General features: G+C 73.1%; 45 protein-coding genes and 1 riboswitch (2 of these 46 only partly in view). Of the genes, 18 read left to right on the forward strand and 27 right to left on the reverse strand.

The window, feature by feature from the left end; genetic code table 11:
• The 6 genes from sucD to ACIQGQ_RS02155 form a co-directional block, all read right to left on the reverse strand.
• Positions 1-108: the 5' portion of a succinate--CoA ligase subunit alpha gene (sucD, locus tag ACIQGQ_RS02130; RefSeq protein WP_402389559.1), read on the reverse strand. It extends 777 nt beyond the left edge of the window; the window shows 108 of its 885 coding nt (coding positions 1-108); its start codon is at positions 106-108; the stop codon falls past the left edge of the window.
• Between the two features lie 21 nt (positions 109-129).
• Positions 130-1,311 carry an ADP-forming succinate--CoA ligase subunit beta gene (sucC, locus tag ACIQGQ_RS02135; protein ID WP_402389562.1) on the reverse strand — a complete coding sequence of 394 codons (1,182 nt, stop codon included), beginning with the start codon at positions 1,309-1,311 and terminating at the stop codon, positions 130-132.
• A gap of 322 nt (positions 1,312-1,633) precedes the next feature.
• The gene (locus ACIQGQ_RS02140) at positions 1,634-2,851 is read right to left on the reverse strand and encodes a VWA domain-containing protein (RefSeq protein ID WP_402389565.1); all 1,218 of its coding nucleotides are present in this window, start codon (positions 2,849-2,851) and stop codon (positions 1,634-1,636) included.
• Positions 2,848-5,331 (reverse strand): DUF5682 family protein, encoded by a 2,484-nt coding sequence (locus ACIQGQ_RS02145; RefSeq protein ID WP_402389567.1) that lies wholly within the window; start codon positions 5,329-5,331, stop codon positions 2,848-2,850. Before ACIQGQ_RS02145 ends, ACIQGQ_RS02140 begins: the two co-directional genes overlap by 4 nt.
• Positions 5,328-6,434 (reverse strand): AAA family ATPase, encoded by a 1,107-nt coding sequence (locus ACIQGQ_RS02150; protein ID WP_402389570.1) that lies wholly within the window; start codon positions 6,432-6,434, stop codon positions 5,328-5,330. Before ACIQGQ_RS02150 ends, ACIQGQ_RS02145 begins: the two co-directional genes overlap by 4 nt.
• A gap of 117 nt (positions 6,435-6,551) precedes the next feature.
• Positions 6,552-7,031 carry an MmpS family transport accessory protein gene (locus ACIQGQ_RS02155; protein WP_402389573.1) on the reverse strand — a complete coding sequence of 160 codons (480 nt, stop codon included), beginning with the start codon at positions 7,029-7,031 and terminating at the stop codon, positions 6,552-6,554.
• Between the two features lie 134 nt (positions 7,032-7,165).
• Here ACIQGQ_RS02155 and ACIQGQ_RS02160 point away from each other — a divergent pair, with 134 nt between their 5' ends.
• A complete protein-coding gene (locus ACIQGQ_RS02160) occupies positions 7,166-8,566 on the forward strand; it encodes an SWIM zinc finger family protein (protein ID WP_402389575.1) in 1,401 nt (466 codons plus the stop codon).
• 58 nt (positions 8,567-8,624) lie between these two features.
• On the forward strand, positions 8,625-10,217 hold the full coding sequence (locus tag ACIQGQ_RS02165) for a DUF5691 domain-containing protein (protein WP_402389578.1): 1,593 nt from the start codon (positions 8,625-8,627) through the stop codon (positions 10,215-10,217).
• 343 nt (positions 10,218-10,560) lie between these two features.
• On the opposite strand, the gene ACIQGQ_RS02170 is transcribed toward ACIQGQ_RS02165, so the two are convergent.
• Complete coding sequence (locus tag ACIQGQ_RS02170; RefSeq protein ID WP_352273566.1) at positions 10,561-10,974, reverse strand: cobalamin B12-binding domain-containing protein; 414 nt, start codon at positions 10,972-10,974, stop codon at positions 10,561-10,563.
• Between the two features lie 330 nt (positions 10,975-11,304).
• On the opposite strand from ACIQGQ_RS02170, the gene ACIQGQ_RS02175 reads away from it, so the two are divergent.
• Positions 11,305-12,234: an esterase/lipase family protein gene (locus tag ACIQGQ_RS02175; RefSeq protein ID WP_402389580.1), complete on the forward strand. Its 930-nt coding sequence runs from the start codon at positions 11,305-11,307 to the stop codon at positions 12,232-12,234.
• A 305-nt stretch (positions 12,235-12,539) separates the two neighbouring features.
• On the forward strand, positions 12,540-14,150 hold the full coding sequence (locus ACIQGQ_RS02180) for a M23 family metallopeptidase (protein WP_402389583.1): 1,611 nt from the start codon (positions 12,540-12,542) through the stop codon (positions 14,148-14,150).
• A gap of 59 nt (positions 14,151-14,209) precedes the next feature.
• Here the strand turns inward: ACIQGQ_RS02180 and pcrA are convergent, their stop codons facing one another.
• The gene (gene pcrA, locus ACIQGQ_RS02185) at positions 14,210-16,651 is read right to left on the reverse strand and encodes a DNA helicase PcrA (RefSeq protein WP_402389585.1); all 2,442 of its coding nucleotides are present in this window, start codon (positions 16,649-16,651) and stop codon (positions 14,210-14,212) included.
• Between the two features lie 222 nt (positions 16,652-16,873).
• A riboswitch (cyclic di-AMP (ydaO/yuaA leader) is annotated at positions 16,874-17,037 on the forward strand.
• 7 nt (positions 17,038-17,044) lie between these two features.
• On the opposite strand from pcrA, the gene ACIQGQ_RS02190 reads away from it, so the two are divergent.
• Positions 17,045-18,178, forward strand: coding sequence for an NlpC/P60 family protein (locus ACIQGQ_RS02190; protein WP_402389588.1), 1,134 nt, complete (start codon positions 17,045-17,047; stop codon positions 18,176-18,178).
• Positions 18,179-18,278: 100 nt separating this feature from the next.
• Here the strand turns inward: ACIQGQ_RS02190 and ACIQGQ_RS02195 are convergent, their stop codons facing one another.
• Positions 18,279-18,632, reverse strand: a complete 354-nt coding sequence (locus ACIQGQ_RS02195; RefSeq protein ID WP_402389591.1) for a hypothetical protein — start codon at positions 18,630-18,632, stop codon at positions 18,279-18,281.
• 316 nt (positions 18,633-18,948) lie between these two features.
• Here ACIQGQ_RS02195 and ACIQGQ_RS02200 point away from each other — a divergent pair, with 316 nt between their 5' ends.
• Together ACIQGQ_RS02200 and ACIQGQ_RS02205 are read left to right on the forward strand one after the other, a co-directional pair.
• A complete protein-coding gene (locus ACIQGQ_RS02200) occupies positions 18,949-19,995 on the forward strand; it encodes an NlpC/P60 family protein (protein ID WP_402389593.1) in 1,047 nt (348 codons plus the stop codon).
• Positions 19,996-20,074: 79 nt separating this feature from the next.
• Complete coding sequence (locus ACIQGQ_RS02205; RefSeq protein WP_402389596.1) at positions 20,075-20,836, forward strand: GNAT family N-acetyltransferase; 762 nt, start codon at positions 20,075-20,077, stop codon at positions 20,834-20,836.
• Positions 20,837-20,858: 22 nt separating this feature from the next.
• Here the strand turns inward: ACIQGQ_RS02205 and ACIQGQ_RS02210 are convergent, their stop codons facing one another.
• Positions 20,859-21,557 (reverse strand): response regulator transcription factor, encoded by a 699-nt coding sequence (locus ACIQGQ_RS02210; RefSeq protein WP_352273574.1) that lies wholly within the window; start codon positions 21,555-21,557, stop codon positions 20,859-20,861.
• Positions 21,541-22,836 carry a PspC domain-containing protein gene (locus ACIQGQ_RS02215; RefSeq protein WP_402389599.1) on the reverse strand — a complete coding sequence of 432 codons (1,296 nt, stop codon included), beginning with the start codon at positions 22,834-22,836 and terminating at the stop codon, positions 21,541-21,543. Before ACIQGQ_RS02215 ends, ACIQGQ_RS02210 begins: the two co-directional genes overlap by 17 nt.
• 155 nt (positions 22,837-22,991) lie before the next feature.
• Between ACIQGQ_RS02215 and ACIQGQ_RS02220 the strand changes: the two genes are divergently transcribed.
• Positions 22,992-24,329: a PspC domain-containing protein gene (locus ACIQGQ_RS02220; RefSeq protein ID WP_402389602.1), complete on the forward strand. Its 1,338-nt coding sequence runs from the start codon at positions 22,992-22,994 to the stop codon at positions 24,327-24,329.
• Positions 24,316-24,579: a hypothetical protein gene (locus ACIQGQ_RS02225; RefSeq protein WP_402389604.1), complete on the forward strand. Its 264-nt coding sequence runs from the start codon at positions 24,316-24,318 to the stop codon at positions 24,577-24,579. The genes ACIQGQ_RS02220 and ACIQGQ_RS02225 overlap by 14 nt, the downstream gene beginning before the upstream one ends.
• On the opposite strand, the gene ACIQGQ_RS02230 is transcribed toward ACIQGQ_RS02225, so the two are convergent.
• The 4 genes from ACIQGQ_RS02230 to guaA form a co-directional block, all read right to left on the reverse strand.
• A complete protein-coding gene (locus ACIQGQ_RS02230) occupies positions 24,486-24,995 on the reverse strand; it encodes a DoxX family protein (RefSeq protein WP_402389607.1) in 510 nt (169 codons plus the stop codon). The two genes, ACIQGQ_RS02225 and ACIQGQ_RS02230, sit on opposite strands and share 94 nt — an antisense overlap.
• Positions 24,996-25,087: 92 nt before the next feature.
• Positions 25,088-26,356: a hypothetical protein gene (locus tag ACIQGQ_RS02235; RefSeq protein WP_402389610.1), complete on the reverse strand. Its 1,269-nt coding sequence runs from the start codon at positions 26,354-26,356 to the stop codon at positions 25,088-25,090.
• Positions 26,357-26,468: 112 nt separating this feature from the next.
• Positions 26,469-27,251: a class II aldolase/adducin family protein gene (locus tag ACIQGQ_RS02240; RefSeq protein WP_402389612.1), complete on the reverse strand. Its 783-nt coding sequence runs from the start codon at positions 27,249-27,251 to the stop codon at positions 26,469-26,471.
• A gap of 232 nt (positions 27,252-27,483) precedes the next feature.
• Complete coding sequence (gene guaA / locus ACIQGQ_RS02245; RefSeq protein ID WP_402389615.1) at positions 27,484-29,070, reverse strand: glutamine-hydrolyzing GMP synthase; 1,587 nt, start codon at positions 29,068-29,070, stop codon at positions 27,484-27,486.
• 344 nt (positions 29,071-29,414) lie between these two features.
• On the opposite strand from guaA, the gene ACIQGQ_RS02250 reads away from it, so the two are divergent.
• Positions 29,415-29,729: a chorismate mutase gene (locus tag ACIQGQ_RS02250; protein ID WP_402389618.1), complete on the forward strand. Its 315-nt coding sequence runs from the start codon at positions 29,415-29,417 to the stop codon at positions 29,727-29,729.
• A gap of 307 nt (positions 29,730-30,036) precedes the next feature.
• On the opposite strand, the gene ACIQGQ_RS02255 is transcribed toward ACIQGQ_RS02250, so the two are convergent.
• The 5 genes from ACIQGQ_RS02255 to ACIQGQ_RS02275 all read right to left on the reverse strand — a co-directional run bounded on the left by ACIQGQ_RS02255 (position 30,037) and on the right by ACIQGQ_RS02275 (position 40,261).
• Entirely contained in the window at positions 30,037-31,866 is a 1,830-nt protein-coding gene (locus tag ACIQGQ_RS02255; RefSeq protein ID WP_402389621.1) for a GMC oxidoreductase, read from the reverse strand.
• Between the two features lie 52 nt (positions 31,867-31,918).
• Complete coding sequence (locus ACIQGQ_RS02260; protein ID WP_402389623.1) at positions 31,919-33,547, reverse strand: succinic semialdehyde dehydrogenase; 1,629 nt, start codon at positions 33,545-33,547, stop codon at positions 31,919-31,921.
• A 114-nt stretch (positions 33,548-33,661) separates the two neighbouring features.
• Complete coding sequence (locus ACIQGQ_RS02265) at positions 33,662-35,353, reverse strand: serine/threonine-protein kinase (protein WP_402389625.1); 1,692 nt, start codon at positions 35,351-35,353, stop codon at positions 33,662-33,664.
• A 148-nt stretch (positions 35,354-35,501) separates the two neighbouring features.
• Positions 35,502-38,072: a protein kinase gene (locus ACIQGQ_RS02270; protein WP_402389628.1), complete on the reverse strand. Its 2,571-nt coding sequence runs from the start codon at positions 38,070-38,072 to the stop codon at positions 35,502-35,504.
• 224 nt (positions 38,073-38,296) lie between these two features.
• Positions 38,297-40,261 (reverse strand): serine/threonine-protein kinase, encoded by a 1,965-nt coding sequence (locus tag ACIQGQ_RS02275; protein ID WP_402389630.1) that lies wholly within the window; start codon positions 40,259-40,261, stop codon positions 38,297-38,299.
• Positions 40,262-40,381: 120 nt separating this feature from the next.
• On the opposite strand from ACIQGQ_RS02275, the gene ACIQGQ_RS02280 reads away from it, so the two are divergent.
• Positions 40,382-41,497, forward strand: coding sequence for a serine hydrolase domain-containing protein (locus ACIQGQ_RS02280; protein WP_402389633.1), 1,116 nt, complete (start codon positions 40,382-40,384; stop codon positions 41,495-41,497).
• On the opposite strand, the gene ACIQGQ_RS02285 is transcribed toward ACIQGQ_RS02280, so the two are convergent.
• Positions 41,494-43,200 (reverse strand): glycerol-3-phosphate dehydrogenase/oxidase, encoded by a 1,707-nt coding sequence (locus ACIQGQ_RS02285; RefSeq protein ID WP_402389635.1) that lies wholly within the window; start codon positions 43,198-43,200, stop codon positions 41,494-41,496. The two genes, ACIQGQ_RS02280 and ACIQGQ_RS02285, sit on opposite strands and share 4 nt — an antisense overlap.
• A 257-nt stretch (positions 43,201-43,457) precedes the next feature.
• Between ACIQGQ_RS02285 and ACIQGQ_RS02290 the strand changes: the two genes are divergently transcribed.
• On the forward strand, positions 43,458-44,720 hold the full coding sequence (locus tag ACIQGQ_RS02290) for a nucleotide sugar dehydrogenase (protein WP_402389637.1): 1,263 nt from the start codon (positions 43,458-43,460) through the stop codon (positions 44,718-44,720).
• 107 nt (positions 44,721-44,827) lie between these two features.
• Positions 44,828-45,415 carry a hypothetical protein gene (locus tag ACIQGQ_RS02295; protein WP_402389640.1) on the forward strand — a complete coding sequence of 196 codons (588 nt, stop codon included), beginning with the start codon at positions 44,828-44,830 and terminating at the stop codon, positions 45,413-45,415.
• 73 nt (positions 45,416-45,488) lie between these two features.
• Here ACIQGQ_RS02295 and ACIQGQ_RS02300 read toward each other — a convergent pair whose 3' ends face one another.
• The 4 genes from ACIQGQ_RS02300 to ACIQGQ_RS02315 all read right to left on the reverse strand — a co-directional run bounded on the left by ACIQGQ_RS02300 (position 45,489) and on the right by ACIQGQ_RS02315 (position 49,876).
• Positions 45,489-46,613, reverse strand: a complete 1,125-nt coding sequence (locus tag ACIQGQ_RS02300; protein ID WP_352273592.1) for a GuaB3 family IMP dehydrogenase-related protein — start codon at positions 46,611-46,613, stop codon at positions 45,489-45,491.
• Positions 46,614-46,717: 104 nt separating this feature from the next.
• Entirely contained in the window at positions 46,718-48,220 is a 1,503-nt protein-coding gene (gene guaB, locus ACIQGQ_RS02305) for an IMP dehydrogenase (RefSeq protein WP_352273593.1), read from the reverse strand.
• 171 nt (positions 48,221-48,391) lie between these two features.
• Positions 48,392-48,967, reverse strand: coding sequence for a sigma-70 family RNA polymerase sigma factor (locus ACIQGQ_RS02310; protein ID WP_072486721.1), 576 nt, complete (start codon positions 48,965-48,967; stop codon positions 48,392-48,394).
• A gap of 297 nt (positions 48,968-49,264) precedes the next feature.
• Positions 49,265-49,876 carry a response regulator transcription factor gene (locus ACIQGQ_RS02315; protein WP_003948568.1) on the reverse strand — a complete coding sequence of 204 codons (612 nt, stop codon included), beginning with the start codon at positions 49,874-49,876 and terminating at the stop codon, positions 49,265-49,267.
• 411 nt (positions 49,877-50,287) lie between these two features.
• On the opposite strand from ACIQGQ_RS02315, the gene ACIQGQ_RS02320 reads away from it, so the two are divergent.
• Entirely contained in the window at positions 50,288-50,623 is a 336-nt protein-coding gene (locus ACIQGQ_RS02320) for a WhiB family transcriptional regulator (protein WP_352273594.1), read from the forward strand.
• 92 nt (positions 50,624-50,715) lie between these two features.
• On the opposite strand, the gene ACIQGQ_RS02325 is transcribed toward ACIQGQ_RS02320, so the two are convergent.
• Entirely contained in the window at positions 50,716-51,606 is an 891-nt protein-coding gene (locus tag ACIQGQ_RS02325; RefSeq protein WP_402389644.1) for a LysR family transcriptional regulator, read from the reverse strand.
• Positions 51,607-51,688: 82 nt separating this feature from the next.
• Here ACIQGQ_RS02325 and ACIQGQ_RS02330 point away from each other — a divergent pair, with 82 nt between their 5' ends.
• Both ACIQGQ_RS02330 and ACIQGQ_RS02335 read left to right on the forward strand, forming a co-directional pair.
• Entirely contained in the window at positions 51,689-52,387 is a 699-nt protein-coding gene (locus tag ACIQGQ_RS02330) for an MOSC domain-containing protein (protein ID WP_402389646.1), read from the forward strand.
• A gap of 68 nt (positions 52,388-52,455) precedes the next feature.
• Positions 52,456-53,229, forward strand: a complete 774-nt coding sequence (locus tag ACIQGQ_RS02335) for an SDR family NAD(P)-dependent oxidoreductase (protein WP_402389649.1) — start codon at positions 52,456-52,458, stop codon at positions 53,227-53,229.
• 98 nt (positions 53,230-53,327) lie between these two features.
• Here ACIQGQ_RS02335 and ACIQGQ_RS02340 read toward each other — a convergent pair whose 3' ends face one another.
• Entirely contained in the window at positions 53,328-54,857 is a 1,530-nt protein-coding gene (locus tag ACIQGQ_RS02340) for a right-handed parallel beta-helix repeat-containing protein (RefSeq protein ID WP_402389651.1), read from the reverse strand.
• Between the two features lie 250 nt (positions 54,858-55,107).
• Here ACIQGQ_RS02340 and ACIQGQ_RS02345 point away from each other — a divergent pair, with 250 nt between their 5' ends.
• Complete coding sequence (locus ACIQGQ_RS02345) at positions 55,108-56,211, forward strand: substrate-binding domain-containing protein (RefSeq protein ID WP_402389654.1); 1,104 nt, start codon at positions 55,108-55,110, stop codon at positions 56,209-56,211.
• 187 nt (positions 56,212-56,398) lie between these two features.
• Positions 56,399-57,671 carry the 5' portion of an ABC transporter substrate-binding protein gene (locus ACIQGQ_RS02350; RefSeq protein WP_402389656.1) on the forward strand. It continues 56 nt past the right edge of the window, so only the first 1,273 of its 1,329 coding nucleotides appear in the window; the start codon lies at positions 56,399-56,401; the stop codon falls past the right edge of the window.

Here is a 57,671-nt window from a genome sequence, read left to right on the forward strand (position 1 = left end):
GACGATGTTGGTGCCGTCACCGAGCATGAGCTTGGTGTGCTTCATGCCGGTGGCGCCGGTCATCCCCTGGACGATGACCTTGCTGTCCTTGGTGAGGAAGATTGCCATGGTGTTGGAGTCCCTCGTCCCTTACTTCGCAGCCGCGGCGAGCTCGGCGGCCTTGTCGGCCGCGCCGTCCATGGTGTCCACGCGCTGGACCAGCGGGTGGTTGGCGTCGGAAAGGATCTTGCGACCCAGCTCCGCGTTGTTGCCGTCGAGGCGCACGACCAGCGGCTTGGTGACTTCCTCGCCCTTGGACTTGAGCAGCTCGAGCGCCTGGACGATGCCGTTGGCGACCTCGTCACACGCGGTGATGCCACCGAAGACGTTGACGAAGACGGACTTGACGTCCGGGTCGCCGAGGATGATCTCCAGGCCGTTCGCCATGACCTCGGCGGAGGCGCCGCCACCGATGTCGAGGAAGTTGGCGGGCTTCACGCTGCCGTGGTTCTCACCGGCGTACGCGACGACGTCCAGGGTCGACATGACCAGGCCGGCGCCGTTGCCGATGATGCCGACCTCGCCGTCGAGCTTGACGTAGTTGAGGTTCTTGGCCTTGGCGGCGGCCTCCAGCGGGTTGGCCGCGGCCTTGTCCTCAAGGGCCTCGTGCTCGGGCTGGCGGAAGTCGGCGTTCTCGTCGAGCGAGACCTTGCCGTCCAGGGCCAGGATGCGGCCGTCCTTGGTCTTCACCAGCGGGTTGACCTCGACGAGGAGGGCGTCCTCGGCGACGAAGGTGTCCCACAGGGTCACCAGGGCCTCGGCCACACCCTCGGCCACGTCGGCCGGGAACTTCGCCTGGGCCACGATCTCGCGGGCCTTGACGATGTCGACGCCGTCGACGGCGTTGACCGGGACCTTCGCGAGGGCCTCGGGGGTCTTCTCCGCGACCTCCTCGATGTCCATGCCGCCCTGCACCGAGGCCATGGCCAGGAAGGTGCGGTTGGTCCGGTCGAGGAGGTACGAGACGTAGTACTCCGCCTCGATCTCCGGAGACAGCTCGGCGATCATCACCTTGTGGACCGTGTGGCCCTTGATGTCCATGCCGAGGATGTCGGTCGCGCGGGCGACCGCCTCGTCGGGGGTGGCGGCCAGCTTGACGCCACCGGCCTTGCCACGGCCGCCGACCTTCACCTGCGCCTTGACGACCGACTTGCCGCCCAGCCGCTCGGTCGCCTCGCGGGCTGCCTCAGGCGTGTCGATGACTTCACCGGCCAGCACCGGTACACCGTGCTTGGCGAAGAGGTCCCTCGCCTGGTACTCGAACAGGTCCACGCGCGTCCGTCCCTTAATCAATGGTCTCGCGGTTGGTTTTCTGCGTGGGCGTGCCGCGAGGGGCAAAACGTGACTGCACGGTCACCAGGAGGGCGCACACGGTGAGCCCGGCACGCGGCATGTCCATCTCGCAGGTTATCCCCGAGGCCCGCAGGACCCTAAATCACAGATAGCGCCCGAGCGGTGATTACGGTCACAGACCCTGCCGGTGTCCGGGAAGCGGCGGGGCCGGACGGCTCCGCGCCGGGCGGTCCGCCGGGCAGTGCCATTGGGGTGACGGTGACGGCCGGCGCGGACCCGCGGACGCGGGTACGGGTGCCCCTCAGTGACCGGCCTCCCCGTCCGCCGCGAGGGCCGGTACGGGCAGCGGCCGCTTCTCGACGGCCGCCGCCATCACCTCGGGGAAGAGGTCCGGGGTGCAGGCGAAGGCGGGCGCGCCCAGGGCGGCGAGCGCCGCCGCGTGGTCGCGGTCGTAGGCGGGCGCGCCCTCGTCGGAGAGCGCGAGCAGGGCCACGAACTGCACCCCGGACGCCTTCATCGCGGCGACCCGCTTGAGCATCTCGTCGCGTATCCCGCCCTCGTAGAGATCGCTGATCAGCACGACCACGGTGTCGGGGGGGCGGGTGATCCTCGACTGGCAGTAGGCCAGCGCGCGGTTGATGTCGGTACCGCCGCCGAGCCGGGTGCCGAAGAGCACGTCGACGGGGTCGTCGAGCTGGTCGGTGAGGTCGACGACCGCCGTGTCGAAGACGACGAGCCTGGTCCGCAGGGTGCGCATGGAGGCGAGGACGGCGCCGAAGACGGCGGCGTGCACCACGGAGGCAGCCATCGAACCCGACTGGTCGACGCAGAGGACGACGTCCTTCCTCACCGACCGGGCGGCCCGCCCGTAGCCGATGAGCCGTTCGGGTACGACGGTGCCGTACTCGGGGAGGTAGTTCTTCAGGTTGGCCCGGACGGTGCGGTTCCAGTCGATGTCGTGGTGCCGGGGCCGGTCGGTCCTGGCCGAGCGGTCGAGCGCGCCGGTGAGCGTGGCCCGGGTGCGGGAGGCGAGCCGCTTCTCCAGGTCCTCGACGACCTTGCGGACCACCGCTCTCGCGGTCTCCTTCGTCGTCTCGGGCATGGCCTTGCCGAGCGAGAGGAGCGTGCCCACGAGGTGGACGTCGGCCTCGACGGCCTCCAGCATCTCCGGCTCCAGCAGCAGCGCCGCGAGGTCGAGCCGGTCGAACGCGTCGCGCTGCATGACCTGGACGACGGTGCTGGGGAAGTACGTACGGATGTCGCCGAGCCAGCGGGCCACGGAGGGAGCGGACGCCCCGAGCCCGGCAGAGCGGCCGGTCCTGTTCCGGGCGCCGGTGGCGCCCCCGTCTCCGTAGAGCGCGCCCAGCGCGGCGTCCATCGCGGCGTCGCGGCCGGTGAGGGCGCGGCCGGTGCCCTCGGCGCCGTCCCCGCCCAGGACCAGCCGCCAGCGGCGCAGCCGTTCGTCGTTCCCGGTGTCCGGGGTATTCGTGGTGTCAGGGGTGTTCGTGGTCGTCGTCATGCCGTCGCCCCCCGCTGTTCCTCGGTGTCGGTGTCGGTGCCGGCGCGGGGAGCGGTCCCGGCGCCGGAGGGTGTGGCCGTGCCGGGACCGGCGCCGAGCAGCAGGAGGACCACGTCCTCGGCCGCGGCGGCCCTGGCCGCGTCCGTCTCCGGCCCGAATCCGGGCAGCGTCGCCGCGGCCCCGGTGCCCGGTGCTCCCCCGGCTCTCCCGGCGCGGGGGCCGCGGCCCACCAGCTCGCCCAGGGTGCGGCGGACGCCCGGTTCGTACGCGGAGAAGGTGCGGCGCAGCAGGGGCAGCACGTCGGCGAAGCGGTCGGCGGGCACGCCGGTGAGCCAGGCGTCGACCAGGCCGAGCAGCCGTTCGTCGTGGACGAGCAGCATGCCGCCGCCCGCCGCCCCGCCGACGAAGCCCTCGATCCACGCCGCGGCGTCGGCCGGAGGTGTGCCGGGCGAGAGGGCGAGCCCCATGAGCCGGGCCGCTTCGTCCTCCGCGAGCCGTCCCTCGTCGAGGAGCAGTCGGGCGGCGCGGCCCCGGACGGTTCCGGCGACCGTGTCCCGGGCGGCGAGCCGGTGCAGCACGGCCGTCCAGCGCTCGCGCAGCCCGTCCTCCCCGGCGGCCTCCCCCGCGCCCGGCTTCGCGTCCGTGCGGGTGGCGGGCACGCCGGTGAGCAGGCCGATCGCGGCGTGGACGCCGTCGAGCCGGTCCCGCATGGTGGCGGCGCCCTCGGCGTCCAGGCCGGTGCAGGCCGGGGGCAGGCCGACACAGATCCGCTCGGCGAGCCCGGCCGCGACCCCGGCGAGCGCCGCGGTGTCGGTGGACCGTACGTCGCCGTAGCGCAGGGTACGGGCGAGCGCGGGCAGGGCCTCGGCGAGGCGGCCCACGTCGGCGTCGAGCGCGGCGCGGTCGGCGAGGGCCCGCATCACGCCGGGCAGCGCGTCGGGGACCCCGGCGAGCAGGCACTGCTCGGCGAGCGCGGTGATCTCGGCGAGCGCGGTCGCCCCGGCGGCCCCGGCCCCGGCCCTCGCGGTGGCGGCCGTGAGCACGGTGGTGCCCCAGATGCCCGCCTCCGCGACCCGTACGTACAGCTCGGGCTCCCAGCGCAGCCGCCAGCTCTCCCGGAAGGTACCGGTGGCGCCCCGGCCGGCGGCGGGCTCGCCCCAGTCGACGCCGAGGAGGCGGAGCCGGTGCAGCAGTCGGCTCCGGGCCGCGTCGTTGTCCTTGCGGAGGTCGAGCTCCAGCTCCCGCTCCGGCGGCTCCGGTCTGAGCCGGAGGGTGCGCTGTTGGCGGGTGAGGTCGCGCTGGAGGGGGACGACGGGGGCGTCGTCCGGTACCTCGCCGAGGGTCTCGCCGACGACCAGCCGGTCGTGGACGAGCGCGAGCGGTACGTCGGAGCCGTCGCACATCACGGACCGGACCGCGTCGGTCGTCTCGGGCAGCCCGGCGAGCGGGCGGCCGCGGAGCGCGGCCAGGGCGGCGGCGAGCCGGACGGCCTCGATGACATGGGCGGACGACACGAACCGGTCCTCCTCGCGCAGGAGTCCGGCGACCTTCGTCATCCACCGCTCGACCGGGCGGTCCCCGGCCTCGAAAAGGTGCCCGTACCAGCCGGGCGAGTCGATGCCCGCCCCGTAGCCGCTCCTGCGGGCGAGCCTGCGGTGCGACCAGGGCACCCAGGTCAGTTCGGCCCTGACCTTGGGCAGGCCCTTGAGCAGGGCGCGGTCGGCGGTGAGCGTGGTCCGCGCGGCGAGCGCGGGGACGTGCCAGGCACCGCAGACGACCGCGGTGTCCTCGCCGAACTCCTTGACGGCCTTGCGCAGTTGGATGCGCATGTGCGCCTCGCGCACGGCGTCGCGGGGGTGGCCGCCGTCGCCGTACGCCTCGCGCAGGGCGGTCATCGCCTCGGCCAGCACCGTGAACGGGGCCCAGGGGTCCGCCGTTCCGCCGCCCCCGGTGCGGTGCTCGACGACGTCCTCCCACCAGCGCTCGGGGTCGTCGTAGCCCGCCGTCTCGGCGAGCACCCCGAGGGGGTCGACGGGGACGCGCCCGGCCCCGTCGGCCTCCCCGGCGCCGCCGGGGCCGTCCGCCGCCTCCGCCTCGGCCCGGGTCATGGCCAGGGAGTGTGCCGCCGGAAGGTCGATGAACCGGACCTCGGCACCGTGACCGAGGGCCCAGCGCAGGGCGACCCACTCGGGCGAGAACGCCGCCATCGGCCAGAACGCCGCCTGCCCCGGGTCGCCGACGACATGGGCGAGCAGGGCGACCGGCGGCCGCATCCGCTCGTCGGCGGCGAACGGCAGCAGCGCGTCGGCCTCCGGGGGGCCTTCGATCAGCACGGCCCTCGGGCGGGCTGCGTCCAGCGCCGCCCGGACGGCCCGCGCGGATCCGGGCCCATGGTGCCGGACGCCCAACAGCAGCGGCCCCGGCGGGCGTTCCGCCGCAGGCCGCACGGCCCCCGTCGCGGGGTGTCCGGTCGCGGTCATGCGGAGACCTCTCGGCAGGCGCGGTAGAAGTCCTTCCACCCGTCCCGCTCCCGGACCACCGTCTCCAGGTACTCCTGCCAGACCATCCGGTCGGCCGCCGGGTCGCGGACGACCGCGCCGAGGATGCCCGCCGCGACGTCCCCGGGGCGCAGCACCCCGTCCCCGAAGTGGGCGGCGAGGGCGAGGCCGTTGGTGACGACGGAGATCGCCTCGGCCGTGGACAGCGTTCCCGAGGGGGACTTGAGCTTGGTACGTCCGTCCGTGGTGACTCCGTCGCGCAGCTCGCGGAAGACCGTGACGACGCGGCGGATCTCGGCCGCGCCGTCGGGGGCGGACGGGAGGTCCAGCGAGCGGCCTATCTGGTCGACCCGGCGGGACACGATGTCGACCTCGGCGTCGGGCGTGGCGGGCAGCGGGAGCACGACGGTGTTGAACCGGCGGCGCAGGGCGCTGGACAGCTCGTTGACCCCGCGGTCGCGGTCGTTGGCGGTGGCGATGACGTTGAATCCGCGGACCGCCTGGACCTCCTGGCCCAGCTCGGGCACGGGGAGTGTCTTCTCGGACAGGATCGTGATGAGCGAGTCCTGCACGTCGGCGGGGATGCGGGTCAGCTCCTCGACGCGCGCCGTCAGCCCCTCGGACATGGCGCGCATCAGCGGGCTGGGCACCAGGGCTTCGCGGCTCGGTCCGTGCGCGAGGAGCCGGGCGTAGTTCCATCCGTAGCGGACGGCTTCCTCGGGGGTGCCCGCGGTGCCCTGGACGAGCAGGGTCGAGTCGCCGCTGACGGCGGCGGCCAGATGCTCCGACACCCAGGTCTTGGCCGTGCCGGGAACGCCGAGGAGCAGCAGGGCCCGGTCGGTGGCGAGGGTGGTGACGGCGACCTCGACGAGGCGGCGCGGGCCCACGTACTTCGGGGTGATCACCGTACCGTCGGGCAGGGCGCCGCCGAGGAGGTAGGTGGCGACGGCCCACGGGGAGAGCCGCCAACGGGCGGGGCGCGGGCGGTCGTCGGCTGCGGCGAGGGCCTTCAGCTCATCGGCGAAGGCGTCCTCGGCATGCGGTCGGAGAGCCTGTGCGCCGGCGGTGGCAGTGGATTCGGACACGGTCGTGGATCCCCCCTCCGGGTCGGTCGACCCGATGCGTTCTCCACCGTGCACCACGGCACTGACAATCGCCCCCGACCGGCCGCCGGAGCCGGTCGGGGCGTTGCTGACACGAGGTCAGCCGACCACCGGCGACACGGCCACACAGCCGCCGGCGGCGAGCATGTCCTTCCCCTTCCCCTCCTCGATCACCTTGCCCTTGTACGTGATCGAGCAGGTGACCCCGGCCCCGTCCGCGTCGAGGGCGATCGGGGTGACACCGGGCGGCGTGATCCCGCGCAGGGTGACGGTCTTGCGCCAGGGCAGCGTGGGCGACGCGACCTTCTCGATCTTCGGGTCCATGGCCTTGCCGCCGTCGACGTGGAACTGGATCTCGTCGACGCCCGATCCGGTGACCTCGTAGGTGACTTCGTACTTCTCGTCGACCACCTCGTCCACGGCGTCGTCCACAGCCTTGTCGACGGTCCTGTCGACCTTCTCGGCCGTGCCCGAGCAGGCGGTGAGGCCGATTCCGAGGCCGAGGACGACAGCCGCGCAGGCGGCGGCGCGGAGCATGGTGCGGGCCGTGGTGCGGATGGGGCGAATGGTGTGGCTCATGTGCTGGATCCCCCCGGATCGATGGGTCTGATGTCCGCAGAAAATCGCAAAGGGAAGGTCAAGTCAAGTGGGTTGCGTGACGGTGAATCAGCAGGTCAGGGCGATTGTCAGTGGGGCGCTCTACCGTCGTCGGCATGCTGCTATCTCACGGGGGAGAAACCACGCGCACCGCCGGGCCGGTGGCGCGCTGGACGGTGGAGCAGGTACTGGCCCTCGCTCCTGACGACGCGTCGCGCCGGGCGGGGACGAAGCTCGGTCCGGGCGGTCCGTGGTCGGGGCACGGATGCGACGGGTCGGGGGCGGTGTGGGGGCTGTGCGAGGGAAGCGGGAGCACGCCGTACCGGACGGTGGTGGACACCACCGGCCCCGCGTACGGATGCAGTTGCCCGAGCCGGAAGTTCCCGTGCAAGCACGCGCTGGGCCTGCTGCTGGTCTGGGCGTCGGACGGATCGGTGCCGCCCGGGGGCGAGGTGCCGGACTGGGCGGCCGCGTGGCTGGCGGAGCGCCGGGAGCGGTCGGCCGGGCGGCCGGAGCGGAGCGCGGCGGGCACCGCCCCGACCGCGGGCCCGGCCGACCCGGAGGCCGCCGGACGGCGGGCCGAGCGCCGGGCCGAGCGCATCACCGCCGGCGCCCAGGAGTTGGAGGAGCGGCTGGCCGATCTGCTGCGGACCGGACTGGCGGCGGCCGGGCAGCCGGGCTACGCGTTCTGGGAGGAGACGGCGGCCCGGATGGTCGACGCCCAGGCCCCGGGGCTGGCGTCCCGGGTGCGGGAGTTGGGGGCCGTCCCGGCCTCCGGCCCGGACTGGCCGGTGCGCCTGCTGGAGGAGTGCGGGCTGCTGCATCTGCTGGACAGAGCCTGGCTGGGTGTCGACCGGCTGCCCGGACCGCTGGCCGCCACGGTCCGTACGCGCGTGGGTCTGACGGCCCCCGCCGAGGGCCCGCCGGTCCGGGACGAGTGGCTGGTCCTCGCCCAGTACGACGCCTCCGACGGCAGGCTCGTCACGCGTCGCGTCTGGCTGCACGGCAGGGGAACGGGCCGCACGGCACTGCTGCTCTCCTTCGGGGCGGCCGGCCGCTCCCCCGCTCTGTCCCTGCCGGTGGGCGCCACGGTCGACGCCGGGCTGATGTTCCGTCCGGGCACCGGCCGGCTCCGGGCCGAGCCGGCCGGGGAGTTCACGGTGGTGGAGCGGGCAGGCACGCCCCCGCCGGGCGGCACGGCGGCCGAGGCGGTCGGTGCGTACGGCGCGGCGCTGCGGGAGGACCCCTGGCTGGACGCCTGGCCGGTGACGCTGCGCGCGGTCATACCCGTGCCGTCCGGGGACGGCTGGCAACTGCTGGACGCGGCGGGCGGCGAGGGGCTGCCGGTCACCCAGGCCGCCCTGTCGAGGCCCGGGCTGTGGAAGCTCGCCGCACTGTCCGGCGGCTCCCCGGTCACGGTCTTCGGCGAGTGCGGTCACCGCGGCTTCGACCCGTACGCGGCCTGGCCCGGAGCGGCCGGGGACGACGGCGCGGGCGGGCCCGTACCGCTCATCTGACACGACCGGTCGAACGCGACCGCGTGAACACGAACGAGGACGAGAAGGGGGACCATCCATGCCCGGCACCATCGCATCCGCCCCGTGGGAGGAACTCGTCACCACGGCGCTCCTCGGTACCGACCGCCGCCCGCCCACCGGGGGTGGCGGGCCCGCCGGACTGCTCGACGCGGCGGCGGCCCACACCGTGCGGCGGCGGGCGGGGCTGCTGCCCGCCCCGGGCGCCGACCGGCCCGGTCCGGCGCCCGCCGACCCACGGCCCACACCGCCCCCGGCCGCGCGGCGCAGACTCGCCCAGCTGCTGGCCGACCGGTCGGCACCGGGCGGCTCGGGCGGGCGGCGCGGCGCGGCCCCCGACCTCACGGAGCTGATCCCGCAGTGGCTGGCCGCCGCCAACCGCCGGGGCTTCCGGGCCCCGGCCGAACTGCTCCCGGCCCTGCTCGACGCGGCCCGGGCCCGGACCGACCTGCGGCCGCAGGTGCTGGCCTTCGCGGGCCCGCGCGGGCTGTGGCTGGCCGGGTTGAATCCCGAGTGGCGATTCGCCCTGCGCGGCGCGTCCGCCGGCGCACCGCGCCCCCTTCCGGCGGATTCCGGGGCGGTCGTCCGGCTGTGGGAGGAAGGCCTGTTCGCCGAGCGGGTCGCGCTGCTCGCGGCCCTGAGGGCGCACGACCCCGCCGGAGCGCTGACGCTGCTCGCCGCCACCTGGGCCACCGAGCGGGCCGAGGACCGGCTGATGTTCGTCGACTCGCTGCGCACCGGGCTCTCCCCCGTGGACGAGCCCTTCCTGGAGCAGGCGCTCTCCGACCGCAGTCGCAATGTCCGCTCCACCGCCGCCGAGCTGCTCTCCGCCCTGCCGGAGTCGGCGCTCGGGGCCCGGATGGCGTCCCGGGCGCTGTCCTGCGTGAGTCCGGATCTCACCGGCGACGAACCATCGGTCGCCGTGGAGGCCCCGCACGAGTGCGACGGGGCGATGGAGCGCGACGGCGTGGTGGCGGTGCCGCCGTCCGGCCGGGGGGAACGGTCGTGGTGGCTCGGCCAGCTCGTCGAGGCGACGCCGCTCGCCACCTGGCCCGCGCGGTTCGGCCACCGTACCGCCCGGGAGATCGTCGCCCTCCCGGTCGCGGACGGCTGGGCCGAGGAGCTGCACGCGGCGTGGTGCCGGGCGGCCATACGGCAGCGGGACGCCGGATGGGCCCGCGCGCTGCTCGGCGCCCCGTCCGCCCCGCCGTCGAGCGGCCCGGGAACGTCGTCGCTGGCCGAGCGCTCGAAGCTCCTCGGCATACTCCCCGCGGCCGAGCGGGGAGACTGGGTCGCCGGGTTCATCGCCGCGCACGGGCTGTCGGAGGCGTTCCAGCTCCTGGGCGTCTGCCCGACCCCCTGGGCCGGTCCGCTGGGCCGCGCGGTCGTGGACGCGCTGGACATCGCCCGGGACGCGGGCAGCTACCCATGGAGCTTCAGTGGTGTGATGGGCCTGGCCGAGCGCTGTCTGAACCCGGCGGAGGCGGACCGCCTGGAGGTCCTGACGACCACGCCCGACGAGTCGGCGGACGCCTCACCGGGCGCGGGCGGCTACTGGTCCGAGGCCTTCCAGCGGCTCGTCTCCACGCTGCGGCTGCGCGCCGAGATGGTGGCGGAGCTGACCCCGCCCTGACGCCCCCGCCCGGTCCTCGGCCCACCCCTACCGGCACCGGCACCGGCACGAGCAGGCCGAGGACCCGGGCGGGCCAGGTACCGGGCGGGACGGTGCAGAGCCACGGGGCGAGGACCCGGGCACGGGCCGAGACGGGCCGCCGGGAACAGGCCCGAGGGCTGATCCCGCCGGGCACACGGCCGAGGCCGAGGACGCACGCCACCGGGAACAGGACCGGCCCGGCCCATCCAGGGACGGGACCGGGACAGGGCCGGGCCGAATCAGGGCCGGGCCGAATCAGGGGCGGCCAGGTCGGGGAAAGACACCGCAGAGGACCGGCCCGTGAAGGCCCGGCCCGGGGAGGTCAGGCCTCCGCGTGGTGGCGGATGTTCGCGTTGATCCACTCCACGATCGCGGTCGTCGTGGCACCCGGGGTGAAGATCTCCGCGACACCCTGCTCCTTCAGCGGGGCGATGTCGTCCTCCGGGATGATGCCGCCGCCGAAGACCTTGATGTCCTCCGCCTCGCGCTCCTTCAGCAACTCGATGACCTTGGCGAAGAGCGTGTTGTGCGCGCCGGAGAGGATCGAGAGGCCGATCGCGTCGGCGTCCTCCTGGATCGCGGTGTCCACGATCTGCTCGGGCGTCTGGTGCAGCCCGGTGTAGATGACCTCCATACCCGCGTCGCGCAGCGCCCTCGCGATCACCTTGGCCCCGCGATCATGGCCGTCCAGCCCCGGCTTCGCCACCACCACACGGATCGGACCGGTCACACCCATCACTGCCTCCACATGCCTCTCCCGCGCCTGAAGGGCCGGGGATGTGAACGAACGTTATCTACAGCATCCCGCAAGCCGTCGTTTCGCGGTGGACGGGGAGGGGGAAATCACACAGTGGGACATGTTCACCGGGCACCGCCCCCGTATGCACGCGGCACGCCAGCCGTGCGGGGACCGGTCGCCAGGGGAGCCGCGACGAGGTCGCCCGTACCAGCGTGCCGTCAGCCGCACGGCGCGGTGGTACGGCCGGCCCGGTCCGCCGGTCCGTCCGTACCGCGCGCCGGTGACCGCACAGCCGCCTCCCCCGCTCGTCGAAGCCGGAGGTCGGCCATGAAGGTCCTGCCTTTTCTCCCGTCACTGCCGCTCCCCCCGCCGCTCGGTCCGGGGCCGCGTCCCACCGGGCCGTCCGCCGCGCTGCTGAAGGCCACCGCCCTGGAACTGGTGGCCCTCACGGCTCATGTGCTCCTCTACCCGACCGGCATCACCGGTGAACGACGGAACGCACCGTGCCCGGCCGAACCACCCACCGACACCGCCGACCCCGCCACCGGCCCTGCCACCACCGGCCGCGCCGCCTCCGCCAGAACCCCCGCCCGGGCCCCCGTCCCGCCCGCCGGCGAGGAGCCTCCCCCGGTCGTCCTGGTGCACGGCTTCATCGACAACCGCTCGGTCTTCGTCCTGCTGCGCCGCGCCCTCGCCCAGCACGGCCACCGCCATGTGGAATCGCTCAACTACTCACCGCTGACCTGCGACATCCGGACTGCGGCCGAGCTGTTCGGGCGGCATGTCGAGGAGATCTGCGCCCGCACCGGGCACCAGGAGATCGACATCGTCGGGCACAGCCTCGGCGGACTGATCGCCCGCTACTACGTCCAGCGGCTCGGCGGCGACCAGCGGGTCCGCACCCTGGTCACGCTCGGCACCCCGCACGGCGGCACCGCCGTCGCCCCCCTGGCCAGCGCTCACCCCATCGTGCGGCAGATGCGCACCGGATCCGCGCCGATCGAGGAGCTGCGCCTGCCCGCGCCCGGCTGCCGCACCCGCTTCGTGAGCTTCTGGGGCGAGCTGGACCGGGTGATCGTCCCGCCCGAGGCCGCCCGCATCGACCACCCCGACCTGGACGCGGAGAACGTACGCGTCACGGGCATCGGCCACCTCGCACTGCCGGTGCACCCGACCGTGGTCGCCGCGATCCGCGAGGCGCTGGAGGAATCCGGCGGCCCGGCGGCCGGACCCGCCGAGGATGCGGGAGCAGCCTGAGCCCCACAGGCCCCACAGACCTCACCGGACCCACGGACCGCAGTGCGGCGTACGGCCCCCGTCGCCGACCCGGCCTTCGCAACCGACAGTGACGCCGCAAATAGAACAGACTTCGAACATAGAGCCAAGGGTCTGTGCACTGGCCGCCGAAAGGCGGCCGATTGCCCGTTTCCTGAGCCGCCGGAACCCGTGGAAGATTGTCGACGTCAGGTAGCGGCGGGTACAGTCGCGGCCACTGCTCCCCCTGGGATTCCCCCACCGGACCCCAGAGCACAGGTCCTGCTGCCGAGGCGAGAGAGAAGTTGGTGAACGACCAGCACCCCGACGCCGGGTACGCCGGACACGACGGCGGAGCGACCGGCGGCTTCCACGGCGATCCGCTCTTCGGCTCGTTCCAGGCCGGTCACGACAGCACGTACGGCGGCGGCTACGGCATCGGCCATGTCGACGGGTACAGCGGCCAGTACGACTCCACCCAGTGGGACACCGGAGCGCACCCGACCGCCTCGTACGACGCCTACGCCCCGTACGCCACGCAGCCCGAGCCGCAGCAGTACACGGAGCCGCACTACCCGGAGCAGCCGTACACGGAGCCGCAGTACACGACGGGCCCGGCCTACGGCACCACGGCCGTCTGGACGACCGCCGACTACGGCACGGACGCCACCACCTCCACCGCGGTCTTCCCCGGCATCCCGGCCCAGGGCGGTTCCCCGGAGAGCACCGGGCAGTGGGACACCGGCAGCTGGTCCACGGACGGCCACTGGGCCATGAACGACGCGGCGGTGAACAGCACGGCCGCGTACGACACCGGCGCCTACGACGCCACCGCCTGGAACACCGGCGCCGCGCCCGCACCCGAGCCCGCCTTCGACCAGCAGCTCACGCAGACCATGGAGACCGCGCGGCTGCCGCACGAGACCCACGAGGCACACCCCGCGCACGGCGACGACTACGCGGAGTACGAGCCCTACGCCGACCGGACCGCCTTCTACGCGTACGACCCGTACGCCCCCTATGCCCCGGACGGCGCGAACGACACCGCCGCCACGGACGGCACCAACGGCACGGACGCCGCCGACGACCTCGACGCGGCGGACGGTCCCGACGGGCCGGAGAGCACCGAGCTCGCGTCCGGTCCGCGCCGCTCCCCCGACCGCCCCGCCACCCGGGGTGGTGGCCGCGGCCGTCGTCGTACGCCCGCGAAGCGTTCCGCGCTGCTGACCGTCGCCATTCCGTCCGCCTGCGTGATGAGCGTGGCCGGGATCGCCGCGGCCTCGGTCGGCGGGCTCGGCGGGGACGACAAGAAGGACGACACCACGGCGCTGGCGGCGGCCGACTCCGTCAAGCCCGCCGAGGCCAACAACAAGCTGGACACCCAGCTCGCCAAGCTCAGCGCCAACGCGGAGAACTTCGCCGACCGCGCCAGCCGAACCCAGGAACGTATCGACCTGCGCGAACGGCAGGCCGCCGAGAAGAAGAAGCGCGAGGAGGAGGCCGCCCGCAAGGAGGCGCTGCGTCCCAAGTTCGTGCTGCCGGTCAAGCAGCACGGGCTCAGCGCGTACTTCGGTCAGGCGGGCATCAACTGGATGTCCGTGCACACCGGCATCGACTTCCCGGTGCTGGAGGGCACGCCCGTGATGGCCGCGACGGACGGCACCGTGCGCACCCAGCTGAACAGCGCGTACGGCAACATGGCGATCGTCACCATGGCCGACGGCACGGAGACCTGGTACTGCCACCTCAGCAGCACCCGGATCCGCTCGGGCCCGGTCAAGGCCGGTGACGTCATCGCGTACTCGGGCAACACCGGGAACTCGACCGGCCCGCATCTGCACTTCGAGGTGCGGCCCGGCGGCGGCGCCGCGGTGAACCCGCTGCCGTGGCTGCGCAGCCACGGCGTCAACCCGACCTGAGCCGCAACGCGGAGGGGGCCCGAGCGCATCCGCTCGGGCCCCCTCCGCGTTTTCTCCGCCTACAGCTTCTCGACCGGGGCGTAGCGGAGCAGCAGCTTCTTCGGGCGTTCGTCGCCGAAGTCGACCGTGGCCTTCGCCTGGTCGCCGACGCCCTCGACCGCCGTCACCGTGCCGAGCCCGAACTGGTCGTGCGTGACCCGGTCCCCGACGGCCAGCGTGATCGTCGGCTTGTCCGAGGTCCGCCGGGTCGCGAAGCCCGAGGGGCCGGAGCGCGCGCGGGAGGCGGAGAGCGAGGACGTGATCCCCGAGGTCGGTCCCGCCGAGGCGGCCATCGGGCCCTTCCGCCGCCAGTCCAGGTGCTGGTCCGGGATCTCCTCCAGGAAGCGGGACGGCGGGTTGTACGACGGCTGGCCCCACGCGCTGCGCATCGCCGCCCGGGTCAGATAGAGCCGCTCGCGGGCCCGGGTGATGCCCACGTAGGCGAGGCGCCGCTCCTCCTCCAGCTCCTTCGTCTGCCCCAGGGCCCGCATGTGCGGGAAGACGCCGTCCTCCATGCCGGTCAGGAAGACGACCGGGAATTCGAGGCCCTTCGCCGTGTGCAGGGTCATCAGCGTGATGACGCCGGAGCCGTCCTCGTCCTCGTCGGGGATCTGGTCGGAGTCGGCGACGAGCGCGACCTTCTCCAGGAAGTCGGCGAGCGTACCGGCGCCCTCCTCGCCCGCCTCGCCCCGCTCCTGCTCGAATTCGAGGGCGACCGCGGCGAGTTCCTGGAGGTTCTCGATCCGGGTCTCGTCCTGCGGGTCGGTGGACGCCTGGAGTTCGGCGAGGTAGCCCGTACGCTCCAGGACCGCTTCCAGGACCACCGCGGGACCCGCGCCCGACTCGACGATCGTGCGCAGCTCCTCCATCAGCGTGTTGAACCGCTTGACGGCGTTGGCGGAACGGGCGGCCATGCCGTACGCCTCGTCGACCCGGCGCAGCGCCTGCGGGAAGGTGATCTTCTCGCGCAGGGAGAGCGCGTCGATCATGGCCTCGGCGCGGTCGCCGATGCCGCGCTTGGGCACGTTGAGGATGCGGCGCAGCGGGACGGTGTCCTCGGGGTTGGCGAGGACGCGCAGGTAGGCCAGGATGTCGCGGACCTCCTTGCGCTCGTAGAAGCGCACTCCGCCGACGACCTTGTAGGGCAGGCCGACGCGGATGAAGATCTCCTCGAAGACGCGGGACTGCGCGTTGGTCCGGTAGAAGACCGCCACGTCACCGGCCTTGGCGTCGCCCGCGTCGGTCAGCCGGTCGATCTCGTCGGCGACGAACTGCGCCTCGTCGTGCTCGGTGTCGGCGACGTAGCCGGTGATCCGGGCGCCGGTGCCGGCGTTGGTCCAGAGGTTCTTGGGGCGGCGGCTCTCGTTGCGTTCGATGACGGCGTTGGCGGCGGAGAGGATCGTCTGCGTGGAGCGGTAGTTCTGCTCCAGGAGGATCGTCGTCGCGTCGGGGTAGTCCTCCTCGAACTGGAGGATGTTGCGGATGGTCGCGCCGCGGAAGGCGTAGATCGACTGGTCGGCGTCACCGACGACGCACAGTTCGGCCGGGGCGTCGTTCTCGCCCGCCGGGCCGACCAGCTCGCGGACCAGGGTGTACTGGGCGTGGTTGGTGTCCTGGTACTCGTCGACCAGGACGTGGCGGAAGCGGCGGCGGTAGTGCTCGGCGACGTCGGGGAACGCCTGGAGCAGGTGGACCGTCGTCATGATGATGTCGTCGAAGTCCAGCGCGTTGGCCTCGCGCAGCCGGGACTGGTACATCGCGTACGCCTGGGCGAGGGTCTTCTCGAAGCCGTCGGCGGCCTGGCCGGCGAAGGTCTCCTCGTCGATCAGCTCGTTCTTCAGGTTGGAGACCTTGGCCGTGAACGACTTCGGCGGGAAGCGCTTCGGGTCGAGGTCGAGATCGCGGCAGACCAGGGCCATCAGCCGCTTGGAGTCGGCCGCGTCGTAGATCGAGAACGACGAGGTGAAGCCGAGGCGCTTGGACTCGCGGCGCAGGATGCGGACGCAGGCGCTGTGGAAGGTCATGACCCACATGGCGTTGGCGCGCGGTCCGACGAGCTGCTCGACGCGCTCCTTCATCTCGCCGGCGGCCTTGTTGGTGAAGGTGATCGCCAGGATCTGGCCGGGGTGCACCCCGCGCTCGGCGAGGAGGTGGGCGATCCGGTGGGTGAGCACCCGGGTCTTGCCCGAGCCGGCCCCGGCGACGATGAGCAGCGGGGAGCCGGCGTGGACGACCGCGGCGCGCTGCTCGGTGTTCAGCCCGTCGAGGAGCGCCTCGGGGTCGATGACGGGGCGGGGGGCGCCGTCGCGGTAGTAGGCGTCCCGGGGCGGCGGGCCGTCGAACACGCCATCGAACAGCCCCTCCGGCACCTCCTCGGGCGCGGTGTCCTCGGGGGGCGGCGGGGGCTCTTCCTCCGAGTGCTGGAGGCCGGCCAGGAAACTGTCGTCAAAGAGGCTGCTCATCGCTTGTCGAGTCTACGGGCTGGCCCCCGGCGCCCGGCGGCCGTTCGGGGAGACGGTACGGAGCGGCAGCGGCGGCCCACGCGGGGTGAGCATCCGGACCCCCGTTACGCAGGTCACGAAAATGTATCGGGCATTTCGAACATCAACCTTCCCAGCGGCACCACGGGTTGGCTAGCGTGCTCGACCGGGCGGCCCGGCCCCCTTGCGGCGACCCACGCCGAGCGGGCGCCCGCGCCGAATCCGGGCTGCCCGTGCGGGAGTCCGGAGCCGGGGATCCACCACGCACCATCGGGGTGAATCGGTCCTTCCCCCACACATGGACCGTAGGGCGGCCTTCCGTTCGCCCGAACCCGCCCTGTCCCGGCAGGCGGTCCACGGAAGGAGATGCCCCTCTTGGCATCGCACCGCAAACCGCGCGCCCGGGTGCGTTCCACCGCACCGGCCGTCGGGCTCACCACCGCGGCCCTGGCGTCCGTGACGCTGCTCTCCACGCAGAGCGCGGTGGCCGCGCCGAATCCGAGGCCGAGCGTCGAGGACGTCCAGAAGCAGGTGGACGACCTCTACCGGCAGGCGGGCACCGCGACCCAGAAGTACAACCGGGCGAAGGAGGCGTCCTCCGCCCAGCGCGCCAGGGTCGACGCCCTGCTGGAGGACGTCGCCGAGCGCGCCGACAAGCTCAACGAGGCCCGCAGGACGCTGGGCGCCTTCGCGGCCGCGCAGTACCGCAACGGCTCCATCGCGCCGACCGCCACGTTCTTCCTGGCCGACGACCCGCAGTCGTACTTCGACCAGAGCCAGCTGATGGACCGGATGACCAACCGCCAGCAGAAGGCGGTCACGGACTTCCGCGTCCAGCAGGAGAGGACCGCGAAGAAGCGGGCCGAGGCGGTACGGAGCCTGGAGACGCTGACGACGGCCCAGGCCGATCTGCGCACCAGCAAGCAGGACGTCCGGACGAAGCTGACCGAGGCGCGCACGCTGCTGTCGAAGCTGACCGCCGAGGAGAAGGCGCGGCTCGCGGAGATCGAGCGGAAGAAGGAGGCGGAGGCGGCGCGGAAGGCCGAGGAGCTGGCGAAGCAGCAGGCCGAGGCCGAACGCAAGGCCGCCGAGGACGCGAAGAAGTCCGGCGGCACGGGGACCGGCACGGGCACCGGGTCCGGCACGGGCAGCGGCACCAGCAGCAAGGCCGAGCAGGTTCTCGCCTTCGCCCGCGCCCAGATCGGCAAGCCGTACGTGTGGGGCGCGACGGGCCCGGCGTCGTACGACTGCTCCGGGCTCACCCAGGCCGCCTGGAAGGCCGCCGGTGTGGACATCCCGCGCACCACCTGGGACCAGGTCAAGATCGGCACCCGGGTCGCGACGGCGGATCTGCGCCCCGGTGACCTGGTCTTCTTCTACGACGACATCAGCCACGTCGGCATCTACAAGGGCGACGGGATGATGATCCACGCACCGAAGCCCGGGGCGAACGTGCGCGAGGAGTCGATCTACTACATGCCGATCTACGGCAGCGTGCGCCCGGCGTAGTCCACGACGGAGTCCACGACGGGCTCCATGACGCCCGCCACGACCGAGGCACGCGCGCCGCGCACCGGCTGCCGGGTCCGCCCGGCAGCCGGGAGCGGGGTCAGACCCAGAGCGTGGCGATGAAGATGTTGGCGAGCGTGAGCCCGCCGACCGCCGCGAAGGCCCCCTTGTCGACCTTCTCCTCGTCCCGCTTGATGTAGACGAGCGCGAGGATGACGACCAGGATCAGCAGCTTCACACCGATCTTGATGTTGTTCACGTGGCCGCCGTCGGCCTCGCGCATCCCGACGAGCGCGATACCGGTGACCAGCATGGTCAGCGCACCGTGCAGCATCGCCGGGACGAAGCGGGCCGTGCCCGCGCCCATCGCCTTCATCTGGGTGAGGAATCCACCCAGCAGGGAGGCGATGCCGATGATGTGCAGGGCGACGAAGGCATGAATGAGTACGTCCATGAGGCCGCAGCCTAGCCATGGCCATACCACCCCCCGACAGGCAGGTCCACCTTCGCCGGGCAAACACGCCTCCGTGTCGCTCGGCTCGCACCTGTACCAATTGCGTGACTCTGGCGTAATTTTTCCGATCAATCGACGGCATTGCCACGCCAAAAACGAGCAATATGCGTCATTACGACTCCGGCCCGTGTCCCGGGTTTAGCGTCACTGACGGACCGGGCGCCCCGCCCCGACGGGACCGGCCACTCCGCCGAACGTACCGGCGGGCCCGCCGGTACCCCCCGTCGGGCAGTCGTCAGGAAGGACGCACGCCCCCGTGGCAGCGCATCGGAAACCCAAGCAGCGCCTGTACACCGGCCCTGCTGCCCGCACCGCGGCGACCCTCGCCCTCACCGGGGCCGCCACCGCCGCCGCACTGCCCGGCCCCGCGGCCCACGCCGAACCGCAGCGCACCCCCGCCCAGGTCAAGTCCGAGGTGGACCGGCTGTACCACGAGGCCGAGATCGCCACCGAGCGGTACAACGGGGCGAAGGAGAAGGCCACCGCCGCGGAGAAGGCCCTCGACGACCTGCGCGACGAGGCCGCCCGCCGCACCGAGCGCCTCAACACCTCCCGCGACGAGCTGGGCGCCTTCGCCGCCGCGCAGTACCGCACCAGCGGCCTCGGCCCCTCCGTGCAGCTGGCGCTCTCCTCCGACCCCGACCAGTACCTGGAGCGCGCCTCCTACCTGGACCGGATCGCCGACCGCCAGTCCGTCGCGCTCGACCGGGTCCGCCGGCAGGTCGCCCGGATCGCCACGCTCCGCGCCGAGGCCAAGGGGCAGCTCGCCGACCTGACCGCCCGCCGCGCCGAGCTGAGGAAGAGCAAGGCGACGATCACCACCCGGCTGACCGAGGCCCGCCGGCTCCTCGACCGCCTGACCCCGACCGAGCGCTCCTCGTACGAGAACAGCGACCACGGCTCGGCGGTCCGCGCCTCCCGCTCCCTGCCGCGCGGCTCCGTCCAGGCGCCCAGTGCCCGCGCCGCCGCGGCCGTCGCCTTCGCGTACGGGGCGCTCGGCAAGCCGTACGTGTGGGGCGCCACCGGCCCCTCCTCCTTCGACTGCTCCGGGCTCACCCAGGCCGCCTGGCGCTCCGCCGGGGTCTCGCTGCCCCGGACGACGTACACCCAGATCAACGCCGGACGGCGGGTCTCCCGCTCCGAACTCGCCCCCGGCGACCTGGTGTTCTTCTTCTCCGGCATCAGCCATGTCGGGCTCTACATCGGCAACGGGCAGATGATCCACGCCCCGCGCCCCGGCACCCCGGTCCGGATCGCCCCGATCGACCAGATGCCCTTCGCCGGGGCGACCCGGGTGGCATAGGCTCCCCGACGCCGGTCCGGGCCGTCCGCCGTCACGGCGGCGGCCCACCACCGATCAACCGGCCCGAGGACGAACCGACATGCCCGTGGACGCCGACGTCCAGACCCACGCCCGCACGCTCGCCCAGCGCTCCCCGGACCACCTCCGGGTCGGGCCGTTCACCGTGCGGTACAACCCCGACTGGTCCCTCAAGTACGCCAATTACGCCATACCCGACCAGGACGCGGAGCCGACCGCCGAGGACATCGACGCGCTGGTCGCCGCCTTCCGGGCGCACGACCGGCTGCCCCGGCTGGAGTTCCTGCCCGGCTCGGCGCCCGCGGTCGAACCCGCGCTGCTGGCCGCCGGGTTCACCGTCGAGAACCGGGCCCCGATCATGGCCTGCGTCCCGGACGGGCTGCGGACGCCGAAGCCGGTGCCGGAGCTCACGACCGTCGAGCCGTCCACCGAAGCCCAGTTCGCCGCCGCCGCGCTCGTCCAGCACCACGGCTACGGCGGGACCGGCGAGCCCGAGGACGGCACGGCGCGGTGGCTGCGCACGGCGGCCGAGGGCGGCGGGGTCGCGGCCCTCGCCACGCTCGACGGCGTACCGGTCGGCGCGGGCGGCTGCTCCGTACCGGTCGACGGGCTCACCGAGCTGGCCGGGCTGGCCGTCGCCGACGCCTACCGCCGCCGGGGCATCGGCGCCGCGCTCTCCGCCCACCTGACGGCCACCGCGTTCGAGCGCGGCTGCCGGGTGGTGTGGCTGGAGCCGGCCGACGAGGCCGTGGAGCGGATCTACGCGGGCATCGGCTTCGACCGGATCGGCGAGAAGCTGAACATCTCGCTCGACCCGGCCTGATGTCGCGGTGGGGTCCGGCGGCTCAGACCAGCCGCCGGGCCGTCGCCCACCGGGTCAGCTCGTGCCGGTTGGAGAGCTGGAGCTTGCGCAGCACCGCCGAGACGTGCGACTCGACCGTCTTCACCGAGATGAACAGCTGCTTGGCGATCTCCTTGTACGCGTAGCCGCGGGCGATCAGCCGCAGCACCTCGCGCTCGCGCTGGGTGAGGCGGTCCAGGTCCTCGTCCACCGGCGGCGCGTCCGTGGAGGCGAAGGCGTCCAGGACGAAGCCGGCCAGCCGGGGCGAGAACACCGCGTCGCCCTCCTGGACCCGGAAGACCGAGTCGACCAGGTCGGCGCCGGTGATGGTCTTGGTGACGTAGCCCCGGGCACCGCCCCGGATGACCCCGATGACGTCCTCGGCGGCGTCCGACACGGACAGCGCCAGGAACCGCACCGGATTGTCGACGGCCCCCATCAGCGAGGAGCAGCGGCGCAGCACCTCGACGCCGCCGCCGCCCGGCAGGTGGACGTCGAGGAGGACGACCTCGGGGCGGGTCGCCGTGATGACGGTGACCGCCTGGTCGACGTCGGCGGCCTCGCCGACCACCTCGACGCCGGTCTCCTCCGTGCGGCCGATCTCGGCCTGGACGCCGGTGCGGAACATCCGGTGGTCGTCGACGAGCACGACCCGTACCCGGCGCTCCGGGCCCCCGGCCGCCCCCTCAGTGGTCATGGTCATCGCTCGCCCTCTCCATCTCCAGCTCGACCTCCGTGCCCCCGCCGGGCACCGGACGCAGCCGCGCCGTGCCCCCGTTGCGCTGCATCCGGCCGATGATTGATTCTCGTACGCCCATTCTGTCCCCCGGTACGGCGTCCAGGTCGAAGCCCGGCCCCCGGTCGCGGACCGAGACGAAGACCGTGCGGCCCTCGACCTCCGCGTAGACCTGTACGGCACCGCCCTCGCCACCGTACTTGGCGGCGTTGACCATCGCCTCGCGCGCGGCCTGCATCTGCGCGACCAGCTTCTCGTCGAGCGGGCAGTCGCCGACGACGACCACCTCCAGCGGGACGCCGTGCTTGTCCTCGACCTCGGCGGCGGCGCGCTTGACCGCCTCGGCGAGGGTCTCGGGCTCGTCGTCCTCCTCCTTGCCGGTGCCCTCGGGGTTGTACAGCCAGTTGCGCAGCTCCCGTTCCTGGGCGCGGGCGAGCCTGCGGACCTCCCCGGCGTCCTCCGCGCGGCGCTGGATCAGGGTGAGGGTGTGCAGCACCGAGTCGTGGACGTGGGCGGCGACCTCGGCCCGTTCCTGGGCCCGGATGCGCATCAGGCGTTCCTCGGAGAGGTCCTGGGTCATCCGGACGAGATAGGGGCCGGCCAGCAGCGCGATGCCGGTGAGCACGGCGATCGCGGCGGTCAGGACGTTGCCGAGCTGGGCGGCGGAGCCGCGTACGACGACGAAGACGGCCAGGCCCACACCGACCAGGGCGACCCCGGCGAGCCCCCGGGCCAGGTGCAGGACCCGGCGGCGGCGGCCGACCTCCATCCAGCGGGCGCGGCGGGCGTTGTCGGCCTGCCGCCACACCAGGACGGAGCCGCCGCCGATCAGCACGGCGGGCCAGATGTAGCGGTTGGCGCCGCTGCTCATGTCGACGTTGCCGACGAAGACCAGACCGCCGATGAACAGCGCGATCAGCGCGAAGACCTGGCCCTTGTCGGGCTTGCGGAATCTGCGGCGGCCGTCCGGGCCGGTCTCGAAGACCGGGCGGGGCGCCTCGACGCCGCCGACGCCGAGCGGGACGACGATCCAGAACACCGCGTAGAGCACCGCGCCGAACCCGTCCGCGAAGAACAGGCCGACGAAGAAGAACCGCACCCAGACGACGGGCAGCCCGACATGCCCGGCCAGGCCGCGCGCGACCCCGCCCAGGAACCGCCCGTCGGCGCTGCGGTACAGCTTCCGGGGCGGCGGCTCCTCTGAGTCTGCGGGGCGGGAGCCGGGGGCTCGGGTGGTGGCGGGCATGCACCGATCGTCACATGCCCGCACGGGCCGTGGCATCAGGGTCGGCCCCCTAAGGTCCTCCGCCCCCGGGGCCGGCGTCGCCCGGAGCCAATATCAGGGATCGGCCAGGGTCGGTCCCGGTCCCGGTCGGGGCGGCGGACGGTCACCATGGAGCCATGACCGTTCCCCAGGACGCCGCCCCCGGTGCCGCGCCGCCGCCCCCCGCTCCTCCGCCCCTGCTGCGGCGTACCCCGCGGCAGAAGGTCGTGGCCGGGGTGTGCGGCGGGCTCGGGCGGTACTGCGACGTCGACCCGGTGATCTTCCGGATCGTGCTCGGCGTGCTCGCGGTGACCGGCGGCATCGGGCTGATCTTCTACGGCTTCGCCTGGCTGCTGATCCCGGCGGACGGCGAGGAGGAGAACGAGGCGCGCAGGCTGCTGTCCGGCCGGGTGGAGGGCGCCTCGCTGGTCGCGGTGCTCCTCGCGCTGATCGGCTGCGGCCTCTTCCTGTCGATGCTGGGCAACGGCGGCACCCTGTCGTTCTCCGCGCTGCTGTCGCTGGCGGTCGTCGGCTTCGCCGTGTGGACGCAGAACCGCAGGACAGCGGCGGCCGAGGATCCGCACCGGCCGGCGGCGGCCCAGGCGGTGCCGGACGCGCCGCCGGAGGTGCGGGCCCCTCCGTCGCCGGGCAGCCCGTCGTGGTGGCGCGATCCGATCGTCAAGGACGGGACGACGGGGCCGGTCGGCGCCGGATATCTGTGGGGGCCGGCCGACGCGGTGCTGCCGCCGCGCGCGGACCGCCCGGCGGGCACGCCGGACTCCCCGTTCCGCACCCCCCGGCCGGAGCGCGGCACCCGGGGCCCGGCCTCGATCGGCGGGGCGGTCTTCCTGTGCGCGCTGGTCGCGGGCGGGCTGGGGACGGGGCTGACCTGGGAGGGCCGGCCGTTCGGTACGAGCCTGCAGTTCGGGCTGGCCGCCGCGCTGGCGGTGTTCGGGCTCGGGATGGTGGTCAGCTCGTTCCTGGGCCGGACCGGGTTCGGCACGGTGCTGCTCGCGACGATCACCGCCGTACTGCTGGTGGGCTCCGCCGCGCTGCCCAAGGACATCAGCACCCACTGGGTGCGCGAGACCTGGCGGCCCGCCTCGGTGGCGGCGGTGCAGCCGCAGTACCGGCTGGGCACCGGGGACGCCCGGCTGGACCTCACCGGGCTCACGGTCCCCGAGGGCGAGACGGTCACCACCGCCGTGAAGGTCGGGGCGGGCCGCGCGGTCGTCGTCGTACCGAAGGACGTGACGGTGAAGGTGGCGGCGCGGGTGGCCGTGGGCGACATCGCGCTGCCGGTGAACCGGTTCGGCGGACTGGCGGACGGGATCGGCCACGAGGCGGGCATCAACCCCGCCCAGGAGGTGCACCGGACCCTGCCCCCGCCCCCCGGCGGCAAACCGGCCGGTACGGTCGAGCTGCGGCTCGACATGAGCATCGGAGAGCTGGAGGTCACCCGTGCCGATTCATGAGATCCGCCCCGGACGGGCGGTGGCGGGCCTGGTCATGATCGCCCTGGCGGTCGGGTACGCGGCGGACGCCGCGGGCTACTGGGACGCCCCCTGGACGTTCTTCCTCCCGCTGTTCTTCGGCGGCCTCTGGCTGGCCACGCTGGTGACCTGGGTGAGCTACCTGATCCGTCGCCGCCGCGCCGCCAGGAAGGCGTCCAGGGAGAACGCCCCGGACCCGGCGAGCACCAGCGGCAGCCAGCCCATGAGATAGGCCAGGTCGTTGCCGAAGTAGTACGGGGTGACCGCCCAGCTCACGGTCAGCCACAGGCTCAGCGAGATCAGCGCGCCGCCGAGCGCGGCGAGCCGCCCCCACAGCCCGAAGAAGGTGCCGAGGCCGACGAGGACCTCACCGATGGCGATGGCGTACCCGAACGTGCCGGGGCTCTTCAGCGCGAGGTCGACCAGGGCCGGGATCGCGGACGAGTCGCGCACCGCGTGCATGGTCTCGCCGATGGAGCCGGGGCCGGTGGCCCGGAAGAAGGAGCTGTCGGTCAGCTTGTCGAGTCCGGCGTAGACGAAGGTGACACCGAGGAAGACCCGCAGCGGCAGCAGGGCGTGCTCCCGCGCCATCTCCTTGAGCCCCTGCCGCTCGCCGAGGCCGCGTAGATTCGCTCCGTATCCCTGCATGTGTCTGCCCCACCTTCCGTAGACCCCGTACTTCCGAGCTTATGCAGCGTACGCAGGGAACGCGCTGCTCACGGCGGCGGTCGGCCCGCCGGTCAGTCGGTCACCTCGATCTCGACCGGGTTGGTCTCCACCCCGGCCGCGGTGACGACCTGCACCTCCACCACGCCCGGCTCGACCTCCACCGGGACCGGCACGGTGAGGACCCCGTCCGTCGGGTTGGCGAAGCCGCCGGTGACCGGGATCAGCGGCACATGGACGTGGACCCGGCCGATCCGGACGACCATCCGGGCCAGCCGGTCGGGTGTACCGGCGCCGGGCGGTACGAAGCCCGCGCCCCGGATCTCGATGTCGTCGCCGGTGCGTACCGGCGCGTCCAGGTCCCCGGCCTCCCGGGCCCGGACCACCGAGAGGATCACCGGCCGGCCGCCCTCCACGTACTTCCCGGCGAAGTAGGCGAGCGCCGAGACGGTCACCAGGAGCGCCAGGCCCCAGGGCAGGTCCGGCAGCTGCTCGGGCCGCCGGGCCAGCCGGACCGCGGCGAACACCACGGCGACGGTGCTGATCAGCAGGTACTGCACATCGGTGAAGCTGGCCCGCCCGGAGTCGTCGGTGAACGGGTCGGCGGCGCGCGGCCGGTCCGCCCGCAGCTTCTGCAGCCGCCCGGACAGCGTCCGTACCGTCACCACCCGGCGGACGACGACGGCGACGGCGCAGACCAGCGCCAGCACGGTCACCACCCCCGCGCTCCGGGCCAGGTCCAGCCCCTCGATCAGCGCGTCGCGCTCGGCGTGCCCGGAGGCACCGGCCAGCTGGAGCGCCAGGACGAGCACGGAGAAGACCGCGAGCAGCACCCAGGAGACGGCGACGGCGCGGGAGGTGGAGAGCCGGTTGTCCTCGCCGATCAGCGGGGCGAGGAGGCCGCCGCGGGCGCGGTGGAGGTGGGCGGCGCCGGTGAGCAGGGCGGCGGTGACGAGCCCGGCGAGCAGCCCCGCGGTGCGGGCGTTGGTCCAGCCCGCGCCGATGGCGGTGACCGACTCCCCGACGAGGAGGAGGACGAGGGCGCCCCAGACCGTGATCAGGGTGCGCCGCCAGACCCGGTACAGCCAGGCGTCGCCCTCCTCGCGGCCGCGTTCGGCGACGGTCCTGGCCGACTGGGTCAGCTCGTCCGAGACCCACTGGCGGGTCGCGGAGACGGACTGCGCGACGCCGGGCGGCAGCCCCTGGCCGGCGGCGAATTCGTCCCGTTTGGCCAGGAAGGCGGCCACCGCGCGCCGGTGGCCCTCGCGCGCCCCGTGCGGGCAGTCGCCGCAGGTGCAGCCGCCCCGGTGGGCGCCGCCCGCCCTCGCCTCGTCCAACACCACTGGGAACGCCGCCCTCTCCAGCCCGGTGCAGCCAACTCGGCTGCTATTGCAGCGAATTGTGCCGTACGGCGGGACTCCGGGCCGCATCGGGGCACGCTCCGGGGGCGTATCGTCAGAATGTGCGACTGATCCGCTGCCAGAGGGGCTGGTAGTTGATCCATCCGACCAGGTCGCTGCCCAGCTGGTCCCGGGTGGCCAGCGCCTCCCGGTGGCCGATCCGCACCGGCTTCCCGGCGGCCCGCGCGGCCAGTTGGACCTGGCAGGCGCGCTCCAGGGAGATGAACCACCAGGCGGCCGCGTCCACCGAGTCGCCGACGGTCAGCAGTCCGTGGTTGCGCAGCACGATCGCCTTGTGCCCGCCGAGCCCGGCGGCGATCCGGCGCCCTTCCTCCTCGTCGACGACGACCCCGGTGTAGGCGTCGTACAGGACGTGGTCCTCGTAGAAGGCGCAGGCCTCCTGGGTGATCGGCTCGATCAGCTCGCCGAGGGCGGCCAGCGCCCGGCCGTGCACGGAGTGGGTGTGCGCGACGGCGACGGTGTCCGGGCGGGCCCGGTGCACGGCCGCGTGGACGGCGAACGCCGCCTGGTTGACGTGGCGGCGGCCCTCGACGACCTGCCCGTCGCCGTTGACCAGGATCAGCTCGTCCGGCGCGAGTCCGTCGAACGGGGCCCCGAAGGGGTTGACCCAGAAGCAGTCGGGGAACTCCGGGTCGCGGGCGGTGATGTGCCCGGAGACGCCGTCCTCATAGCCGTACCGCCCGAACAGCCTCAGCGCCCCGGCCAGCCGCTCCTTGCGGTACGCGCGCTCCTCGGCCGGGGAGTCGTGCACGGGCGGCATCGCGAAGTGGAGCCGGTCCACGGGTACGGGGGCGGGGGCGGGTGTGGACTCGGTCATGGCGGCTCCTCGGAATCCCGGTCGTGGGAAACCGGAAGGTACCGCCGGTCTCCCCAAGTGACCAGGGGTACGGGGGCGGGTGGCAGGGCGGGGGCACGGGTCGTCGCGCTTCCCGCCCCGCTCGGAGCCGGGTGCGCCGCGTCCACGGCCGCCGCGCGAACGCCGATGCCGCCGCCCAGGGAGATGGACGGCGGCATCGGCGTTGGCCTGGAGGAACGACCTCAGACGGAGGTCACTCCCACTCGATGGTCCCCGGCGGCTTGCTCGTCACGTCGAGCACGACGCGGTTGACGTCGGCGACCTCGTTGGTGATGCGGGTCGAGATCCGGGCGAGGGTCTCGTACGGCAGGCGCGACCAGTCGGCGGTCATGGCGTCCTCGGAGGAGACCGGACGCAGCACGATGGGGTGGCCGTAGGTGCGGCCGTCGCCCTGGACGCCGACCGAGCGGACGTCGGCGAGCAGGACCACCGGGCACTGCCAGATGTCGCGGTCCAGGCCGGCCGCGGTCAGCTCCTCGCGGGCGATGGCGTCGGCGTCGCGGAGCAGGTCGAGCCGGTCCTTGGTGACCTCGCCGACGATCCGGATGCCCAGGCCGGGGCCGGGGAACGGCTGGCGCTGGACGATCTCGTCGGGCAGGCCGAGCTCCTGGCCGACCATCCGGACCTCGTCCTTGAACAGCTGGCGCAGCGGCTCGACGAGCTGGAACTCGATGTCGTCGGGGAGGCCGCCCACGTTGTGGTGCGACTTGATGTTGGCGGTGCCGGTGCCGCCGCCGGACTCGACGATGTCCGGGTAGAGGGTGCCCTGCACGAGGAAGGCGACCTCGGGGCCGTCCTCCTGGAGGATCTCCAGCTGCGCCTGCTCGAAGACGCGGATGAACTCCCGGCCGATGATCTTGCGCTTGGTCTCCGGGTCGGAGACCCCGGCGAGGGCCTTCAGGAAGCGCTCGCTGGCGTCGACGACCTTCAGGTTGGCGCCGGTGGCGGCCACGAAGTCCTTCTCGACCTGCTCGGTCTCGCCCTTGCGCATCAGGCCGTGGTCGACGTACACGCAGGTGAGCTGGGAGCCGATGGCCTTCTGTACGAGGGCCGCGGCGACCGCGGAGTCGACGCCGCCGGAGAGGCCGCAGATGGCGCGCTTGTCGCCGACCTGGGCGCGGATCGCGGCGACCTGCTCCTCGATGACGTTGCCGGTGGTCCAGCTGGGCTCGATGCCCGCGCCCCGGTAGAGGAAGTGCTCCAGGACCTGCTGGCCGTGGGTGGAGTGCAGGACCTCGGGGTGGTACTGGACGCCGTAGAGCTTCTTCTCGTCGTTCTCGAAGGCGGCGACCGGGACCACGTCGGTGGACGCGGTGACGGTGAAGCCCTCGGGGGCGGCGGAGCAGGCGTCTCCGTGCGACATCCAGACCGACTGCTCGGCGGGGGTGCCCTCGAAGAGGGTGGAGCCGCTCTTGGAGACGGTGAGCGGGGTGCGGCCGTACTCGCGGGCACCGTTGTCGTCGACGGTGCCGCCGAGCGTGGTGGCCATCAGCTGGAAGCCGTAGCACATGCCGAAGACCGGGACGCCGGCCTCGAAGATCGCGCGGTCGAGCGAGGGGGCGCCCTCGGCGTACACCGAGGAGGGACCGCCGGAGAGGATGATCGCCCGGGGGTTCTTCGCCAGCATCTCGGCCACCGGCATGGTGGACGGGACGATCTCGCTGTAGACCCGGGCCTCACGGACACGGCGGGCGATGAGCTGGGCGTACTGCGCGCCGAAGTCGACGACCAGGACCACGTCGGTGGCGGTGTCGGGGGCGGCGGGGGGTGCTGCGGGCACGGGCGGCCTTCCGGCGGTGAAGGGGGGTCTGTATAGGTCGATTCTACCGGGGTCGCCGGGCCCGGCGACGTCCCGCCCGTCCGGGACCGTCCCCGGCCGTACCCCGGACGGGGCGTCTCAGCATCCGGGCCCCGTGTTGGTCCGGCCGCGGCGGTCGGGCCATACTGGTCCCATGCTTCAGCACACGACCTTCGTCTTTACCTATGGCACCCGGCCCGCCGGCTGCCATGGTCGTGTTGCTTGATTCCAGCAACGTTCCAGGCGCCCCGGGCCGAAAGGCCCGGGGCGCCTTGGCGTTACGGACCGTTCGGCTCGGGGCCCGCACCCATCGAGGAGCCACCGTCATGAGCAACCCCGGCACCACCGCCACCAGTGGGAAGACCGCTGCCGAGAAGACCGGCGCGCACACCGAGGAGGCCGCCGCGCTGATCGACAACGCGCGGGCCCGTATCGACACCCTCGACGACCGGATCATCGGGCTCGTCCAGGAACGGATGGCCGTCTCGGCCGTGATCCAGGAGGCCCGGATCACCTCCGGCGGCCGCCGGATCAACCTCTCCCGCGAGATGGAGGTCCTCGGCTCGTACCGGAACGCGCTCGGCAAGCCCGGCACCTCGCTCGCCATGACACTGCTGGAGCTCTGCCGCGGCCGCGCCTGACCGTCCGAGGGGTTCGGGCGGGCGTTCGGGCGGGCTCTCACCCGTACGGCGCGTGACCGGATCCGGCGCGGATTCGTTGGTCCCGGTGTGTGACGGTGCCGACCGGGGACAGCCCCGGGAGGCGCACCACGCGTGACTCCGCCGGAGCGTGTGGCGCATTCGAAAGGTGCGCCGTGGGACCGCGCCCCGGCGTGCGTGACCGGTCGGCAGGGGACAGCAGTCCGGTCACCCCAGGAAACGGCCGGCTCCGGGGACGCCCGGGGCCGGCCGTTTCCGCGTACGCGGGGCTACCTCTTCCTGTGCGGGGCTACGGCTTCTTCCTCGGCGGCACGGCCGGCATCCCGAGGAACGGCAGCCGCAGCGCGCCGAAGGCGTCCTTCGGCACGGCCGGGGAGCGCGGTTCGACGGCGGTCAGCCGGGTGTACTCCTCGCCCTGGGCCGGGCGCCGGTCGGCCTCGCCCTTGTTGGGCCAGAAGGACATGGCGCGCTCGGCCTGGGCGGTGATGGTGAGCGAGGGGTTGACCCCGAGGTTCGCGGAGACCGCGGAGCCGTCGACGACGGAGATGCCGGGGTGCCCGTAGAGCCGGTGGTACGGGTCGATGACCCCGTCCTCGGCCGTGGCGCCGATCGGGCAGCCGCCGAGGAAGTGCGCGGTGAGCGGGGTGCCCATCAGCTCGCCGACGTTGGACCCGGCGAAGCCGTTGATCTCCTGGGCGATCAGGGTGGCGCCGCGGGTCGCCGCCTCGATCTGCGTCGGGTTGGGGGCGCCGTGGCCCTGCCGGGCGGTGAGCAGGCCCTTTCCGATGCCGCCGGGCTTGCGGTAGGTCGTCAGGGAGTTGTCGAGCGACTGCATGACGAGCCCGATGATGGTCCGCTCCGACCAGCGGCGGTTGGAGAGCGACCGGGCGGCGAGCGTGGGGTGCTTGACCAGTTCGAGCAGCCAGCGGCGGACCCGGTGCGCGCCGTACGGCACCTGGAGGACGGTCAGCGCGCCCATCGAGTTGGAGCCCTTGCCGTACCGGACGGGTTCGATGTGGGTGTTCTCGTCCGGGTGGACCGAGGAGGTGATGGCGACGCCCTTGGTGAAGTCGGCCCGGGCGGTCCCGTGCTTCTTCCGGTAGCGGCGGTCGGTGGTCTGCGCGCCGACCAGGCCCTCGGAGTTGGTACGGGTCAGCTCGCCGAGCCGGGGCGAGATCAGGGGCAGCAGCCCGGTGTCCTTCATCCGGTGCAGCAGGGTCTGGGTGCCGTACGTGCCCGCGGCGACGACCACCTGGCGGGCGGTGAACGTCCGCCCCTTCCCCTTCTTCCGGTTGTCGGTGGGGAGGGTCCTGACGGCGTAGCCGCCCCGGGTGTTCTCGGTGACGGCGACGACCGAGGTCATCGGGTGGACGACCGCGCCCGCCTTCTCGGCGAGGTGGAGGTAGTTCTCGTTGAGGGTGTTCTTCGCGCCGTGCCGGCAGCCGGTCATGCACTCGCCGCACTCGGTGCAGGCCTTGCGGGAGGGGCCGGCGCCGCCGAAGAACGGGTCGGGGACCTCGCCGCCGGGCTTCGCCCGCGCCGTGCCGTCGCCGTCCTCGCCGTCCCCGAAGAAGACGCCCACCGGTGCCAGGTGGAAGGTGTCGCCGATGCCCATGGTCTGCGCGGCGGCCTTCAGGTGGACGTCCGAGGGGGTCATGGTCGGGTTGATCCGGACCCCCAGCATCCGCTTGGCCTGGTCGTAGTACGGGGCCAGCTCCTCGCGCCAGTCGGTGATGTCCTTCCACTGCGGGTCGTCGAAGAACGGGGCGAGCGGCTCGTAGAGGGTGTTGGCGTAGTTCAGCGAGCCGCCGCCGACGCCCGCGCCCGCCAGCACCATGACGTTGCCCAGCAGGTGGATGCGCTGGATGCCGTACAGGCCGAGCGTGGGGGCCCACAGGAAGTTCTTCAGGTCCCAGGAGTTCCTGGGCAGCTCGGAGCGGGTGAAGCGGCGGCCCGCCTCCAGCACGCCGACGCGGTACCCCTTCTCGGTCAGCCGGAGGGCCGACACCGCGCCGCCGAAGCCCGAGCCGATCACGACCACGTCGTAGTCGTGGGCGGCGTCGTCACCGCCCGCCTCCGGGGCGGCGGACCGGTTCTGGGCAGGGCTGTCCTGGGACATGGCTCTCCTCGGTGCGGAACGGGCGGGCGGTGCTGCGGGGAGGGGCGCGGGGTCAGCGCAGACGGAACGCCTTCATCACCTTGAGGCTGGTGCTCATGAACGCGGCGTACTTCTCGTCGTCCATGCCGAAGGACGGGGCGAGCGGCATCAGCCGCTGCTGGGCGACGGTCTGCGCCTCGGTGTACTTGAGGATGCCCTCGGAGCCGTGCCGCCGGCCGAGACCGGAGTCCTTCATCCCGCCCATCGGCGACTGGACGCTGCCGTACGCGGGCGCGTAGCCCTCGTTGATGTTGACGGTGCCGGTCCGCAGCCGGGCGGCGACCCGGTGGCCGCGCCGGGAGTCCTTCGTCCAGACGCTGGAGTTCAGGCCGTACGGGGTGGCGTTGGCCTGCGCGACGACCTCGTCCTCGTCGGTGAAGCGGTAGATGGAGACGACCGGGCCGAAGGTCTCCTCGCCGCACACGGCCATCGGCGCCTCGACGCCGTCGAGGATGGTCGGCTCGTAGAACAGCGGGCCGATGTCGGGGCGGGCGACGCCGCCCGCGACGAGCGTGGCGCCCTTCTCGACGGCCTCCTCGACATGCCGGGTGACGGTCTCCAGCTGGCGCTCGCCGACCAGCGAGCCGATGTCGGCCCCGTAGGCGAGGGAGCCGCCGAGCCGCATGGCCCTGGTGCGGGCGGCGAAGCGGGCCACGAAGTCGTCGGCGATCGACTCGTGGACGTAGAGCCGCTCGATGGAGATGCAGAGCTGTCCGGCGGAGGAGAAGCAGGCGCGGACGGCGCCCGCGGCGGCCTTCTCCACGTCGGCGTCCTCCAGGACCAGCATGGCGTTCTTGCCGCCGAGCTCCAGCGAGACGCCGACCAGCCGGGCCGCCGCCCCCTGCGCGACCTCGCGGCCGGTGCGGGTGGAGCCGGTGAACGAGACGTAGTCGGCGTGCTTGACGACCTCGGGGCCGACCACCGGCCCGTCGCCGATGACCACCTGGAAGACCTCGGCGGGCAGCCCGGCCTCGATCAGCAGGTCACGGGCCCACAGCGCGGTCAGCGCGGTCTCGGTGTCCGGCTTCATCACGACGGCGTTGCCGGAGACGAACGCGGGCAGCGCGTCGCCCACGGACAGCTCCAGCGGGTAGTTCCACGGCGCGATCTGGCCGACGACGCCGCGCGGCTGGCGCAGCTCGGTGACCTTGGTGAGGGTCGGGACGACCCCGGTGTGCCGCTTCGGCTTCAGGTAGGCGGCGGCCCGGCGCCCGTAGTGGCGGGCCGCGACGGCGACGGCCTGCACCTCCTCGTGGGCGTGCAGCCGGGCCTTGCCGGTCTCCAGCTGGATCAGGTCGAGCACCTCGGCCTGGCGGCTGATCACCAGGTCGTGGAAGCGGAGCAGTACGGCGGCGCGGGCACGGACCGGCGTCGCGGCCCACGCGGGCTGGGCGGCGCGGGCCCGCGCGAAGGCGTCCGCCACGTCCTCGGGGGTGGACTCCGGGAGGTCGGCCAGCTTCTCCCCGGTGAAGGGGGTGTGGTTGGCGGTGCGGCCCGAACCGGCCACCCCCCGGGTCAGCTGGGCGACCACCTCGGGGGTCACCACATCGGCGGCGGTGCGCGCGCCCTTGGGGGCGGCGGCCACCGGGTTGGTGCCGAGCGGGGCGGCGGAGGTGGACGTGGGGGCCTGCGAGTCCGTCATGAGGGCGAGAGTACGTCCAGCCGCACGCTTTGGGTACCCGTGGGTAACGGGTTTTCACACTCCCCACAAACGAGCCAGCGATCACTGGCAACAAAGCCCCTGATCAGCGGGATCTCAGCCGGATCCTTCCGGGGCACGCCAGCTTCGCAGGATCGTCTCGAACTGCTCCCGCGTCGTCTCCCAGTCCTCCTCCGGACCCGTCATGTACAGCCCGTACTCCGGGCCGCCGTTCTCGCCGAAGTACAGCTGGTCGATCGCGTGGCGCGGACCGGAGTGGTTCTTGGTCTCGGTCCAGGAGAACTCCCAGACCGCCCCCGGCTGGTCCCGGTAGATGTTGGACTCCAGGGCCTGGCGCTGGTAGCTGGGGAGCCGCTCGGCGAGCTGCCGCTCCAGGCTCTGCGCGTGCGCGTACGGGTTGTCGAAGTCGGGCGACGGGTCGACGCTGATCCGGATGTAGTGCAGGCCGCCGTCCGGGGTGTAGTCGATCTGGTTGCCCTCCGTCCGGCGCTCCCAGCCGTCGGGCACGGCCAGGCTGAAGCCCGCCGGATCGTCCACCCGGTGCCAGCCGTCGGGTACGGGCTTGGTCTTCTTCGTGCCCTCCGGGCTCTTGCCGGGCTCGGGCGACCGGGACTTCGGCGGTGCGGGGTCCCCCGCGTCGATGGGACCGGCCGCCGCGCCCTGCTCGACGCTCTTGTCCGTACGGTCCCCGAGCTTCATCGCGGCGAGCCCCGCACCGCCGCCGACCAGCGCCGCGGCCAGCACGACCAGGACGGCGGTGCGCCAGCGGCCGCGCCGGGGGGCCTGGGCCGGGGACGCGGCCGGGGTGACGGCGGCCGGTGCGGGGGCGGCGGGCGGGGTCCCGTCCGCCGGCTGCGGCAGCCGCGCGGTGCCCGAGCCGTCCGTCCCCAGCGAGCGCAGCATCTCGTCGGGGACGACCTGCGTCGGCACGTACGCCTGCGCCGCCACCGGCTCGCGCCCCTCCATGGCGTCCAGCAGCATCCGCTCCGTCTCGGCGGCCGACGGGCGCTCGTCCGGCTCCTTGCGCAGCAGCGCGGTGATCACGGGGCCCAGCGCGCCCGCCCGGCGGGGCGGCGGGGGCTCCTCCGCGACGACCGCCTGCATGGTGGAGATCGGGGACGTACGGCGGAACGGCGAGCCGCCCTCGACCGCGGTGTAGAGGGTGGCGCCCAGCGACCACAGGTCGGAGGCGGGGCCGGGGTCGGCGCCGCGGACCCGCTCGGGCGCCAGGTAGTCGATGGAGCCGACCAGTTCGCCGGTCCGGGTGATGGTGGAGTCGCCCTCGATGGCCGCGATCCCGAAGTCGGTGAGCAGCACCTGGCCGTCCTTGGCGAGGAGCACGTTCCCCGGCTTCACGTCGCGGTGCAGTACCCCCGCCGCGTGCGCGGCGCGCAGGGCGCTCAGGACGTGGAGGCCTATCCGGGCGGCCTCGCGCGGCTCGACCTCGCCGCTCTCCTTGGCGGCGTCGGCGAGCGAGGGGCCGTCCACGTACTGCATGACGATCCAGGGCCGCTGGTCGTACTCCAGCACGTCGTGCACGGTCACCACGCCCGGGTGGGTGATCCGGGCGGCCGCGCGCGCCTCCTTCTGCGTACGGGCGTGCAGCACGGCCCGGTCGGCCTCGGCCGCGTAGAGCGCCGCGGTCAGCTCCTTGACCGCGACCGTGCGGTGCAGGAGTTCGTCGTGCGCGCGCCAGACCTTCCCCATGCCGCCGCGCCCGAGAACCTCGCCCAGCCGGTACCTTCCGGCCAGCAGCAGTCCCGCTTCCGTGCTCTGTGATCGGTCCACGTCATCCCCGCCCCGCCCCGTTTACTCGGCTGCCAGATTACGGAGCGGACCAGCGGCCACGGAACCTCGCACCACCCACGAGACCGCACTGTGATGCTTGTCGCTCCGCCAGTGGCCCGGATCGGGGCGCGAGGTGTACGCAGAGGCGTCAGCCCGTCACCCGGTAGGAGGCGATGGCCTGTTCGTAGATCTCCGTCACCTTGTCGCGCTCGCCCTCCGGGCCGATGACCTGGACGACGTGGTAGCGGCCGTTCACCACCATCACCAGGTTGCGGGCGTACACCGACCGGCCGGCCGCGTCGCGCCAGGTGAACTGGCCCTCCGCCATCGCCTGTCGGCCCACGTCGATCCGGCGCAGCCCGCTCGACCCGGACCATTCGGAGTCGCGGAACTGCTGCAACTCCCGCTCCTTGCCCGCCTGGTACGCCAGCGGGTCACCGCCCGCGGACTCGACGGCGTCCCGGCCGGGGACGACGAGCAGGCTGAAGCCGCCGCTGCCGTAGCGGATCTGACGGTCCGCGTTGGCCGGGGTGCGCCCCCAGCCCTTGAGGACGCCGACCTCGAACCCCTCGGGGTCCTTGCGGAGGGTGTAGCCGGAGGCGAGGGCGGCGGCGGAACGGCTGGTCTGCGGCTGCTGCTCGCCGGGCGTGGCCGGGGAGGTGCCGCCGTCCTGGCCGCCGGTGCCCGGCTGCGGCGTACCGGAGACCCCGGGGGCGGCCGCGCCGGGACCGGGCTCGCCCGCCCCGGGCATGAACACCACGGCGTACGCGACGGCCGCGACGAGCGCCAGCAGGATCAGCACCAGGAGCAGCCGCCCGAGCCGCCGGGGCGAGCGCCCCCCGTCGTCGTCGTGGTCGCCGGAGCGGGAGCGGGACGGGGTGCGCGGCGCCTTCGAGGGCCTGGGCTCGCGCGGTTCGTACGAGGGGTGGGGCGGCTCGGGGGGTTGGGCGGGCTGGTCGAACAGTTCGCTGAGCGGCGTGTCCTGCCGCTCGGCCCTCCCCCGGGCGTGGCGGTGGCGGCCGTGGGCGGCGCCCTTGCCGCGCCGCCGACGGACCAGCTCGCCCCGGCGCCGTACGACGGGGAGCCGGCCGGTATCGGCGGAGGGCAGCGGTACGACGTCCAGCCCGGCCTCCGGCTCGGGTGCCGAGCGCACCAGCGAGCGCAGCCAGCCGCTCAGCTCCTCGACGTCGGGCCGCTCGGTGGGGTCCTGGCGCAGCAGGGACTCGACGACGGGGCGCAGCGGACCGCACTCCTCGGCGAAGGCGGGCGGCTCGCCGCAGACCATCTGGACGAGCTCGGCGGCGCTCTCCTCGGGGTACGGGGCATGGCCCTGGACCGCGCGGTAGAGCAGGGCGCCCAGCGCCCAGAGGTCGGTGGCGGGGCCGATCGGCGGGGCCAGCCGCCAGTTCTCGTGGACCGGGCCGCCCTGCTCGGGCGCCCAGCGCTCGGTGACCGCGCCGACCACGGCGATCCTGGTCTGCCGGGCGCGCTCGGCCGCGAGCGGGGTGGCGGGGCCCCGGTAGCCGGAGCCGGTACGGCCGCCCGTGCCGTCCTCGTCCCAGCCGCCCGTCCGCTCCGGCTGTGCGGAAGGCGGGGCGGAAGGCCGGGCCGGCGGCTGCGCGGTCCGCTGCACGGGCAGGGCCTGGGAGCCGCCCGCGGGGATCTTCCGGAACTGGTCGGTCCGGTCCGCCTCGGCCGGTCGCACGGAGCGCTGCACCGGCAGGTTGCCGGTCTCCTCCGACTCGGCGCGCCGCCGGTCCTCGCTGACCCGGGCGGCGGCGAGGGCACCGGCCCGGTACGCGGCGATGGCTCCGGGGCGCCCGGCCCTTGCCGGCGCGGCCCCGTCCTCGGGCGCGCCCCGGCCCGGCTCCGGCCGGGACGGCTCTATCGCCGCCGGGCCGCGCGGGGCGGGCATCTCGGCCGGCGGAGCGGGGGCGGGCGGCACCAGCGGCCTGGGCGGGGCGAAGATCCCGGCCGGCCCGGCGTCGGGCGCCGGGCGGGCGAACCCGCTCCCGTCGCGGAGCCCGACGTCCGGCCCGTCGTCACCGTAGGCGCCCTCGGCGTCGGCGTCGTACTCATCGCCGTACTCGTCGTACGCGCCGTATCCGTCGTCCTCGTCGTCCTCCGCGGCCGGGGTCGACACGTATCCGCAGAGCGCCTCCTCGGCCGCCCCGGCCGCCAGCCCGGTCAGCACCACCCGGCCGTCGTCGCAGACCAGCACCGTACGGACGGTGATGTTCCGGTGGGTCCAGCCGTGGGCGTGGAGCACCCGCAGCGCGGCCAGCACGTCGGAGCCGATCTCGGCGGCCCGGAAGGGGGTCAGCGGTCGCTCGGCGAGCAGGGCGGCGAGCGGGCGGGCCTCGACGAGCTCGCTCACGATCCAGAGCGAACCCTCCTGGGCGAACACGTCGAAGACCTGGTCGAGCCGGGGGTGGTCGGGGACCCGGGCCGCCTCCCGCGCCGCCTCCACCGCGCGCCGCACGGCCGGATCGACGGGTCCGCCCGCGCCCCGGGCACCGGGCCGCCCGGCGGCCGGGCCCGGGCCGTCGGCGTCGAGTACCTCGGCGTCCACCACCTCGGGCAACGGCACCTGCCGGACCAGGACTTCCTGCCCGCTGTAGGTGTCGAACGCCCGGGTCTGGACCATTTCGTACAGGTCGTCCGAAGACAGCGGAAGGCGGTAGCGGTCGGCGAGCACCCGACCCGCGTAGTCGTCCACGACGCCTCCCCAGAGCGCGCTGTCCCCCAGCCACGAAGACGGTGCCGGTCCCTGGCCGCGGTCTACCCGTCAACAGGGGTCGCACACCCCGCGACTGACTTGTCGTTACGGCTGCCCGGCCGCATGCGGCCCTCGGCCCCCACGATACGGGGCGAGCGGCGGCCGTGCCGCCGGGTCCCCGCATCCGGGCCGCCGCCGGCCCGCCCGTTCCCGGCGGGCCCCGGTCAGCCGAGGGGCTTGAAGGTGTCGAACGCGGTCCTGCGCAGCGTCCGGCACTCCTCGTCGTTCCACTTGTCGGCCTTGCAGCTGATCATGATGGCGTAGCCGTGGGAGGAGTCGACCTTGAAGCCCCGGTTGAGCACCCGCACGCGCTGGCCCTGCTGGTTGCGCTCGAACTGCCAGTCCGCGACGGTCGGGTAGCCGTTGTAGTCGACCTTCTTGATGCCCAGGTGGCGGTAGCCGTTGCTGGTGGCGGCGACACCGGCCCGCGCGGCGTTCCAGGCCCCGGCCGCGTCGCCGCCGGGGGAACCGGTGAAGTCGATCTGGATGCGGGGGTAGCCGCCGTCCTCGTCGTAGATGGCGCCGGAGTTGGCGCCCGCGATCTTGTCGAACCGGAAGTCCTCGGGCATGGCCAGGCTGAAGTGGAACTTCTTGTTGGTGACCTTGCGGTAGTCGTCCGGCAGCGCATCGCCCTGCTTGCCGTCCTCCTTGCCGTTCCCGTCGCCGTTCTGCCCCTGGTTCTGGTCCTGACCGCCGTTCTGGTCCTGGCCCTGACCGCCCTTCTGGTCCTGGTTCTTGCCGCTGCCGCCGCCGGTGCCGCTGTCGGGCTCGGCGGCGCCGTCGGCCGTCTTCGAGGGACCGGTGGAGACGGGCGCGTCGTTCTTGCCCTTGGCTCCGTCGTTCTTGTCGTCCCCGCCGGTCGAGAGGGCGACGACGGTGCCGACCACGGCGAGCACGATCACGGCCGCGATGATCGCCAGGGTGCGGCGCGGGACCACGTCCGTGAGGGAGGCGCGCGGCGGGGCCGGCGGCGCCGCCGGGGCCGGGCGGGGCGGGGTGGCGGGCTTCGCGGGGGTGGCCGCGCCGGCCGCGCTACCGGCCTTCGCCGCCGGGGCGGGGGCCGCCGACGGCGTGGCCGCGGTCGCTGCCGCACCGGCCGCCGCGGCCGGCTTCGCGTTCCGTACCGAGCGCAGCGCGCCGCGCAGCCGGTCCCGCGCGCCCTCGCCCTGCTCCGCCGCGTTCGGCGCGGCCTTGGGCCGGGGCTCGGGCGGGGCCGTGGGCAGCGCCATGATCCGGGTGGCCTCGGCGGACGGCGGCGGCACGGGCTCCGCCTTCTCCGGCGCGTGGATCACGTCGTTGAGCAGGGCGCGGGCGCCCTTGTCGTCGAGCCGCTGCTCGGGGTCCTTGGCGAGGAGTCCGTAGATGACGTCCGTCAGCGGACCGGCGTTCTTCGGCGGGTCGAGCGGCTCGGTCATCACCGCGGTCAGGGTGGCGATGGCCGACCCCTTGTCGTACGGCGGGGAGCCCTCGACGCTCGCGTACAGCAGACCGCCGAGCGACCAGAGGTCGGCGGGCGGTCCCGGCTTGTGGCCCCGGGCGCGCTCGGGCGAGATGTACGACGGGGCGCCGACGAGCATGCCGGTCGAGGTGACCGACGGGTCGCCCTCGACCTGGGCGATGCCGAAGTCGGTCAGCACGACCCGGCCGTCCTCGGCGATCAGTACGTTGGACGGCTTCACGTCGCGGTGCAGGATGCCCTCGCGGTGCGCCGATCTGAGCACGTCGAGTATCGCCAGGCCGACCTCGGCCGCCCGTCGCGGCGTCAGAACGCCGTCCTCGCGCACCGCTTCGGCGAGGGACTTGCCCTCGATGAGCTCCATCACGATCCACGGGCGGTCGTCCTCGTCGACCACGTCGTAGACCGTCACCGCGCCGTTGTTGCGGATCCGGGCGATCGCCTTCGCCTCGCGCAGCGTGCGCGTGATCAGCCGTCGCTTCTCGTCGTCGTCGATGGCCGAGGGAAACCGCAGCTCCTTGACCGCGACCGTGCGGCCCAGCGTCTCGTCGACGGCACGCCAGACCGTGCCCATACCGCCCCGGCCGAGCACCTCCCCGAGCCGGTACCGCCCCGCAAGGAGACGTCCGTCCTTGTCCCGTTGGGGCTCCCGTGCCTGCTCCGCCTCCGACATGCGTCCCCTCTGCGATCAACCCGCCCTGGCAGAGCGTTCATTGTCCCTCACCCCGGCGCCGGTCGTGGTGCCGGGTCCACGGGCGCGTCATGATGGGCCCGGAGAAAGGGAATCCCCGCCATGCCGATACCCAGAGCGCTGCTCGCCGCCCCGCTGGTGCTGGCGCTCCTCGGCCTGGGGACGACACCCCTGCCCAGCGAACCACACCTCACTCCTGCGGCCGCCTACCTTCCCCGGCTCGTCGCCGAGGGCGGCGCGCCCACCGCGGCGCTGCTGGCCCGTGGGTCCTCCCCCGCACGGTACGGCACCTACCGCTCGACGGGGCCCAACATCCGGGCGGGGGACCGGTTCCGGGCGGGCAGCATCACCAAGACCTTCGTCGCCACCGTCGTGCTCCAGCTCGTCCAGGAGGGCCGGCTGCGGCTGTCGGACCCGGTGGAACGGCTGCTGCCGGGGCTGATACGGGGGCACGGCAACGACGGCCGCCGGATCTCCCTGCGCCGGCTGCTCGACCACACCAGCGGCCTCTACGACTACACCGCCGATCCCTCGGCCCACCCCCGCTCCGTCCTCGAGGCGGTCCGCACCGCCCTGGCCCACCGCCCGACGGGCACGCCCGGCCGCTACGCCTACTCCAACACCGACTACGCGGTCCTCGGACTCGTCGTCCAACGGGTCACCGGACACGACTACGCCACCGAGATCCGCGACCGCGTCATCACCCCGCTCCGCCTCACCGGCACCTCCTTCCCGGGCGCCCGCACCGAACTGCCCGCCCCGCACGGCCGGGCCTACACCCGCGACCCGGCCGACGGCACCCTCCGCGACGTCACCGCGCTCGACCCGCGCGCGGCGGGCGCGGCCGGCTCCCTCGTCTCCACGCTCGACGACCTGAACCGCTTCTACGCGGCCCTGCTGGGCGGCCGCCTCCTCGCCCCCGCCCAGCTCGCCCTGATGACGGACACCCGGGCCACGCACGGCGTCTACGGCCTGGGCCTCTACCCGGAGAAGCTCTCCTGCGGCATCACCGTCTGGGGGCACAACGGACGCATCGCGGGCAGTTACGTCCGTACCGCCACCACCCGGGACGGACGGCACACCCTGACCTACCGCGTCGACACGGACACCCTCACCGACGCCGACACCCTGGAACCCGCACTGCTGGACGCGGAGTTCTGCCCGGGGAGCCCCGAACCGGGGAGTCCCCGGCCGGGGACTCCCCGGCCTCCGTCCTAGATCGGGACGATGTCCGGGGCGCCGAGCCGGGCCGCGTCGGCCGTGAGGTCGTCGGGCTGGAGCTGCGACTCCCGTTCCGCCTCGACCCGCTTCTCGTAGTGCTCGACCTCGCGGTCGATCTGGCCCGCGTCCCAGCCCAGCACCGGGGCCATCAGCTCGGCGCAGAGTCTGGCGCTGTGGGTACCCCGGTCGAAGGTCTCTATGGAGATCCGGGTGCGGCGGGTCAGCACGTCGTCGAGATGGCGGGCGCCCTCGTGCGAGGCGGCGTAGACGATCTCCGCCTTCAGGTAGTCGTCCGCCGCGGGCAGCGGCTCGCCCAGTTCCGGATCGGCGACTATCAGCTCCAGGACCTGCTCGGTCATCGAGCCGTAGCGGTTGAGCAGATGCTCCAGCCGGGCGACGTGCAGGCCGGTGCGGGCCGCGATCCTGGCGCGGGCGTTCCACAGGGCCGGGTAGCCCTCCGCGCCCAGCAGCGGGATCTCCTCGGTGACGCAGGCCGCCACCCGCTGGTCCAGCCCGTGCACCGCCTCGTCCACGGCGTCCTTCGCCATCACCCGGTACGTGGTGTACTTCCCGCCCGCCACGACCACCAGGCCGGGCAGCGGATGGGCCACCGTGTGCTCGCGGGAGAGCTTGCTCGTGGCGTCGGACTCGCCGGCCAGCAGCGGCCGCAGCCCGGCGTAGACCCCCTCCACGTCGTCCCGGGTCAGCGGCGTGGCCAGCACCGAGTTGACGTGTTCGAGGAGATAGTCGATGTCGGCGCTGGACGCCGCCGGGTGCGCCTTGTCTAGGTCCCAGTCGGTGTCCGTCGTACCGATGATCCAGTGCCGCCCCCACGGGATCACGAAGAGGACGGACTTCTCGGTGCGCAGGATCAGGCCCGACGAGGAGTGGATGCGGTCCTTGGGAACGACCAGGTGGATCCCCTTGGAGGCCCGGACGTGGAACTGCCCGCGCTCGCCGATCAGCGCCTGGGTGTCGTCCGTCCAGACCCCGGTGGCGTTGACCACCTGTTTGGCCCTGACCTCGTACTCCCCGCCCGCCTCGACGTCCTGCACCCGGGCGCCGACCACCCGCTCGCCCTCCCGGAGGAAGCCGATCACCCGTGCCCGGTTGGCCACCCGTGCGCCGTACCCCGCGGCGGTGCGCACCAGGGTGGCCACGTAGCGGGCGTCGTCCATCTGGGCGTCGTAGTACTGAAGGGCCCCGACCAGGGCGTCCTTCCGCAGCGCCGGGGCGACCCGCAGGGCGTGGCGGCGGGAGAGGTGCCGGTGGACGGGAAGGCCGCGGCCATGGCCCGACGACACCGACATCGCGTCGTAGAGCGCCACGCCGGAGCCCGCGTAGAACCGCTCCCAGCCCTTGTGCTGCAAGGGGTACAGGAAGGGCACCGGCTTCACCAGGTGCGGGGCCAGCCGTTGCAGCAGCAGCCCGCGCTCCTTCAGCGCCTCCCGGACCAGCGCGAAGTCGAGCATCTCCAGATAGCGCAGCCCGCCGTGGATCAGCTTGCTCGATCTGCTCGATGTACCGGAGGCCCAGTCCCGCGCCTCGACCAGGCCCGTGGCGAGCCCTCGTGTCGCCGCGTCCAACGCCGTGCCGGCGCCGACCACGCCCGCTCCCACGACCAGCACGTCCAGTTCGCGCTCGGCCATCGCGGCCAGCGCCTCGGCACGCTCCGCGGGTCCCAGTGTCGCTGTCCTCACTGCTGCCTCCCGGGTGGATCGGGGTGGTCCGGCACGTGGGCGGCCGCCGACCGGGCGGTCGGCGCGCCGTGCCCACCTCTCGATTCTGTCCGCCGTCCCCGACTTCGGCCACCGCCTGTGGAAAACACCAGGACGACAGGCGGTCAACAATGCGACATATAGGTCATATATAAGCCTAGTGTTACATTGCGCTGTCCACAGCGGTTGCGCTTTCTGCCCTCATGGTCATAGACCGACCGGGAAGGACGGCCGTCCTCATGCCCGCAGACCTCGCAGTCATCGGACTCGGCCACCTCGGCCTGCCGCTCGCCCAGGCCGCCGTGGCCGCGGGCGTGCAGACCGTCGGCTACGACATCGACCCGCGCGCCTGCACCGAGCTCGCCGCGGGCCGCACCCCCGTCGAGGGGTCGCTCACCGCCTCCGAGATCCGCCGGATGCTCTCGGGAGGCTTCCGGCCCACCACCGACCCGGCCGAGCTGGGCCGCGTCCGTACCGCGGTGATCTGCGCGCCCACCCCGCTCGGCGCCGACCACTCCCTCGACCTGACCGCCGTCGGCGACGCGGCCCGCGCGCTCGCCGCCCGGCTGCGCCCGCACACCACCGTCCTGCTGGAGTCGGCCGTGCCGCCGGGCACCACCGAGGACTACCTGCGGCCGCTGCTCGAAGAGGGCTCCGGGCTGCGGGCCGGCCGCGACTTCCACCTCGCCTGCTCCCCCGGCCGCCTCGACCCCGGCAGCCGGACCCACGGCTACGCCAACACCCCCAAGGTCATCGGCGGCCTCACCCCCGCCTGCACCGAATCGGCCGCCGCCTTCTACAACCGGCTCACCGACAAGGTCGTCCGCGCCCGCGGACCGCGCGAGGCCGAGATGACCAAGGTCCTGGAGACCAACTTCCGGCACGTCAACATCGCCCTGGTCAACGAGATGGCGGTGCTCTGCCACGACCTCGGGGTCGATCTGTGGGACGTCATCCGGTGCGCCGAGACCAAGCCCTTCGGCTTCCAGCCCTTCCGGCCGGGCCCCGGTGTCGGCGGCCACGGCACCCCCGTGGACCCCGGCTACCTCCCGTACCACAGCCGCACCCCCGGCCACCCGCTGCGGATGGTCTCGCTGGCCCAGGAGATCAACGACCGGATGCCCCGGTACGTGATCCAGCGCTGCGCCACCCTGCTGAACGAGCACGGCAAGTCCGTGCGCGGCGCCCGGGTGCTGCTGCTCGGGGTCACGTACAAGCCCGACCTGGCCGACCAGGAGGGCTCCCCGGCCCGGGAGATCGCGAACCGGCTGATGGACATGGGCGCCCAGATCGGCTACCACGACCCGTACGTCCACGACTGGCGGGTCCGCGAGCTGCCGGTCCCGCGCGCCGACTCGCTGTACGAGGCGGCGGCCGGCGCCGACCTCACGGTGCTGCTCCAGCACCACCGGACCTACGACCTCCAGGGCCTCGCGGTGAAGGCCCAGCTCCTCCTGGACACCCGCGGCGCGACCCCGGCGGGGGCGGCGCACCGGCTCTGAGGAATCCCGCTCCCCGGATTCCGGTGGGCGATGTCACAGGCGGCTGCTAGCCTGCGGCGTCACTCATCGCACAGCAGTGCGTTTCGGTCCCAGGGGGGATTTCCACCATGAGCCAGTCCGTGCCGCCGCCCCAGCAGCCCCACGACGCCCAGCCCGGCGGCGGCAACCCGTTCGCCGGCCAGCAGGGCCAGCCGGGTCAGCCGCCGGCCGCCCCGTCCGGCAACCCGTTCGCGGGCGGCCAGCAGGGTGCCCCGTTCGGCGGCGCCCCGTACGCCCCGCCGCCGGCCCCGGTCCGCGACAACATCGGCCTCGGCCTGGCCGCCGCCGTCGTCGCGGCCGTGGTCGCCGCCGCCGTCTACGGCGCCATCATCGGTGGCATCGAGCGCGAGATCGGCTACGCGGCCGTCGGCGTCGGCTTCCTCGTCGGCTTCGCGGCCGGCAAGGTCGGCGGCCGCAACCCCGTACTGCCGGTCGTCAGCGCCGTGCTCTCGCTGGTCGCCGTCTACTTCGGCCAGCTCCTCGGTGTGGCGATCATCTCCGCCAAGAACATGCCGGTCACGGTCTCCGAGCTGTTCTTCGACCACTTCGGCCTGCTGAACGAGGCATGGAAGGCGGGCGCGGGCTTCCTGGAGTACGTCTTCATCGTCATCGCGGCCGTCGCCGCGTTCTCCAGCGCCAAGAAGGCCGCGGGCTGACCGCACACGCGAACGGGAGGGCCCGGACCGCACATCGTGCGCGGTCCGGGCCCTCCCGTCGTACGTGAAGGAATCAGCGGCGGTGCTGCGAGTCCGCCACCGTGACCTCGACGCGCTGGAACTCCTTGAGGTCGCTGTACCCCGTCGTCGCCATCGCCCGGCGCAGCGCGCCGAAGATGTTCATCGAGCCGTCGGGGGTGTGCGAGGGGCCGGTCAGGACCTCCTCGGTGGTGCCGACCGAGCCCAGGTCCACCAGCTTGCCGCGCGGCACGTCCTCGTGGACGGCCTCCATGCCCCAGTGGCGGCCCCGGCCCGGCGCGTCCGTGGCGCGGGCCAGCGGGGAGCCCATCATCACGGCGTCCGCGCCGCAGGCGATGGCCTTCGGCAGGTCGCCCGACCAGCCGACGCCGCCGTCCGCGATCACGTGCACGTAGCGGCCGCCGGACTCGTCCATGTAGTCGCGGCGGGCACCGGCCACGTCGGCGACCGCGGTCGCCATCGGGACCTGGATGCCGAAGACGTTGCGCGTGGTGTGCGCGGCGCCGCCGCCGAAGCCGACGAGCACCCCGGCCGCGCCGGTCCGCATCAGGTGCAGGGCGGCGGTGTACGTGGCGCAGCCGCCGACGATCACCGGGACGTCCAGCTCGTAGATGAACTGCTTCAGGTTGAGCGGCTCGGCGGCGCCCGAGACGTGCTCGGCGGAGACCGTCGTACCGCGGATGACGAAGATGTCCACGCCCGCGTCGACGACGGCCTTGGAGAACTGAGCGGTGCGCTGCGGGGAGAGCGCGGCGGCGGTGACCACACCGGCGTCACGCACCTCCTTGATGCGCTGCCCGATCAGCTCCTCCTGGATCGGCGCGGAGTAGATCTCCTGGAGGCGGCGGGTGGCCGACTCGACGGGCATCTCGGCGATCTCGTCGAGCAGCGGCTGCGGGTCGGCGTGCCGGGTCCACAGCCCTTCCAGGTTGAGGACGCCGAGGCCGCCCATCTCGCCGATGCGGATCGCGGTCTGCGGGGAGACCACGGAGTCCATGGGAGCGGCCAGGAACGGAAGCTCGAAGCGGTAGGCGTCGATCTGCCAGGCGATCGAGACCTCCTTCGGGTCGCGGGTGCGACGGCTCGGAACGACGGCGATGTCGTCGAATGCGTACGCCCGGCGGCCGCGCTTGCCGCGCCCGATCTCGATCTCAGTCACGATGGTGTGGCCTTTCCCTCTACGTCTGCGCTGTCCAGTATCCCCGACACACGGCTGAGGGGCGGTCCGGGGAACCCCGGCCGCCCCTCGGCTGCGTCGGTGCGTTACTTCCTGCTGTAGTTCGGCGCCTCGACCGTCATCTGGATGTCGTGCGGGTGGCTCTCCTTGAGACCCGCGGACGTGATCCGGACGAAGCGGCCCTTCGTCTCCATCTCGTCGACGGAGGCGGCACCCACGTAGCCCATGGTCTGGCGCAGGCCGCCGACGAGCTGGTGCAGCACGTTGGCGAGCGGGCCCCGGTAGGGCACCTGGCCCTCGATGCCCTCGGGCACGAGCTTGTCGTCCGAGGCCACGTCGGCCTGGAAGTAGCGGTCCTTGGAGTACGAGCGGCCCTGGCCGCGGCTCTGCATCGCGCCGAGCGAGCCCATGCCCCGGTACGACTTGAACTGCTTGCCGTTGATGAAGAGCAGCTCGCCCGGGGACTCCTCGCAGCCCGCGAGGAGGCTGCCCAGCATGACCGTGTCGGCACCGGCGGCGAGCGCCTTGCCGATGTCGCCGGAGTACTGCAGGCCACCGTCGCCGATGACCGGGACACCGGCCGCGCGGGCGGCGAGGGCGGCCTCGTAGATCGCGGTGACCTGCGGGACGCCGATGCCGGCGACCACGCGGGTGGTGCAGATCGAGCCGGGGCCCACGCCGACCTTCACGCCGTCGACACCGGCGTCGATCAGGGCCTGGGCGCCGTCGCGCGTCGCGACGTTGCCGCCGATGACGTCGACGCCGACGCTGGACTTGATCTTCGCCATCCAGTTCAGCGCGTTGCTGTTGTGGCCGTGCGAGGTGTCGACGATGAGGAAGTCGACGCCCGCCCCGGCCAGCGCCTGCGCGCGCTCCAGGGCCTCGGGGCTGGCACCGACGGCCGCGCCGACGAGGAGGCGGCCCTCGGAGTCCTTGGCCGCGTTCGGGTACTGCTCGGCCTTCACGAAGTCCTTGACCGTGATGAGGCCCTTGAGCACGCCCGTGTCGTCGACCAGCGGAAGCTTCTCGATCTTGTGGCGGCGCAGCAGCTCCATGGCGTCCACGCCGGAGATGCCCACCTTGCCGGTGACCAGCGGCATCGGCGTCATGACCTCGCGCACCTGGCGGCCGCGGTCGGTCTCGAAGGCCATGTCGCGGTTGGTGACGATGCCGAGCAGCTTGCCCGCGGGGTCGGTGACCGGGACGCCGCTGATGCGGAACTTGGCGCACAGCGCGTCGGCCTCGGCCAGCGTGGCGTCCGGGTGGACGGTGATCGGGTCGGTCACCATGCCGGACTCGGAGCGCTTCACGAGGTCGACCTGGTTGACCTGGTCCTCGATGGACAGGTTGCGGTGCAGCACGCCGACGCCGCCCTGCCGCGCCATGGCGATCGCCATGCGGGACTCGGTGACCTTGTCCATCGCCGCCGAGAGCAGCGGGATGTTCACCCGTACGTTGCGGGAGATCCGGGACGAGGTGTCGACCGCGTTGGGCAGCACTTCGGATGCGCCGGGCAGCAGCAGCACGTCGTCGTATGTCAGCCCGAGCGTCGCGAATTTCTCGGGCACTCCGTCGACGTTTGCAGTCATGACACCTTCCCCAAATGGCCTTGATCGGTGCGGATGTCCATGCTAACGGCCTTCGGACGCGTCTCATTCCACGAACAAGATCACCTGGAGGTTCTGTAGCTTCGTACGGGGCCGTGGCGGCCCCGTACCGCGTATCCCGCACCGGCCCCGGACCCGGGCTCCGCCGCTTCGCTACTGCTCGGCGAGGGCCCGCAGCCTGCTCAGGGCCCGGTGCTGGGCGACCCGGACCGCGCCCGGGGACATGCCCAGCATCTGCCCGGTCTCCTCGGCGGTCAGCCCCACGGCGACCCGGAGGACGAGCAGCTCGCGCTGGTTGTCCGGAAGGTTGGCGAGGAGCTTCTTGGCCCAGGCCGCGTCACTGCTGAGCAGGGCGCGCTCCTCGGGCCCGAGCGAGTCGTCCGGCCGCTCGGGCATCTCGTCGGACGGCACGGCCGTCGACCCCGGGTGCCGCATGGCGGCCCGTTGGAGGTCGGCGACCTTGTGGCCCGCGATGGCGAACACGAACGCCTCGAAGGGCCTGCCGGTGTCCTTGTAGCGGGGCAGCGCCATCAGCACCGCCACGCAGACCTCCTGCGCCAGGTCCTCGACGAAGTGGCGGGCGTCACCGGGCAGCCGGTTCAGCCGCGACCGGCAGTAGCGCAGCGCGAGCGGGTGGACATGGGCCAGCAGGTCGTGCGTGGCCTGCGCGTCGCCCTCGACGGCGCGGTGCACCAGGGCCCCGATCCCCGTCGTCTCGTCGTCGCGCATCGGACCATGGTGCCCCGGAGCCGCGTCGTCCGTGCCGCCGCGTCCGGAGTTGTGCACCGAAGCGTTATGAGCGGGTGCGCCGGAAGTCATGCCCTGCGCCCTCCCCTTCCGCTCGACCGAATCGTTCCCGAGGAACTCCACGTCTCAAGGATGCGGCATCGGCCGGGAAGCGTCACATACCGGCGGCGCGACGGGCTCCGCGGCCGGCGCGGAACCCGCGCGGCGCCGACCGGTCGCGTCGCCCCGCCCGCGGGTGCGCGGACGGGGACACGGCCGGCCGCCGGCCGCGGCCGTACCTCAGCGGACCAGGCCCCAGCGGAAGCCGAGGGCCACCGCGTGCGCCCGGTCCGAGGCGCCGAGCTTCTTGAACAGCCGCCTGGCATGCGTCTTCACCGTGTCCTCCGAGAGGAACAGCTCGCGGCCGATCTCCGCGTTGGAGCGGCCGTGGCTCATGCCTTCGAGCACCTGGATCTCCCGCGCGGTGAGCGTGGGCGCGGCACCCATCTCGGCCGACCGCAGCCGGCGCGGGGCGAGCCGCCACGTCGGGTCGGCCAGCGCCTGGGTGACCGTGGCACGCAGCTCCGCCCGGGAGGCGTCCTTGTGCAGATAGCCGCGGGCACCGGCGGCGACCGCGAGCGCGACCCCGTCCAGGTCCTCGGCGACGGTCAGCATGATGATCCTGGCGCCGGGGTCGGCGGAGAGCAGCCGCCGCACCGTCTCCACACCCCCGAGACCGGGCATGCGTACGTCCATCAGAATCAGATCCGAACGGTCGGCGCCCCAGCGGCGGAGGACTTCCTCGCCGTTGGCCGCCGTCGTGACCCGCTCGACCCCGGGCACGGTCGCGACCGCGCGACGGAGCGCTTCTCGGGCAAGCGGGGAGTCGTCGCAGACGAGGACGGATGTCATGACCGTCCTCCGCAGCTGATGCGCGTCACCTTGAGCCTCCAGGCTGTAACAAGTCGTCACCTGTGCGGTCGACACTCTCGGACACCTGCCCGATCGCTTTTCCGTCAACCGCCTCCGCCCTCTCAACGACGGTCACTCGAAAGAGTTACGGGGCGGACAACCGAGTTCGGCACTCTACGTGAGGGCGCGTACACGGAGGAGAGCGACGCGGTTCATTCAACCCGCAACTGAAACTTCACGGCCAGGCATGCCCCATTTAGCGGGTTTTCTTCCCTTTTGCTGGTGTCTGTGGATAGATTCGCAATCAGTCATATTTACATCTACTTACACCGTAGATGTACGGTCGTGGGCACAGTCGACGACGGACCACAACGACGTTTCCGACTCAGCACGGTTTCGAGGGGACAAGCAATGGCAGATTTCTCCCGCCTTCCCGGACCCAACGCCGATCTGTGGGACTGGCAGCTGCTGGCGGCCTGCCGCGGGGTCGACAGCTCACTCTTCTTCCACCCCGAGGGCGAACGCGGGGCGGCCCGCAGCGCCCGCGAGAACTCGGCGAAGGAGGTCTGCATGCGGTGTCCGGTGCGCGCCGAGTGCGCGGCCCACGCCCTGGCGGTACGCGAGCCCTACGGCGTGTGGGGCGGTCTGACCGAGGACGAACGCGAAGAACTCATGGGCCGGGCCCGCAGCCGCCTGGTCCCGGCGGCGGCCTCCTCGGGCGTGCCGTCCCCGTCGGCGCACGGTTGATCCCGGCACCGGCCCACCAACACAGAAACGTTTCCTCACGCAGTCCCGGCCCGCTCGGACCGGGACCGGGCCGCCGTGTGCCGACGCGCCGCTCAGCGGGCGGCGGCCAGGGCCAGCCGGTCCAGGGTGGCCGCCACCGCCGGGACCTGGGCCAGGTCGGGCAGGGTCAGCGCGACGATCTCCCGTTCGATGGCGGGCTCCACCGCCACGGTGCGCGCCCCCTTGGGGCGTACCGACTCGATCGCCAGCTCCGGCAGCACGGCCACCCCGAGCCCGGCGCCGACCAGGCCGACCACCGCCGGGTAGTCGTCGGTGGCGAAGTCGATCCGGGGGGTGAAGCCGGACGCCTCGCAGACCTCCACGAGCTGGCGGCGGCAGCGCGGGCAGCCCGCGATCCACGACTCGTCGGCCAGCTCGGCGACGCCCACCGCGTCCTTGTCCGCCAGCCGGTGCCCCTCGGGGACCAGGCCGATCAGCCGGTCGGCGAGGAGCGGGCGGACCACCAGGTCGTCCCACTCGCCGCAGTTCGCGCCGTAGCGGAAGGCGAGCGCGATGTCGCAGTCGCCCTCGCGCAGCATCTCGACCGAGCGCGGCGGCTCGGCCTCCACGAGGGAGACCCGGGTGCCGGGGTGGGCCTCGCGCAGCGCGGCGAGCGCGCCGGGCACCAGGGTGGAGCTGCCGCTGGGGAAGGAGACGAGCCGGACCCGGCCGGCCCGCAGTCCGGCGATGGCGGCGACCTCCTCCTCGGCGGCGGTGAGCCCGGCGAGGATGCCGGAGGCGTGCCGGACGAGCGCCTCGCCCGCCTGGGTGAGCCGCATCTCGCGGCCGGTACGGATCAGCAGCGGGGTGCCCGCGGAGCCCTCCAGGGCCTTCATCTGCTGGCTGACCGCGGGCTGGGTGCAGCCCAGCTCGCGCGCGGCGGCGGAGAACGATCCGGTGGCGGCCACGGCACGCAGGACACGGAGATGACGGGCTTCGATCACCCTTCAACCATAAGTGACACTTGGGGCCGCCCGCGCGATATCGGGGTGCGGCTTTGAGGATGTGGTGGTTAGCGTGGTCGGTATGACCTCCATGGAACCGACCGGGCCGACGCTGCTGACCGTGAACGCGGGACGGCCGACGGCCGTCCCGTACAGCGATGCCCCCGGCAGTCTGACCGGCATCGACAAGCGGCCCGTCGACGGGCCGGTGCACATCAGCGATCCGGGGCCCAAGGGCACCGGCGGCAGCGGGGTGGCCGGGGACGCGGTGTGCGATCTGCGCCATCACGGCGGCTCCGACCAGGCGGTGTACGCCTTCGCCCGGGAGGAGCTGGACGTCTGGGAGCGGGAGCTCGGCCGTCCGCTGGCCAACGGCGCCTTCGGCGAGAACCTGACGACCCGTGGGGTGGAGGTGAGCCGCGCGCTGATCGGCGAACGCTGGCGGATCGGACCGGACCTGGTGCTGGAGGTGACGTCGGGGCGGATTCCGTGCCGTACGTTCGCGGGCCATCTCGACGAGCCGCGCTGGGTCAAGCGGTTCACCCGGGCGGCGGCGCCGGGGGCCTATCTCCGGGTGATCGTTCCGGGCACGGTCCGGGCCGGCGACCCGGTCGAGATCGTGCACCGGCCGGACCACGACGTCACCGTGGAGCGGGAGTTCCTGGCCTCGACCACCCGGCGGGAACTGCTGCCGGGGCTGCTCGCGGCCGGGGAGGCGCTGCATCCCGAGACGGCGCGGGCGGCGCGGGAGTACGCCGCCGCGCACCCGGCGGGCGACTGACCGCCGCGCGCGGCGGCCGCCGTGGACAGCCGGTCGTCGCGTACCGGACAGGCGTTAACGTGCCGCGTATGACGACTGCACTGATTACGGGAGCGACCGCGGGGATCGGTGCCGCCTTCGCGCGGCGGCTCGCGGCCGACGGGCACAACCTGGTGCTGGTGGCGCGCGACAAGGAGCGGCTGCGCGAGCAGGCGACCGAGCTGCACGACCGGCACGGCATCGAGGCCGACGTCCTGCGGGCCGATCTCTCCGAGGACGACGGGATCGCCTCGGTCGAGGAGCGGCTGACGGACCGTCGGCACCCGGTGGACCTGCTGGTCAACAACGCCGGGTTCGGCAACAAGGGCCAGTATCTGGACGTGCCCATGGCCGACGAGCTGAAGATGCTGAAGGTGCACTGCGAGGCGGTGCTGCGGCTGACCTCGGCGGCGGCGGCCACGATGCGCGAGCGCCGGCGCGGCGGGGTGGTCAACGTGGCCTCGGTGGCGGCCTTCGTCCCGCGCGGGACGTACGGCGCGTCCAAGGCGTGGGTCGTGCAGTTCACCCAGGGCGCGGCCAAGGACCTGGCCGGTTCGGGGGTGCGGCTGATGGCGCTGTGCCCGGGGTTCGTGCGGACGGAGTTCCACGAGCGGGCCGGGATGGGCACCGGCAACATCCCGAACTGGATGTGGCTCGACGCGGACAAGCTGGTGGAGGCGGCGCTGGCGGACCTGGCGCGCGGGAAGTCGCTCTCGGTCCCGGACCCGCGCTACAAGGCGCTGATGGGGCTGGTGAAGGTGACGCCCCGCGGCCTGCTCGGAGGGGTCACCTCCAGGACGGGCCGCAAGTACGGTCCGCAGTGAGTGCTCACCCGCTCCCGGGTGAGCACCCACCCACTTCCTGGTGAGTGCTCACCTGCTGCCCGGTGAGCGCTGCTCCGCTCCGTGGCGCCGGTTCCTCCTCAGCGCACGCCGCGTCCTCCGTAGGCGCCGATGTTGGGGGCGCCGGGCTTCAGCGGGTTGCCGAAGTAGTCCTTGCCGCCGTTGTCCTCGATGACGGCTCCGGCGGCGAGGGCGGGCGAGCCGGCGCCGAGCCGGAAGTCGCCCAGGAGCTTCGGGTCGGCGGTGCTGCCGCCGGGGTTCGGGCGGGTCATCACGATGCCGTGGAAGACGTTGTGGTCGAAGGTGAGCCCGGCGGTCGGGTTCTTGAAGGCGTAGCCGCCGGTTCCCTCGCTCACGAAGACGTTGTTGCGGACGGCCAGTTCGTGCTGGGTGGTCTCGGGGCTGCCCGCGTCGTCCTGGACGAGGTAGCCGGGGATCTGCTCCTTGTTGTGGAAGGTGTTGTTGTAGATCCGGGTGTCGAGGATCGGGCCCCAGCAGTTCTGGATGAGGCGGGCGCCGTCGTTCCGGCTGACGTTGTAGCGGGCGACCGTGCCGATGGTCTTGGCGCCGCTGTACGGGCAGATCAGCAGGAAGCCGCCCTTGTTGTCGTGGCTGTAGTTGTACTGGAAGACGGTGTTGCGGGAGGCGCCGTCGGCGTCGAAGGACATGCCGTCGTGGGTGTTGCCGCCGCCGGAGACCTCGTTGTGCTCGACGGTGGTGTCGTCGGTGTTGAAGGTCCAGATGCCCGCGTTGGCGGAGGGCGAGCGGAGCTGGAAGCCGTCGACCCGGTTGTGGTCGACGCGGGCGCCGCTGGTGGTGTCGAGCTTCATGCCGTCACCGGCCAGCGACTTCAGCGTGTTGTGGTGGACGCGGACCCGGGTGCTCGGCGTCCACTCCCCCGGGTACGCCTTCGGGTCCTGCTGGTCGCCGACCAGGTCGCGCTTGGAGAAGGTCGACTTGAAGTAGATGCCCTCGCGGTCGACGTCCTCGATGCGGTTGTTGCCGATGTCCAGGCCGTCGTACCAGCTGGCCCTGGCGGTGCCCTCGACGGCTATGTGGATCGCGCTGGAGCCGGAGAGCGTCTTGGAGTCGCCGCCGCGCACGTCGTGGATGTAGAGGCCGGAGAGGTCGAAGCCGCGGGCGACCCCGTAGTCGGTGAGGCGGAGGCGGACGCCGTTGCGCTCGCTGCCGGGGTTGTCGGCGTTGGTGATCTCCAGCGCCTTGAGGTGCACGTACTGCGTGTTGGCGAGCAGGACGACGTCGTGGGCGCCCTTGCCGTCGAGCCGGGCGCGGGCCGGGCCGGGGCCGTAGTCGGCGATGGTGAAGGGGGCGCGGGCGGAGCCGCCGCCGGTGGGGGCGAGGGTGCCGTCGCAGGTGCTGCCGCGCTTGAAGAGCAGCCGGTCGCCGGGGCCGTAGGGGTGGGCGTTGGCCTCGGCGAGCGAGGTCCAGGGGTGCTTCGCGCTGCCCGTGGCGCCGGCCGGGTCGGCGGCGCAGTCGACGTGGAAGGTACGGGCGGCGGGTGCCGCCTGCGCCGCGGTCTGGCCCGCGGCGGTCAGCGCTCCGGCGGTGGTCAGGGCCGCGAGCGCGGCGGCGGTGATGCGATGTCTCACAATTCCTCCGTACGAAGGGGCGGGGGCGGAGTGAACAGTCGATGGCGGGGGCCGGCCCGTACCGCCGGAATCCTGAACTCGGTTTGATCGAACGTCAATGCATCTCGCCCGAATGATCGAAACTCCCGTCGTTCGATCATTCTTGGTTTAGGGTCGGACACCGGCCCCGGCCCGGTCCGAGGGGGTGTCGGGCACCCCCTCGGACCGGGCCCCGCCTGCGACGGGCCACAACTGCGAGGGGACTGCTGCCGTGCGCGAAAGTGCTGCCGAACGTCATGACCGCCTGCTCGGGCTGGTACGGGAGCGGGGCTCGGCCCGGGTCTCGGACCTGGCCACCCTTCTGGGCGTCTCCCCGGTCACCGCACGGCGGGACGTGGAGGAGCTGGCCGGCCGGGGCCTCCTGGACCGGGTGCACGGATCGGTCTCCTGGCCGCGGGACGCCGCGGGCCCGGCGGCCGGGCCGGGCGCGGGCTCCGGTCCCGCGGGCGGCGGGCCGGTCCTCGGCATGCTCGCGCCCTCCTCGACGTACTACTTCGCCGAGGTCATCCGGGGCGCCCACGAGGCCGCCGCGCGGGCCGGCGCCCGGCTCGTCCTGCGGATCTCCGACTACCGGCCGCAGGAGGACCAGGCGCGCACCGAGGGGCTGCTCTCGGCGGGCGCCGAGGGGCTGCTGGTGGCGCCCGGCTGGCAGGACCCGGGCGACCCCGCCGCGTTCGGCGACTGGATCGCCTCGCTGCCCGCGCCGACGGTGCTGCTGGAGCGCAGGCCCGCCGCGGGCTCCCCGCTGGACGGCCTGGACCGGGTCTGCTCGGACCACGCGTACGGGGTGCTGCTGGCGGTGCGCCATCTCGTCCGGCTCGGGCACGGGGCGCCGCTCCTGATGGCCCGCGCGGACTCCCCGACCGCCGTCGCGGTGCGCTCCGGGTACGCGGAGGCCCTGGCGGTGCACGGGCTGCGCGCCCCGCAGGCCGTGATCGACTCCGTGCCGTCCGAGCTCTTCCCGGACGCCTTCGAGCAGGCCGTACGGGCACTGCGCGAGGCGGTCCTCTCCGGGGTGGCGACGGCCGCGCTGGTCCACAACGACGTGGACGCGATCCAGGTGGTGCAGCGCCTGGCCGAGCTGGGCGTACGGGTCCCGGACGACCTGGCGCTGATCGCCTACGACGACGAGGTGGCCGCGCTGGCGGACACCCCGCTGACGGCGGTGGCGCCGCCCAAGCGCGACGTGGGCCGCCATGCGACGGAGCTGCTGGTGGAGCGGCTGGGACAGGGCGCGGGCGCGCCCCGGCGCCATCTGACGCTGCTGCCGCAGCTGCGGGTGCGGGACTCCTGCGGGGCGCGCAACCACCCGTAACCGTACGAGCGGACCCCATGCGGACCCGGGGGCCGATTCCCGGCTCCGCAGGGTATTCCGCACCCTATCCGTACGTAACTTGTCTGATCTTTTTTCGATCAATCGATCTTTCGCTCTTGACTTCGGTCACGGCTGGTCCAAGGATCACCGCCAACGCCAATGTTGCCGCCAGTTCAGGAGCCTCGCTGTGAGCCGCAGTACGAGCAGAACGTCCCTCGCCGTCGTCGGCACCGCCACCGCCCTCGCCCTTCTCACGGCCTGCGGCGGCAGCGGGGACGACGACGCAGCCGCCGGAAGCGACGGCAAGCCCGTCAGCATCACCTTCTGGGGCTGGGCCAAGGGGTCCAAGGAGGTCGTCGACGCCTTCAACGCCTCGCACAAGAACATCAAGGTGGTGTACGAGGAGATCCCGTCCGGCAACGCGGGCGGCTACGCCAAGATCTCCAACGCGGTGAAGGCCGGCAACGCCCCCGACCTGGTCTCCATCGAGTACCCGCAGCTCCCCGAGTACGTCAGCCAGGGCGCCCTCCAGGACATCGGCGCGTACTTCACCGAGGGCATCCGCAAGAAGCTGCTCCCGCAGGCGGTCGAGCTGACCACCCTCGGCGGCAAGAACTGGGCCGTCCCGTTCGACGCCTCGCCGCAGTCCTTCTACTACCGCAAGGACCTGTTCGAGAAGTACGGCGTCGAGGTCCCCAAGACCTGGGACGAGTTCCGCAAGGCCGCCGAGAAGATCAAGAAGGCCGACAAGAAGGCCCGGATCGGCACCTTCTTCCCCGACGACCCGACCACCTTCCAGGCGATGGCCTGGCAGGCCGGCGCCCAGTGGTACAAGCCCGAGGGCGACACCTGGAAGATCACCACCGCCGACGCGGCCACCAACAAGGTCGCCGACTACTGGCAGGGCCTCCTCGACGACGACCTGATCCGCTCCAACGCCTCGTTCAGCCCCGAGTGGACCAACTCCCTCAAGAGCGGCGGCACCGTCGGCTACCTGGGCGCCGCCTGGGGCGCCGGTGTCCTCAAGGGCACGCTGCCCGAGCAGAGCGGCAAGTGGGCCGTCGCCCCGATGCCCAGCTGGGACGGGCAGCCCGCCAGCGGCATGCTCGGCGGCTCCACCTTCGCGGTGACCAAGACGAGCAAGAAGGCTAAGGCCGCGGTCGAGTTCGCCACCTGGATGTCGACCACCGAGGAAGGCATCAAGGCCCGCATCGAGTCCGGCACCTCCAGCGCCTTCCCGGCCGCCGCGTCGCTGCGCCCGGTCGCCAAGAAGGCCTTCGACGCCGGTTTCTACGGCGGCGAGGACATCTACCAGGTGTTCGAGGGCGCCGCCACGTCGATCGGCCAGAACTGGGCCTGGGGCCCGGCGACCGGCACGTCGAACACCGTCATCAAGGACCAGTTCGGCAAGGTCGCCAGCGGCGGCACCACCATCAAGGACGCCGTGAAGGCCGGGCACG

The organism is Streptomyces sp. NPDC092952 (assembly GCF_044754785.1).
Lineage (GTDB): Bacteria > Actinomycetota > Actinomycetes > Streptomycetales > Streptomycetaceae > Streptomyces.

What these genes read in the sequence shown, in the direction of transcription:
- ACIQGQ_RS02140 (WP_402389565.1), bottom strand. Translation starts at nt 2,851, where the DNA reads ATGACGACGACCACGAACACCCCTGACACCACGAATACCCCGGACACC.
- ACIQGQ_RS02145 (WP_402389567.1), bottom strand. Translation starts at nt 5,331, where the DNA reads ATGACCGCGACCGGACACCCCGCGACGGGGGCCGTGCGGCCTGCGGCG.
- ACIQGQ_RS02155 (WP_402389573.1), bottom strand. Translation starts at nt 7,031, where the DNA reads ATGAGCCACACCATTCGCCCCATCCGCACCACGGCCCGCACCATGCTC.
- ACIQGQ_RS02160 (WP_402389575.1), top strand. Translation starts at nt 7,166, where the DNA reads ATGCTGCTATCTCACGGGGGAGAAACCACGCGCACCGCCGGGCCGGTG.
- ACIQGQ_RS02165 (WP_402389578.1), top strand. Translation starts at nt 8,625, where the DNA reads ATGCCCGGCACCATCGCATCCGCCCCGTGGGAGGAACTCGTCACCACG.
- ACIQGQ_RS02170 (WP_352273566.1), bottom strand. Translation starts at nt 10,974, where the DNA reads ATGGGTGTGACCGGTCCGATCCGTGTGGTGGTGGCGAAGCCGGGGCTG.
- ACIQGQ_RS02175 (WP_402389580.1), top strand. Translation starts at nt 11,305, where the DNA reads ATGAAGGTCCTGCCTTTTCTCCCGTCACTGCCGCTCCCCCCGCCGCTC.
- pcrA (WP_402389585.1), bottom strand. Translation starts at nt 16,651, where the DNA reads ATGAGCAGCCTCTTTGACGACAGTTTCCTGGCCGGCCTCCAGCACTCG.
- ACIQGQ_RS02195 (WP_402389591.1), bottom strand. Translation starts at nt 18,632, where the DNA reads ATGGACGTACTCATTCATGCCTTCGTCGCCCTGCACATCATCGGCATC.
- ACIQGQ_RS02205 (WP_402389596.1), top strand. Translation starts at nt 20,075, where the DNA reads ATGCCCGTGGACGCCGACGTCCAGACCCACGCCCGCACGCTCGCCCAG.
- ACIQGQ_RS02210 (WP_352273574.1), bottom strand. Translation starts at nt 21,557, where the DNA reads ATGACCATGACCACTGAGGGGGCGGCCGGGGGCCCGGAGCGCCGGGTA.
- ACIQGQ_RS02215 (WP_402389599.1), bottom strand. Translation starts at nt 22,836, where the DNA reads ATGCCCGCCACCACCCGAGCCCCCGGCTCCCGCCCCGCAGACTCAGAG.
- ACIQGQ_RS02220 (WP_402389602.1), top strand. Translation starts at nt 22,992, where the DNA reads ATGACCGTTCCCCAGGACGCCGCCCCCGGTGCCGCGCCGCCGCCCCCC.
- ACIQGQ_RS02230 (WP_402389607.1), bottom strand. Translation starts at nt 24,995, where the DNA reads ATGCAGGGATACGGAGCGAATCTACGCGGCCTCGGCGAGCGGCAGGGG.
- ACIQGQ_RS02240 (WP_402389612.1), bottom strand. Translation starts at nt 27,251, where the DNA reads ATGACCGAGTCCACACCCGCCCCCGCCCCCGTACCCGTGGACCGGCTC.
- ACIQGQ_RS02250 (WP_402389618.1), top strand. Translation starts at nt 29,415, where the DNA reads ATGAGCAACCCCGGCACCACCGCCACCAGTGGGAAGACCGCTGCCGAG.
- ACIQGQ_RS02255 (WP_402389621.1), bottom strand. Translation starts at nt 31,866, where the DNA reads ATGTCCCAGGACAGCCCTGCCCAGAACCGGTCCGCCGCCCCGGAGGCG.
- ACIQGQ_RS02260 (WP_402389623.1), bottom strand. Translation starts at nt 33,547, where the DNA reads ATGACGGACTCGCAGGCCCCCACGTCCACCTCCGCCGCCCCGCTCGGC.
- ACIQGQ_RS02275 (WP_402389630.1), bottom strand. Translation starts at nt 40,261, where the DNA reads ATGTCGGAGGCGGAGCAGGCACGGGAGCCCCAACGGGACAAGGACGGA.
- ACIQGQ_RS02280 (WP_402389633.1), top strand. Translation starts at nt 40,382, where the DNA reads ATGCCGATACCCAGAGCGCTGCTCGCCGCCCCGCTGGTGCTGGCGCTC.
- ACIQGQ_RS02290 (WP_402389637.1), top strand. Translation starts at nt 43,458, where the DNA reads ATGCCCGCAGACCTCGCAGTCATCGGACTCGGCCACCTCGGCCTGCCG.
- ACIQGQ_RS02295 (WP_402389640.1), top strand. Translation starts at nt 44,828, where the DNA reads ATGAGCCAGTCCGTGCCGCCGCCCCAGCAGCCCCACGACGCCCAGCCC.
- guaB (WP_352273593.1), bottom strand. Translation starts at nt 48,220, where the DNA reads ATGACTGCAAACGTCGACGGAGTGCCCGAGAAATTCGCGACGCTCGGG.
- ACIQGQ_RS02310 (WP_072486721.1), bottom strand. Translation starts at nt 48,967, where the DNA reads ATGCGCGACGACGAGACGACGGGGATCGGGGCCCTGGTGCACCGCGCC.
- ACIQGQ_RS02315 (WP_003948568.1), bottom strand. Translation starts at nt 49,876, where the DNA reads ATGACATCCGTCCTCGTCTGCGACGACTCCCCGCTTGCCCGAGAAGCG.
- ACIQGQ_RS02320 (WP_352273594.1), top strand. Translation starts at nt 50,288, where the DNA reads ATGGCAGATTTCTCCCGCCTTCCCGGACCCAACGCCGATCTGTGGGAC.
- ACIQGQ_RS02330 (WP_402389646.1), top strand. Translation starts at nt 51,689, where the DNA reads ATGACCTCCATGGAACCGACCGGGCCGACGCTGCTGACCGTGAACGCG.
- ACIQGQ_RS02335 (WP_402389649.1), top strand. Translation starts at nt 52,456, where the DNA reads ATGACGACTGCACTGATTACGGGAGCGACCGCGGGGATCGGTGCCGCC.